This window comes from Mesorhizobium sp. M1A.T.Ca.IN.004.03.1.1 (assembly GCF_003997555.1).
In the GTDB taxonomy this organism is placed as follows: domain Bacteria; phylum Pseudomonadota; class Alphaproteobacteria; order Rhizobiales; family Rhizobiaceae; genus Mesorhizobium.
Genome location: NZ_RZTV01000003.1, coordinates 448,534 through 506,204, shown reverse-complemented (window position 1 = coordinate 506,204; position 57,671 = coordinate 448,534). Strand labels below are relative to the sequence as shown.

Sequence of the window (57,671 nt, the reverse complement as noted above, 5' to 3'; positions counted from 1 at the left end):
GGCGATCATCGCCAGCCGGTAGGCGAGCGAGGGGATGTAAGCGACGCGGCGCATCCGGGCTTGCCAGGAAGCGGGCATGCGGTCGACCAGCGGCTTCGGCCCGCCGATCTCGACCGTATCGCCGAGTTGGCGCACCTGGATGCGCTTGCCGTTGAGGAACGCGCCCTCGCCCGGCAGCGCCCAATAGGTCTCGCGCTTGGCCGGACATTCGAGCACGCCGGCCAGCGAGCGGCCATCCTCGACCACGGCGACGCTGACGCACCAGGAATGCAGGCCATCGAGAAAGCCGCGCGTGCCATCGATAGGGTCGACGACGAAAGTGCGGCGGGCCGACAGCCTGGCATGATCGTCGGCGGTTTCTTCGGACAGCCAGCCATAATTCGGCCGCGCCTCGAGCAGGGTCTCGCGCAGATAGGCGTCGGCCGCATGGTCGGCTTCGCTGACCGGCGAGGTCCCGCCCTTCATCCACACCTGGGGGTTTTGACCGAAATAGCGCATGGCGATGGTGCCCGCCTCCCGGGCGGCGTCGCGCAGCAGAGCAAGGTCTTCGTGCGTCTCGGCTGAGATGACCATGTCAGGCGCCGGCAAGGGTCATCCCCTCGATCAGCAGCGTCGGCGCGGCAGTGCCGAAATTGCGGTCGAGATCGCTCGCCGGCACCATGTTGAGGAACATGGTCTTCAAATTGGAGGCGATCGTCACCTCGGCCACCGGATAGGCAAGCGCGCCGTTCTCGATCCAGAAGCCGGAGGCGCCACGGCTGTATTCGCCGGTCACCATGTCGACGCCCTGGCCGAAGACCTCGGTGACGTAGAAGCCGCGCTGCAGCGAGGCGATCAGCTCCTCCGGCGCGCGATCGCCGGGCTCGATGGCCAGATTGGTCGAGGACGGCGAAACCGAAGAGCCGCTGCGCGAGCCACGGCCGTTGGTGACGAGACCAAGCTCGCGCGCGGCCGATGTCGACAGGAACCAGTGGTTGAGCACGCCTTTGTCGACCATCAACAGCTTGTCGCCCTCGACGCCTTCGCCGTCGAAGGGCCGCGACGCCTGGCCGCGACGCCGCAGCGGCTCGTCGGTGACGGTGATCGCGCTTGAGGCTATCTGCTTTCCCATCATGTCGCGCAGGAAGCTGGTCTTGCGCGCCACCGCGGCGCCGTTGATGGCGCCGGCGAGATGGCCGGCAATGCCGCGCGCAACACGGGGGTCGAACACGACGTCGACCGGGCCGGTCGCCACCTTGCGGGCGCCGAGGCGACGCACGGCGCGTTCGCCGGCCTTGCGGCCGATCTCCTCCGGCGCGTCGAGATCGGCGAAATGCTGGCGCGAGGAGAATTCATAGTCGCGTTCCATCGCCGTGCCTTGGCCTGCAATGACGCTGGTCGAGCGCGAAAAGCGCGACGCGACATATTGGCCGACAAAGCCATGCGAGGTCGCAAGCACGAGGCCGCCAAGGCCGGCGCTGGCGCTGCTGCCGGAGGAATTGGTGACGCCCTTGACGGCAAGGGCCGCCGCTTCCGCTGCCAGCGCCGCCTCCTTGAGCTGATCGGCCGACACCTCAGTCGGATCGAAGAGGTCGAGATCACGCAAATTGCGGGCGAGCAGCGCCGGGTCGGCAAGGCCCTGGAACGGATCCTCGGGGGAGACTCTCGCCATGGCGACGGCGCGCTCGGCAAGCGCCTTCGGGTCGGAGGCGGCGGTGGCCGAGACGCTCGCCACGCGCTGGCCGACGAAGACGCGTAGCGACACGTCCTCGCTTTCCGACGATTCGGTGCCTTCGACTTTGCCCAGCCGCACCGACACGCCGGCCGAACGGCCGCGCACGGCGACCGCGTCGGCGGCGTCCGCCCCGGCGCGCTTGGCCGCCTCGACGAGCGCCGCGACGCGGTCGGTCAGTTTCCCTGCGTCGAGCGTATCGGTCATGCGGTTGGTCCTGTTTGTTCAAGCTGTGCGGGAGGGCAGATGCTACCGCACATCCATGGATACCGGGCCGCCATCTCTGGAAGCCCGCACAATCGTCTTGGATGCTGCTGCACCATCTATTGTTCCACCAGCGCTTGTGCAATGGCGGATGCGGCAATCTCAAGGCAATCGCGCCCTTCGCAGCGCACTGCCCCGCCGCAACCGCATGAACAGTGCGAATTAGCCGGCCACCGGCGCCCAGATCACATCTTCGATCCTGGCGGCGCCGGTTGCCAGCATCACCAGGCGGTCGAAGCCGAGGGCCGAGCCGCTCGCCTGCGGCATGATGGCAAGCGCGGCGAGGAAATCCTCGTCCAGCGGATAGCGCTCGCCATAGATGCGCTCCTTCTCGTCCATCTCGGCGACGAAGCGGCGGCGCTGCTCGGCCGGATCGGTGAGCTCGCCAAACGCATTGGCGAGCTCGACGCCGCAGCAGTAGAGCTCGAAGCGTTCGGCGACGCGCGGGTCCTCCGCGCTCGGCCGGGCAAGGGCCGCCTCGGAGACTGGATAGCCATAGAGGATTGTCGCCCGTCCCTGCCCCAGCGCCGGCTCGACCTTTTCCACCATCACGCGGCTGAACAGGTCGGCCCAATTGTCGTCGGGCGCGGTGCGCAGGCCGGCGCGGACCAGGCCCTGGTGGAGCGCTTCGCGGTCGGTGCTGCCGTCGGCGCCGACGGTCGCCAGCAGGTCGATGCCGGCATGGCGCATGAAAGCTTCCGCCACGCTCAGCCGCTCCGGCTCGGCGAAGGGATCGGCCTCGCGGCCACGGAAACGAAAGCTTTTGGCCCCGGCCTTTTCCGCGGCAAGCGCCAGAAATTCGGCGCAGTCGGCCATCAGGCGCTGATAGGCCTCGCCGACGCGATACCATTCGAGCATGGTGAATTCGGGATGATGCAGCGGCCCACGCTCGCGGTTTCGGTAAACGGAGCCCAGGCTGAAGATGCGCTTCTCGCCGGCGGCAAGCAGCTTCTTGCAGGCGAATTCCGGCGAGGTGTGAAGGTATAACGGCTGGCGCGACGCGTCCGGCGCGATCGCCTCGGTGGCGAAGGCCGCAAGATGCGCCTCGTTGCCGGGCGAAACCTGCAGCGCGGCCGTCGTGACCTCAACGAAATCGCGCTCCGCGAACCAGCCGCGCAGGGCGGCGGCAATAGCGTTGCGCGCCATCAGCCTTGGCCGGCGATCGGCGTGTACATGCGGCCTCCACCAGGGCGAGGCGGCGGTCATGGGCGGTAAAATCGCCGATGAGGCTGGCGGTTCGTCGCAAGATGCGCTACGGCGCACGCGATGGCCGCCGTCGCCGCTTCGTGGGCAAAGACGCTTGCAGGCCGAAAAACTCGATTGGGATTGAATATCGTGGTCAAGGTCATCGCCAGTTCCTTACGCAAAGGCAACGTCGTCGATAAGGACGGCAAGCTCTATGTCATCCTCTTTGCCGAAAACATCCACCCTGGCAAGGGCACGCCGGTGACCCAGCTCGACATGCGCCGCATCGGCGACGGGGTGAAGATCTCGGAGCGCTACCGCACGACCGAGATGGTCGAGCGCGCCTATGTCGAGGAGCGCGAGCACACCTTCCTCTATTCCGACGGCGAAGGCTTCCATTTCATGAACCCGGAAAGCTACGACCAGGTCGTAGCCTCCGAAAGCGTGGTCGGCGACATGGCGCCCTACCTGCAGGAAGGCATGGCGGTGCAGCTGGCGCAGTTCAACGGCGCGCCGATCTCGCTGACGCTGCCGCAGCGCGCCGTCTTCGAGGTGGTCGATACCGAGCCGGTCACCAAGGGCCAGACGGCGTCCTCGTCCTACAAGCCTGCGGTGCTCTCCAACGGCGTGCGCACGGCCGTGCCGCCGCACATCACGACCGGCACGCGCGTGGTGGTGATGACCGCCGACGGCTCCTATGTCGAGCGCGCCAAGGACTGAGGGTACAGCAGTCAACTATCACAGCTCGCCTGCGGCCAGGCGGGCCTATCGTCAGCACGGTTTGTCCGCCGTCTGGGCGTGAGGCCCTGACCCGAAGCGGGATTTGCGGTTGCCGCGACGTGAACGGCAGATCCGCGCCGCGGCGCCGGTGGTTCGACGCACCGCATCTCTCGAACGAAGCCGGAGTGCGCTCAACGCTAGATTGGCCGACCGATCCACCGCACGATTTCATAGGCAGGCATCGGGCGGCGAAAGCCCTTCAGCGTCAGTTCGCCAACAGGAACGGATTCGACCAACGACTCGACAGCTCCGAGGACCCGTTGGCTAACAAGAATCTGGCGCGATTTGGCCTCCTCGCATAAACGGGCGGCATGGTTCGACACAGTGCCGATGACGGCATAGTCCGAGCGCTGATCAAAACCGATGCGCCCGATGGTTGCGTGGCCCCTGGCAATGCCGATCCCAAAGCCAAGCAAATAGTCCCGCTTGCGCCATCGCTCGGAATGCTCGTCAATCGCTTCGCGCATTGCGGCAGCCATCGAGACAGCTCTCTCGCTGTGGTCGGCACATGGCATTGGATCGTTGAAAACCACGACGATACCGTCGCCCACGAACCGCTCGAGCGTCCCCTCGTGACGGACGATTTGTTCGCCGAGACAGGAATGATACTCGGCCAGAACTGTCATGACTTCTTCGGGTTCGGCGGTCTCTGCGAACGCCGTGAAGCCGCGCAAATCGCAAAAGACAACCGTCACCTCGCGGCGGTGGCTCTGCAAGAGCGCATCTCCATTGCCCGCCGCAACGATGAGGTCGGCGACCTGTTCGGGCAGGAACCGCCTGAGCCGCGCCATTCGCTCGAGCTCCGTCACCTGGCCGGCGAGGGTTTCCTCGAGCGAGCGGTTCCAGTCGGAAAGTTGCGCGGCTTGGTCCTCAAGGCGCTTAGCTTGGCTCGCGACAGTGTCGTGAAGCGCCTTCTGGCGCAACATCGAGCGCACCCGCGCCAGCAGCGCCCTGTGCTCGAAGGGCTTTGTCAGGTAGTCGTCGCCACCGGCGTCCAGCCCCTCGACCACGTCGCGCGTGTCGGCTTTCGCGGTGACCAGAATGACGGGGATCGATCGCAGCGATTGATCCTGCTTGAGCATGCGGACCACACTGATGCCGTCGAGCTTCGGCATCATGATGTCGAGCAGGATCAGATCCGGCGTGAGTTCGCGGGCTTTCGCAAACCCCTCTTCACCATCGGCGGCGGTTACAACTTCATAGCCATTCGCCTCGAGACGCATGCGCAGGATCTCGAGGTTTTCCGGAGTATCGTCAACCGCGAGAATGCGAGGCGGATCGTGCAAGGTGTTGCCTCCCTCAAGAAAGGAAACCGCGAATCTCGGAAAGCAGCTGGCGTGGACTGAATGGCTTGGCAATGTAACCATCGCACCCAGCAGCAAGGGCTTTCGCCTTGTCGCCCGACAACGCGTAGGAGGTGACGGCGATAATCGGAATGTGCCGGAGCGCCGGGTCGGCCTTGATGCGGCGGGCCGCTTCATACCCGTCGATCACCGGGAGCTGAATGTCCATAAGGATCAGGTCTGGCCTGTGTGCTGCGGCTGCAGCGATGCCGGCGGCACCGTCCGCCGCCTCGATCAGTTCGTACTCGGTGGTGGCAATGAGATCGCGGATGATTTGGCGGTTGTCCTCGGTGTCTTCGACCATCAGGATTCGTTTGCTCATGCGGCCCTCACGTCCTCATTCATCCTGATCGGGACCTTCAGACGGAATGTCGACCCTGACCCGATCACGGACTCGACGTCTAAGGTTCCGCCATGCATTTCGGCGATGCGCTTCGAGATCGCCAGGCCAAGACCTGTGCCACCTTTCTGCCTGGTGCTGCTGTTGTCGACTTGCTGGAATTCTTCGAAGATGAGAGCCTGGTCTTTGGACGCAATGCCGGGACCGGTGTCTCGGACGGTGATCTCGAAGTTCCCACCGACCGCATCGGCAAGAATGTCGACTGCACCTGTTTCGGTGAACTTGACGGCATTGCCTGCGAGATTGAGCAGAATCTGCGTCAAACGGCGTTCGTCCCCACGGCCGATTGGAAGGTTCTCGGCAACAGTCGCTGAAAGCTCAAGACCCTTCGCCCGTGCCAGCGGCTCGACCGCCGTAAGGGTCGATCGGACAATCTGCGCGACGGAGTAGTCCTCGATCGCCAGCGTGAGCTGGCCGGCTTCGATCTTGGACAGGTCGAGCACGTCGTTGATGAGCCCGAGGAGGTGACGGCCGTTTGCCTGCACACGCGCGACGGTCGCCTTTGCCTTGTCCGGGAGTTCGCCATAGATGCCGTCGACCAGCAGTTCTGTGAAGCCCAGAACTGAATTGAGCGGTGTCCTGAGTTCGTGGCTCATATTCGCCAGGAACTGGGACTTGTGGCGGCTGGCTGCTTCCAGCTCCTCGCCTTTCTCCTCGATCTCGCGGAACAGCTTGGCATTCTGGATCGCGACCACCGATTGGGCTGCGAAGGTCTCCAACAGGTGAACAACTTGCTCATCGAAGGCGCCTGGCTTGTGGCGCCTGACGACCAATGCACCGACGATCTTGTTGGGCCTCAGCAGCGGAACGATCAGGATGCCGCGATATCCGGCGTCGAGGATCGTCTTTCTCACAAGGAAGGATGAGGTTTCCTTGCCGAGGTCGGGAAACTGCACCGGCATGCACCGTCCGGGCGCGTCGCCAATACCCATATCGGCCAGCCCGATCGTCTGCTGCGAGACTGCGGCGATAAGCTCATCGCTCATCCCAAAGTTTGCGCGAGGGCGGAATTGCTGCCGCGTGCTGCTGAACACATAGATCGTGCCAGCATCCGTCGCCGACAACTGGACCGCCTTGGCAACGATCGTCTTCAGCACCGTGTCGAGATCCAGCGTCGAATTGACCGCCTTGCTCACTTCGCCGAGCGCCTCGAGCTCACCAACCGACGCCGCAAGCTCGCGCGTCCGTGCCTGCACCGCCTCGAAGAGCCGCGCATTTTCGATGGCGATCACGGCCTGGTCGGCGAATGTCTCGACGAGCGCGATCTCCTTGGGACTGAACGGTTGCGGTTCAGCCCTCGTCATGACGAATACGCCAATGAGATCACCTTCCCGCAACAGCGGGGCAGCGAGGACGGTGCGGAATCCGCCTGCCTCAGCGATCAAGGCGACGCGGTAGTCCGGATCAGCGGTCACGTCTTCGATTTGCACGATCCGCCGTTCTTCGATTACGCGCCCTACGGCGGAGCCTCGCCCAGCGGCAAGCGCTGGAAGTGGATTGGCGTCGACATAGGCACGGAAACTGGGCGGGTAGCCAAGCGTCGACACATAGCGGAATACGCCATCAAGCAACTGCACGATGCCACCCTTGTCGGCGCGACAGAGCCTGACAGCCGATTCCACCAACGTATCGAGCACCACCTGTAAATCGAAGGTAGAGCGGCTGATGACCTTCAGAACGTCTGCAGTGGCTGTCTGCTGCTGAAGGGCTTCGTCGAGCTGCTGCGTGCGTGTCTCAATCTCCTGATACAGGCGGCCCAGCTGGTCGGAGGTCTGGTTGACGTTAGCAGCGAGCACTCCAAGTTCGTCGCGATTGGCGACGGCAACCCGTTGGGCGAAGTCGCCGGCCGCTATCTGGCTGAGACGCGTCTCGATCTTCTTGACCGGTTCGATCAACGACCAGGAGATGATGTAACCGAGCCCCAACGCCAGCAGGATACTGCCCACGGCAAACGAAACCACGATCAGTCTGGACGTGCCGTACGCACCCTCGGTCGTTTCGATGGCCGCCACCATGTCGGCTTCGGCCATGTTGACCAGCTGGTTTGTCAGCCGCTCGAGGCGATCAGCCGACGGTATGATTTCATCAAGCTGAACCTTGCGCGCCTCCTCGGTACGGCCCGCGCGGACAAGCTCTGCCACGTGCGTCACCCCGGCCGTCAGTTTTTCGTACTCTTGCCTGACCTGGCCAAGCACTTCCACCTCGGCTTTGGCGACGAACTCCATGCGCTCGAGGTCGTAGCCGAACTGATTGAGCTGGCGCAGCGCCGTATCCAGCATCCGGTTATCCTGTAGCAACAGGGCGGTGGAGATACCGTAGAGCTTGGTGGTCGTATCGTGCTGTACTTGGCGGTAGGCCGCGATCCTGCGCTGCAGCTTGATCAGCTCGTTGGTCTGATCGTTGACCCCACTCAGCACCTGCAACCCGACGGCACCGAGCACGATCAGGAGGCCGACGATCGACAGGAACGCGATCAAGAGCTTGGTCTGGACGCGCGCCGGCAGCCGGGCAACCCAGCCAACGAGCCAGTTCGTTATGCTATTTGGTTTCGTCCAAGAGGCCGAGAAGGTCACCCCGGAACTCCTCCAAGTCGAACCGGACGCCAAGATATTGTACTCGCAAGATGCCATTCGGGTCTACGAGCGAGGTCAACAAGGTATGGTCGACATCACCGTTCGCCGCCTGCTTCGCGAAGACCCCATATTTCCGTCCAACCTCATGGACAATCGCCGGATCGCCGGTAAGAAACGACCAGCCCTTCAGATCGGCGCCAAAATTCTGCGCATATTGCTTCAAAACATCGGACGTATCGCGCTCCGGGTCGACGGTGATCGAAATGAAGGCGATCTTGGGTCCGAACGCACTGCCCAACTTTTCCTGCACGCTGGCCATCTGGGCGGTCAGCATGGGACAGACGTCGGTACAGTGCGTATAGATGAATGCAATGGCGATCACCTTGCCGCGAAAGTCGTGCAGCGAGACGCGCTCCCGGTCCTGCGACGTCAGCGTAAAGTCTGGAGCCGGTCCGATTGCCAGCAATCGCTCATCGTGCTGCGCATCATGCGCCTGCGCTGGCCCGGCCATCAGCGCCAGCAGCAAGATACGGGCTGCCAACCCGCTCACGTCTTGAGCTCACGCTTCAGCTGCTCCAGGAATCGCCAGTCTGTTCCCTCGGCGATGATCTGCTGTGGGCTCGACTTGATCATGCCCGTCTCCTGCATGCGCAGCGCGTAGAAGCGCATCGAGGCTTCGGCATCGTAGTCCCGCCATACGCCGTATCGCGTGTCGCTCAGCGTTTGCAGCGCGATTTCGTAGCTGGGGACGAAACCTCGATCGACCATTTGCGCTGCACTCCATGCGGGATCCGAAATGCATAGGTCGGCGCCCTTGAGGATGGCCCTGAGCACGCGCTTGGTCGCCACTGGGTATCTGTTCACGTAGTCCGCAGCGGCCGAGGTCATGCAGCAGAAGTGCTGCGACCAAGGGCGATCGAGGGTCGTGTTGAGGATCGTGTGGCCGATTTTCTTGGCGCGCAGTTGCTGCGTCTCCGGAGGCGTGAAGAGATATGCATCGAACTTTCCGTCGGCGAAGGCTTCCACCGGCTTGCTTTCCTCGACCCATTCGATGTCGTTGACGGGATCCAGGCCAATATAGGCGGCCATCAGGGCGACCAGCACGCGCGACGGCGCATGGATGTCATGCATGCCTACCCGTTTGCCCTTGAGGTCCGGGATGCCTTGGATGCTGTCGTTGGCGATCAGCTCGAGGCACCCGGAATGCAGACCGCCAAGCACCCTGATTGGCACGCCCGCGTCGATCGACGCGACATGGACCGGCGCGTAGTTCATGCTGAAATCCGTGTCGCCGCGCGCAATCCACACCGCCTGATCGACTTTTTCGTCGCCCTGCACGTAGCGGACGTCGGTGAAGCCCTCCGCTTTGAGGAACTCTCCGGCCAGGTACATGCCTGCCCAGCAGTAGGCACCATCGATCCACCGCGGCAAGCGAACGGAGGTCGTTTCAGGGAGTGCCTCGGCCCAAGCGTCAGTCGTTGTGCCGATGAGAGCTGAAGCGCCTGCTGCCGCAGCTCCGGCCATGAAGTGGCGACGGTTCTGGATGATTTGCATGGGGTTCTCCCTCGCGTGGTAAATGGGCACGCGGCTGGCCGCCTAGTCAGGTCTTCAGCTCGTGCTTCAGTTCGTTGAAGAAACGCCAGTCGGTGCCTTGGGCCAACAGCTTCTGGGGGGTGCTCTTCAGCATCCCGACCTCGTGGAGACGCAGGGCGTAGAAGCGCAGGGTGTCCTCAGCGCTATACTCACGCCAACCGTAGGGGATCGCCTTCATGACCTGGAGGGCATGGCCATAGCGCTTAGTATAACCCTGCTGCACCAAGAACTGGGCGGACTGCTCGGGCTCGCTGGCGCAGAAATCCGCCGCTTTCAAGATGGCGCGGAGGGCGCGTTTGGTGGCCACCGGATGCGTACGGACGAACTCCCGCTCCCCAGCCAACATACAACAGAAGTATTGCGACCAGGGCCGGTCCACGGTGCTGCTGATCACCACATGGCCGATCTGCTGCTCCCGCATCTCCTGCGGTTCGGGGGGAAAGCCCAAATAGGCATCGATCTTCCCCTCACTCAGGAGCCGGATGGACTCGGGTCCCGGATGCATGACGAAGTGTATGTCCTTATGGAGGTCCAGGCCGACATACGCCGTCATAGTGGCGAGAAAGACGTATCGGCTGGAATCTAGCGCTGGCACGGCCACGGTCTTCCCCTTGAGATCGCGGATCGACTGGATGCGATCGGTCCCGAACAGTTCAAAGCAGCCGACGTGGAGGCCTGCCAGGATGACGATGGGATCCCCCGCCTCCAGGCGGAGAAGGAGCGGGGCGGCGAAATGCGCACTGAGGTCGGCTTCACCGGAGGCGAGGGCCGGCGCGATGTCTGCCGTCCCCTCTCTTTGGAGGTAGTGCACCTCGGTGAACCCTTCGCTGCGCAACAGTTCTTCGGCTACATACTGAGGGGCCTGACAGATGCTGGGAACCCGGACGAGCCGGATCCGCGTCGTCTCAGGCGGTGGCTCCGCAGCGGCGCGCCTGGGGTGCCAGCCCAGAAGCCCCGCTGCCCCCGCCAGCGTAATCCCACGCAGGAACCTCCGTCGGCTGAACCGTCCGGGATATACGGTATGCATGGGAACCTCCTTTCCAGATGGTGGCCAGTGCGACACTGAGAACACTGACCCGTGGATGCTGTGTTGTGCACAGTCGGCCGTACCTGCATGGCGGGCTCTGGGCTTGCCGCTTGCTCACATCTTCAGCTCTCGCTCCAGCGGCGGTTCCGCATGGAGTGACCTCGGAAGGACGACGACACCGGCAGCGCCTGCCAGGGCAGCACCGGCTAGGAATCGTCGGCGGGTTTGCGTGATCTGCTGCATCGGAACGCTCCCATTCCGAATTGCGAAGGGCAATTCTGGCCGGAACCGAGCAAAAGAGGTTTCGACAGAGGCAGGTGGTCTTGTGGGCGCGACGAGTGGTGTGGATGCTAGCGCCCAGTCCGGTGCGGGAGTCTTGCGCTCTCAGTCGCCGGCTCATTTATTAGCAACCGACGATATGTCACGATACGCCCAATTTGCGTCGGCTGCGAGCCCAAAACTTGCTCGCGCCTCTTGCCCCAGAACCGCTGCCCATTTTTGGGCGACATGCATTTGTTAGCGACACCGTCAGGCCGCCATTTCCACCGGAAGGCCAGCGGCTTTCCATTCCGGCATGCCGTCCTCGAGGCGGCGCACGGAATGGCCAAGCGAGCGCAGCGCGGCCACCGCCTCGAAGGACATCACGCACCATGGGCCGCGGCAGTAGGCGACGATTTCCCGTCCGGGGTCGGCACCCTGGGACCAGGCCTTGACTTCTCCGAGGGGAACATTGACCGCGCCGGGCACGTGGCCAAGCGCGAACTCGTCCGGCGGGCGCACGTCGATCAGCGTCACCAGCCCGTCGCGCATCAGCGTCTGAAGCTCGCCGCGCGTGACCGGCTGTATGTCGTCACGTGCCTCGAAACAGTCGCGCACAATGCGATCGACCTCAGCAAGCTGCCGCTCGGCAATGCCGCGCACCGCAGCAAAGGCCGACAGCACGCTCGCATCGCTCAGCGAATAGCGCACGTATTTGCCGTCGCGTTCGGCCGAGACGATGCCGGCGCGGCGCAGCGCCTGCAGATGCTGGGAGATGTTGGCGATCGGCTGGCCGAGCTTCGCAGCAAGCGCTTCGACGCTGCGCGAGCCTTGCGCCAAATGCTCGATCAGTTCCAGGCGCAGCGGATTGCCGAGCGCCTTGGCGACGATCGCGAACTGTTCGTACAGCGCCAGCTTCGGATTGCGGATTGACATCGACCTTTCTGCGACCCATCGTCATTCAATGTAATTATTGAATGATGGTTTCGACCTGCCGTCAAGCCAAGCGACCCGCAATTGCCCTTTGGAGAAAAGCGATGATTCTCAGGCAGTTCCTGCATACCGACCCGGTCGCCGCCTCCTATTTGTTCGGCTGCGGCGGCAAGGCGTCTGCTGCCGTCGTCGATCCGGTCGGCGAGATCGCGCCTTATGTCGAGGCGGCGCGCGCGACAGGCATGCGCATCCTCTATGTCGTCGACACGCATATCCACGCCGACCATATCTCGGCAGGCCGTGCGCTCGCCGAAGCGACGGGCGCCGAATACGTGCTGTTCGAAGGCGCCGAGGCGGGCTTCCCGTTCCGCCACGTGAAGGACGGCGAGGTGCTGGAGCTCGGCAATGTGACGGCGACCGTGATGCACACGCCCGGCCACACGCCGGAGCATCTGAGCCTTTTAGTCACCGACCGAACGCGGTCGACCGAGCCCTGGTTCGTGCTCACCGGTCACACGCTGATGGTTGGCGATCTCGGTCGCACCGAGCTTGCTTCGAGCGCCGAGGACGGAGCCCGCGCGCTCTATGCCAGCGTGCGCCGGCTGAAGGAATTGCCCGATCACATCGAGGTGCTGCCGGGCGCCTATTCCGGCTCGGTGTGCGGCCGCTCGCTCAGCGGCAAGCCGACATCGACCATCGGCTTTGAGCGGCGCTTCAACAAGGCCTTCCGCATCGAGGACGTCGACCAGTTCATCGCCGCCATGACCGCCGACATCCCTCCCCCGCCGCCGGACGCGGCCCGGACCCGCGCCGCCAACGCCGGATCGCGATCGTGAGCGCAACGGCGCCTGCCGTCGCGCTCGGCCTCAAGGCCAACTGGAAACAGTTCGCGCTGCTGGTGCTGATCAACGCCTTTGTCGGCGGCATGGTCGGCATCGAGCGAACCGTCGTGCCGCTGATCGGCGCGGAGGAATTCCACGTTGCTTCCACGACGCTCGTCACCTCGTTCATCGTGAGCTTCGGCGTGGTTAAGGCCTGCGCCAATCTCGTCTCCGGCCAGCTTGCCGACACATGGGGTCGCAAGCGCGTGCTGATCCTCGGCTGGCTGTTCGGCCTCCCGGTGCCCTTCATGATCATCTGGGCGCCGAGTTGGGGGTGGATCATTGCCGCCAACGCGCTGCTCGGCATCAACCAGGGACTTGCCTGGTCGATGACCGTCATCATGAAGGTCGATCTGGTCGGGCCGAAATCGCGCGGGCTCGCCGTCGGCCTCAACGAGTTCGCCGGCTACCTCGCCGTCGGCGTCACCGCATTTCTGACCGGCTATCTGGCCAGCCGCTACGGGCTGCGCCCGGTCCCGATCTATCTCGGCATCGGCTATGCGATCCTGGGTGCCGCGCTGTCGATCCTTCTGGTGCGCGACACGCGCGAGCATGTGCGGCTGGAACTGGCCAACCATCAGAAAGCTGTCTCCCCGCTCGGCTTTCGCGAGATCTTCATGCTGACCTCTTTCCGGGACCGCAATTTGTTCGCGGCCTCGCAGGCGGGCCTGGTCAACAATCTCAACGACGGCATGAGCTGGGGGCTTTTTCCGCTCTTCTTCGTCGCCAACGGGCTCGGCGTCGAGCGCATCGGCATCCTCAAGGCGGTCTATCCCGCCGTCTGGGGCGTCTTACAGGTCGCAACCGGGCCATTGAGCGACCGTTGGGGCCGCAAGGGCCTGATCGTCGCCGGCATGTGGGTGCAGGCTGCCGGCCTTCTTCTCACCGCCATGACGCGCGACTTCGGCTGGTGGCTGCTGGCGAGCCTCCTGCTCGGCCTTGGCACGGCGATGGTCTATCCAAGCCTGATCGCGGCGGTATCGGACGCATCGCATCCGTCATGGCGGGCGCGCTCACTCAGCGTCTATCGCTTCTGGCGCGATCTCGGCTACGCAATCGGAGCGCTGTCGGCGGGCCTCATCGCCGACTTCTTCGGCTTCGTCGCGGCGATCGCGGCGATCGCGGCGCTGACCTTCCTCTCGGGCGCAATCGTGGCGGTGGCGATGGGAGAGACCAGCCGCTGACCCGGCACCGAGCTCCAGCCCGACAGCGCCGCGTTTACGATATCCGAAGCTTCATGCTGCTAGAGACGCGCCTGTCCGGTACTATGGCGCTGGGTGCCTTTGCGGGGTCTTTCATGAACATTTCGACGCGCATGCCGTGGGTGGACACGGCAAAAGGTCTTTCGATCATCCTGGTGGTGATGATGTATTCCGCCTACAACACCGGCGAATATACCGGCGGCATCGGCTTCCTGCATTATGTCATCGGCTTCGCGACCCCGTTCCGGATGCCGGAATTCTTCCTGATCTCGGGGCTGTTCCTGTCGCAGGTGATCGACCGGCCTTGGCGGCGCTATATCGACCGGCGCGTCGTCCACTACCTCTATTTCTATGTCCTGTGGGCGGTCATCTCGATCGGGCTGAAGATCGGCATCTTCAGCCGCGATCCCGCCGGCATGCTGCACGACCTCGCCGTGGCTGTCGTCCAGCCCTATGGCGTGCTGTGGTTCATCTACATGCTGGCCGTGTTCGGCCTCGTGGCGCGCATCCTGCGCGAGCTAGGCGTGCCGCACTGGATCGTCATCTCGGCTGCCGCCGCGCTGCAGATGTGGGCACCGCATTCGGACAGCTATGCGCTCACGCAATTCGCCGCCTATTTCGTGTTCTTCTATCTCGGCTTCGTCATGGCGCCGCTGGTGTTCCGGCTGGTCGCGTGGACGCAAGCTCGTCCGGCGATCGCCGCTGCCGGGCTGATCGTGTGGGCCATCGTCAACGGCCTGCTCGTCTACTCGCCGGGCTACGCCGTCGAGCCGGTCGGCATGCAGATGGGCCTGGCGGCATGGCCGCCGCTGCATCTTACGCTGGCCGTCGCCGGCGCGGTGGCGCTCTGCGTCGCCGGCGGCTTCCTGTCGAAATCCGCCGCGATGGAATGGCTGCGCTGGCTCGGCGAGCATTCGCTGGTCGTCTATGTCGCCTTCACCATCCCGATGTCGATCTTCCGCGGGATCATGCTGGCAAGCGGCCTTCTGACCGATACCGGCATGCTCAGCCTCGCGGTGCTGCTCGTCTCGGTCATCAGCCCGGTCATTCTCTACTTCATCGTCAAGCGCAGCGGCTTCGGAACCTTCCTGTTCGAGCGACCGGCCTGGGCGCATGTCGACAGACCGACTGCCGGCCAGATCTCAAACAAGGGCGTTGCCCGGCCGGCGCGCGAGGCGGCTTGATGCAGAAGCGCGCCTAGCTCGCGATCATCATCGCCTGTAGCTGCTTCCGGTCCTCTTGGGACCATTGGCTCGGGTCTTCACCATGCGCGGACCTGGCATGAAGCTCAACGTGCTTCATTACCTCTTCCGCGCTTTCTGCCGTGAAGCTCCCGGGACAGGCTTCCATTCCCGGATAGTCCTTGCACCGATACGTATACGCCATCGCTGCCTCCCTTTTTAGGAACGCCTGATGGAGCGATGGGGCGCGACCTTTGTCAATGGACTGGTCTAGACTGAAGACCACCGCCGTGCAAAGCCTGGCTAGAGCCGGCTATTTGCCGACTGTCGTGTCCTTGTCATGGTTGTACCCAGGACGGCGCACGGCCTTGATCTTGCCGCTGCTGCCGCCTCCGCAGAAGAAGCAGCCGCCACCGTCAGATTCCAGTCCCGACACGCCGGAGGGCATCGCCAGCTCCTGCAGCACATCGCCCGTCTGGGGGTCGATGCGCAGGAGATCACCCTCCTCCCCTTCCCAGGTGGCATGCCAAAGCTCGCCGTCGACCCAGGTGACGCCGGTGACGACACGCTTCGACTCGATGGTGCGGATCACCTTGCCCGTTGCAGGATCGATCTGATGGATCTTGTGGGCCCTGTATTCGCCGACCCAGAGCGAGCCCTCGGCCCAGGCAAGCCCAGAGTCGCCGCCATTGCCGGGGGCGGGAATGGTGGCAACGACCTTGCCTGTCTTCGGGTCGACCTTGTGGATGCGGTCCTCGCCGATCTGGTAGAGATGCTCGCCGTCGAAGGCGGTCCCGGCATGGGAGGCAACGTCGATCGACTGCACGATCGCGCCGCTCTCCGGGTCAAGCGCCTTCAGCTTGTCGCCGGTGGCGAACCAGACATTCTTGCCGTCATAGGTGACGCCATTGATGCGCTCGGCATCCGGAAAGGGGCCGTATTCGCGCAGGATCTCGGCAGCGGCTCGTTTCATTTTCGATCTCCATTCGAACAATGGCCGCACACTAGTCGCTCGGCAGCGGACCCGGGAGTAACAAGACAGTCGGGAATCCGGTCACCGGCGGCCTCATCCAGCGGCGCGCCCTGCCGCGGCCGACCGCCTGCACCTTGTTGTCGGCCGAAAGCATTTCCAGCGCCCGCTGCACGGTGCGCGGGCTGGCGCCAAGCGCGATCGCCAGCGCCGAGCTCGACCAGGACTCGCCGTCGGCGAGGAAGGCGAGCACTGCGCCATGCTCCTCCTCGACAGGCGGCGCAAGCACCACGACCTCGGCTGCGGTCAGCGGCGTTAACGCAAAACCGGCGGCCGTCGCGTTGATTTCCGCCAGCGCGTTCATTTCGGCGCGCAGCCGGCCCATCTCGACCCTGAGCCGCGCACGATGCGATTCATCGGCGTGCCTGGCGCGGAAGGCGCGCGTCAGCAGCGCCTCCCGCGACGCATCCGCGGGCCAGGCCTCGGCCAGCGTGCGCGCCAGCGCAAACAGCACCGGCCGCGTCGCCAGCGACACTACGGTGTCGGCTTTGCGCACGACATTGCGGCAGGCATCGACGACGAGGGCGCCTGAGGTGAGCAGCGCCTCGACTTCGTCGAGCTGCAGCGGCATCTCCGTGCCCTTCGACACGAGCCGCGCGACGGGCGTGTTCAGCACCAGCGACGCGCTTTCGACCTCCGCCTTCAGCGCCGGGATATTGGCTTCGTAGGCCGCGAGCGCGGCCCGGCCGAGCGCGGCGCGCGCGGCCTTCGTCCGCAGGCGCCTGACCGCGATGCCCGCGGCCGCGAGCTCATGCGCGACGCGCGCGACCGGCGGCAACGGTCCCGGATCGAAGCCGGCAAGCAGCCGCTCGGCCTCGTCGAGCCGGCCGATCAGGATGAGGCGGCGCGCTTCGAGGCTGCCGGCATAGGCGGCGTTGACCCGATCGCCATGCGCGGCAAGCGTCGTGCGGGCGGCTCGCAACGCTTTGTCCGGCCAGCCGAGATCGCGCGAGACCAGCGCGATCTCGGCCTCGGCGACGACGCAGCGGGCGCGCGCCACCGCCTCTTTCGGGCTGAAGGCGCGGGCGGCGCTCTTCAGCAACGCCTTGGCCTTGGCGAAGTCGCCGAGCTGCGCCATCGCGATGCCGCGCAGCGCCAGTGCGGGGGCGTCGTCGCGCAACGCGACGCGCTTCAGGGCGCCCAGCGGATCACCGGTCGCGAGCAGGCGGCCGGCGGCATTGATCATCGAGTCCATGCAATGCCCGCCCCGATGCCCCCTTCCGGGTCTGCCGGATCAAATCGCGTCACACTTGTAACTCTCACCATCGCGCCGTCCGGCTCTAAGTTTCCCTTGTCACCCCAACCAAACGCAAGAACGGGACAAGAGCAATGACCCAACACATGAAGACACCACCGGTCGTTTCGCCGGAAGCCTGGGAAGGCGCGTATGAAGAAATGCTGGTGAAGGAAAAGGCGCTCACCCGCGCCCGCGACGCGCTGGCTGCGGAACGCCGCCGCATGCCGTGGATGCCTGTCGAGAAGGACTATGTGTTCGAAGGCCCAAACGGCAAGGCAAGCCTGCTCGACCTCTTCGAAGGCCGCCGGCAACTGGTCATCTACCGCGCCTTCTTCGAGCCCGGCGTCTATGGCTGGCCGGAGCACGCCTGCCGCGGCTGCTCGCTCGGCGCCGACATGGTCGGCAACCTCGCCCATCTCAACGCCCGCGACACTACGCTTGCCTATGTGTCCCGAGCGCCGCAGGCCGACATTCAGCGGCTGAAGCAGCGGATGGACTGGAAGATGCCCTGGTACACCATCACCGACAGCTGGGACAAGGATTTCGGCGTCGACGAATGGCACGGCCACAACGTCTTCATCCATGACGGAAACCGTATCTTCCGCACCTATTTCGTCAACAACCGCGGCGACGAGGCGTTCGGCACGGTGTGGAGCTATCTCGACGTCACCCCGCTCGGCCGCCAGGAGGTGTGGGAGGATTCGCCCGAGGGCTATCCGCAGACCCAGACCTACAAGTGGTGGAACTGGCACGACAACTATGAGGAAGGCGCCGCGCCCGACCAGCGATGGGTCGAGGTCTCGGATGCCGGCGAAGCGGCGTTTCGCAACAAGAACGCCTGAACGCGAAGCGACTCTGGCGGCGTCGCCCGCGCCGCCAGAGCCGAACTTTCCTGAGAGCAGTTGGAAGGTGGAGATCATGAGCATCGACAATCCCACCCCTCGCCCGGCAGGCCTGAGCGGATTCGGCCTGGCCGACTGGTTATGTCTCGCGGCGGCGCCGACCTTTGCCGTCATGGCGTTGCTCACGGCCGCCGGTAGCGGACCGGACGCGATGTGCATGTCCGGGCCCGGAGCCTCCGTGCTCAGCGGCATGGCGCCGATGTATTTCCTGATGGCTGCCTTCCACCTCGCGCCCTGGCTGCGGCTGCTCGCCAGAGGGGCGGCGGATTCGGCGTTTCAACCTGCCGACGAGCTGCCGGACCTAAGCGCGGAGCGGATGGCTGAGAGCAGGGATGCCGGCGTGTAGGGCTTTACCAGCCAGCCCAGCGGCTCCGCTGGCGCTGCCCGGGCGCGGACGTCGGAATCGGAATGCGCCGTCGCAAAAACCGACCGCAAACCGTAAATTCGAAACAACTCCAGGGCAGTTTGAATTCCATCCATGGCGCCGGACAGCCGGATATCCATCACAACCAGATCAGGCCGGTCCGCAGCTGCGCTATCGAGCGCTTCCTCGCCCGAGCCAACGACCACGACCTCGAAACCGGCCGCGGTCAGAGTGCTCTCCATCTCGAGGGAGATGAGAAAATCGTCCTCGACGACCAAGATCCGCGTGGGCAATGCGGCGGCCACAGGTTCGGCCGACGCGGCTTTCGTTGGGATTGGCCGACGGCGTCCGTGTGGGGCAGCAAGCTCGGTCATCGAGAGCCATCCAGGAACTGAAGAAGAGCCGGCAAGAGCTTCATGAGAACCGAATGCTGCAGCGCGTCTTCGGTTCCTTGGTAACGACAAGCTTGCCGTGCAGCTGCCGCGCCAAGCCCTGAACCAGCTTCAATCCGGACGAACGGTCGCGGACCGAAGCCAGGTCAAAGCCGGGACCGCTGTCTTCGACGAATACCTGGAAGCCGTCGACATCGCGCCGAAGCCCGACCCGGATTGTGCCGGCTCCGTCGGGAGTTCCATATTTTATGGCGTTGGTCAGAAGCTCGTTCAGGATCAGCGCCAGCGGCATTGCAACGTCATTCGAAAGCTTTGCATCATCAGCCTCGAACTCAACCGCGACTTCCTTCGGGAAGGTCTGCTTTATTGTCCCGCAAACCGCAAGCAAGAAACCCTTCGCGTTGAACTGCGTCGAATCGACCGTCTCGTACAGGACCTGCTGAGCAGCGGCCATGGCCGCGACGCGGTTGCCGGCTTCACGCAAGATTTCTCGCGCTTGCGGGTTCGCTGCCCGTTGACCCGCCAAGCTCAGCAGTGACTGCAGCATCTGCATGTTGTTCTTCACACGATGATTGAGCTCATTGAAGAGCAGCCGCTGCTGTGTTTCGGCCTGTTTGCGTTCGCTGATATCGACCAGCATGTTGATGCCGCCGACGATCTTGCCATCTTCATCGCGCAGCGGCGTCGGATACGGGATGAAGGGAATGCGCACGCCGTCCGGGCGCTCGGCGACGGCTTCAGCGTTGCGTATCGGACGCCCCTCCTTCAGGGCGACCGCCATCGGGCACTGGTCGTGAGGAAGCGGGCTTCCGTCCGGCCAGAACAGTTTCCACGTCACGCACCACTTATCCTTGCCGATCTGCGGAACGCGCCCGGAAAGCTCGACGGCCGCCTCGTTGAAAAAGGTTATCGTGCCGTCGGCATCCGTCGTGTAGATCGCCGCCGGAATTGCCGCCAGCAGGTCGCGCAGCTGACGCTCGCTCGCCCGCAGCTTGGCTTCAGCCATCTTTTGGTCGGTGATGTCGCGCGCAATCTTCGAGGCGCCGATGATGAGGCCCTGGCTGTTGCGGATCGGCGAAATCGTCAGGGAAATATCGACGAGATTGCCGTCCTTGCGGCGACGCACCGTTTCGAAGTGATCGACGTTTTCGCCGCTGCTGATGCGCCTGATGATCTCCGGCTCCTCGCCCAGCCGGTCATCGGGGATGATCATCGTGATGTGCCTGCCGATCGCCTCGTCGGCCGTGAAGCCGAACAGCCGCTCCGCGCTGGCATTCCATGAGGCGATAATGCCGTTGAGGTCCTTGCTGATGATCGCGTCGTGAGAGGATTCGACAACGGCCACGAGCTGATTTGCCGCGCGTTCCGTCGTCTGGCGGGCGGTCTCGAGCCGTACGCGGTCGACCGCGAAGCCGAGTTGTCCGGCCACTGTCAGCGCAAAACGAAGCTCGGACTCCACGAAATCGTGCGGATGATCGTAATAGGACATGAACTTGCCGAGCAGCTGACCGCGCACCGAGATCGGAATGAAAGCCAGCGCTGCAATGCCTTCGTCCCGCACAGCCGCCTTGAGGTCGTCCGGCAATCCGCTTTGCTCGACGTCGGCAATAGCGATCGGTTCGGGATCGCGTGTGTCGCGCGACCAGGGGGAATGGCCTTCGACGGCCGTTCTGTAAGCTTGCGACAGGCCTCGCGAGGCGGCAAATCTGAGGAAGCCGGTGTTGTCGAAGAAGAGTATGGAGGCCCGGTCCGCACCCAATGCGCGAATGATGGTGCTGAGGGCTATCTCGTGAACCTCGCCGAGATTCGCCGCGCGCTGAAGGCTGTCCGTGAATTCGTAAAGCGCCGCCTGCTGCTCCAGATGCCGGACGAGCGCGGCCTCGGCCTTCTTGCGGGCGGTGATATCCTGCTGGACGCGCACCGCATACAAGAAGCGGCCTTCGGAGTCCCTTACGCTCGAGGACGTGACCGCGACCCAGACTCTTGCCCCGTCCTTGCGGATAAGCGCTTTTCGTGCCGGTAGCTGTCGATCTCGCCTCGCACCTGACGCTCGAACTGACGCAGGTCCGCATCGACATTCTCCGCCAGAGTGGCATCGAACACCGACCTGCCGACAAGTTCATCGGCGGAATAGCCGAGCAGGTCGGCCAGGTAGCCGTTGACGCGCCCGAGTTCGCCCTTCGCGTTGACTTCAGCGATGCCAATCGCCGCATGCTGGTAAGTTGCAGCGAGCCGCTGCTCCTGTTGCCCAATGATCTCATCGGTCAGACGCCGGTCCGTGACGTCATGGAAACAGTTGATGGCTCCGACGACCCGACCGTCCTCGTCTTCGATCGGTTCGATGTGGACCATCACCCATATCGCCGTGCCGTCCGGCCGCTCGAGCTTTCCTTCAACCCCCCTGACGGGAATGCCGGTTCGCAGCACCGCGGCCATCGGGGTTTGGGCGCGCGCGATCTGCCGTCCATCGAGATAGAGCCTGTGGGATCCGCAATAGAGTTCGCTGTCCGAGCCAAGCAAGGGCGTTCGCCCCCACAAATCGGCAGCGCGCTTGTTGAACCAAAGCAATCGGCCTTGCGCGTCGCAAGCGTAGATCGCAATGGGCAGCGTCTCGATGAAGTCGGGCGGGATTTGCAGGGCGACGGCGTCCTGCGGGGTACGGATAAACCCCTCGGTTCCTTGAAAGCTTTCGATGCGCATCTCCCAATCCCGCTCGAGCAACGAAAAGCCAAACGCATCGGATCGCCGAATGTTCCCGTGCGGCCCGACTCTTCGGCACTGAGGCAGCGCCGACATAATGCCGACGACGATTTCGTCTTGCCTGGTGGACCGATTTTCGCACAGAGGCGCAAGCGTTCGAACGACCGGTCACACTGGCGGGATCCCTCATGCAACCGGGCCGGAAAGAGCTGCATGCGAATCCGGGCCGCCTTGACCTGGCGCATTGCCTTCCGCGCCGGCTCGCACAATAGTCGGGCCGATGTTCGAGGCGATAGCGAGTCACTGGTCGACGCTTATCCTTTTCCTGTCGTTGGCGATGGCGGCGGTCGGCATCGTCCATGCCATCATGACGAAGGAAGACGTGCGCGCCGCCACGGGTTGGGTCGGCGTGATGCTTCTGTCGCCCTTCCTCGGCGCGATCATCTACGCCATCGCTGGCATCAACCGCATCCGCCGCGCGACGATCAGCGCCATGCGGCCCAGCGCCGGTTCGGCGGATGAGGGGCACAATCGCGACGTCGCCGTCGAAGCCTTGATCGAGGCCCAATTCGGCCAGCGCTTCGTCGGATTGAAGACACTGGGCGACAGGGTGGCGCGGCGTCCGCTGACTTCGGGAAACATGATCGCCGTGCTCGAGACCGGCGACGAGGCCTATATGGCGATGTGCCGGGCGATCGACGGCGCGCAAAAGAGCGTGCTTCTCGAAACTTACATCTTCGACAACGACGCCGTCGGACAGATGTTCGCGCAGTCGCTCTCCGCCGCGGTCAAACGCGGCGTTGCCGTGCGCGTGCTGATCGACGCCGTCGGCGTGCGCTATTCGGTACCCAGCATCCTGAAGCAGCTCAGGGAGTCCAACGTCGCCGTCGATCTCTTCAACGGCAACATCGTCATGGGCTTGAGACTTCCTTATGCGAATCTCAGAACCCACAGGAAGGTCCTGGTCATCGACGCGACAGTGGCGTTTACCGGAGGCATGAACATCCGCAAGGGGTTCTCGGCCGAATTCGCCGGTTCCGACAGCTCCAGGGACACGCATTTCGAGGTCACCGGGCCGGTGGTGGCCGACCTGTTCTCGGTCGCTGCCGAGGACTGGCGCTTCGCCAGCAACGAGGCGCTGAAGGGCGACGTCTGGCAGGTCGAGCGAACCGCCCCGCCGCCCGGCCAGCCGATGCTGGTCAGAGCCGTGGCGACAGGACCGGATGCCGCGAACGAAACCAACCACAAGCTGCTGATGGGTGCGTTTTCGGTCGCCCGCAAATCGATCCGCATCATGTCGCCCTATTTCCTGCCGGACCGCGAGCTGATCAGCGCGCTGACCACGGCCGGCGCGCGCGGTGTCGAGATCGACATCGTGGTGCCGGCGGTGAACAACCTTTTCCTCGTCGACCGCGCCATGACGGCACAATTCGACCAGGTGCTGAAGCATTATTGCCGGGTGTGGCGCCACGAGGGCCCCTTCGATCACTCGAAACTTATGGCAATAGACGGCGCGTGGGCTTATGTCGGCTCGTCCAATCTCGACGCCCGGTCGCTCAGGCTGAATTTCGAGATCGACATGGAGGTCCTGGATGCCAACTTCGCCCGGGCGATCGAGGCGCGTATCGACGCGGCGATCGCGTCGGCGAAACCGGTGACACTCGAGATGCTGAGGGCCAGAGCCTTCGTCATTCGTGTCCTCGACCGATTGCTGTGGCTGGGATCGCCCTATCTGTAGGCAAGGAAGACGAGCAGCAGGAACCATGGAGAGAAACGGACGCACCCTCCCCGAAACCGTGCTCCTGTCGATCCGCGGCAGAAAGATGCGGAAAGCGAAAGCCACGGCGCCGAAACGGGTCGGCGGCGCCGAGATGGTGGTCGCCTCCTACAACGTCCACAAATGCATCGGCACCGACCGCAAGTTCGACCCCGAGCGGACCGCGCGCGTCATCCGCGAGATCAGCCCCGATGTGATCGCGCTGCAGGAGGCCGACAACCGCTTCGGCGACCGCGCCGGACTGCTCGACCTCAACCGCCTCGAAATCGAAACAGGGCTGGTCCCGGTGCCGGTCACCGGAAACGGCAAGGCACATGGCTGGCGCGGCAACGTGCTTCTGTTCAAGCGCGGCACGGTGCGCGACGTGCACCAGATCAAGCTGCCCGGCCTGGAGCCGCGCGGGGCGCTGGTCGCCGAGATCGACCTCGACGAGAACCGGACGCTGCGCGTGATCGCGGCGCATCTCGGCCTGTTGCGCCGCTCGCGCTCGGAACAGGCGCGCGTCGTGCTCGATATCATGAGCAGCGCGGACGAAAGGCCGACGCTCCTGCTTGGCGACCTCAACGAATGGCGGCTGGGCAACCGCTCCGCGCTCAACACGCTGCACACCACCTTCGGCCCCTCGCTGCCCGCTGTGCCCACCTTTCCGTCCGGCCTGCCGGTGCTGGCGCTCGACCGGATCATGGGGAACCGCGACGGCATGGTGTCGGCGGTGGAAGCGCATGACACGCCGCTGTCGCGCGTGGCGTCCGACCACCTGCCGCTCACGGCTTACGTGCATCTATAGGGAGAGTAGCTTATCCTTCCCTGAGCCAGACCAGCATCTCGCCGGGATCGCGGTTGTCCCAGGCGAAGTAAGGAATTGCCTTGAGCGTCGTCTCTTCGGTTTCTGGCGGCTCGGGGCGGTAGAGATCGCCGCCCCAGGTCTCCGCCTTGGCCCGGCTGCCGATCGCCGAAAGCGTGACGATGCCGCCGAGCAGGTTAGGCTCTTTGTGGGCCTCCAGCCTGGCCGTGCGCGGCAGCGCAATGCGGTGCAGGCCACCGCCATTGTCGGTCTCCTCGACGCAGTAGAGCAGCGGGCCGCGCGACAGCGCGACGCGGCCGATGTCCTGCCGCACTTCCGGATTGGCGAAGAGGCGGGCCATCGACATTTCGAGGTCGAGCTCGACGCGGTCGCCCTTTTGCCATTCGCGGCGGATCGCGGCATAGCCGTCGACCGTGACCGCATCGAGATCTAGCATGTTGCCGTTCAGCTTCAGCGCCGCGTTGCGGCACCAGGCGGGCACGCGCAGGTAAAGCGTGAATTCGACCGGTGTCTGTGCCTCGAACTCGATCGAGACCGCGCCGTCCCAGGGATAATTGCTGGTCTGGACCAGGCTGACCGGCCGGCCGGCGATCTCGAAGCGTGCGGTGGAGTCGCCATAGAGATGCACGGCCAGCGCATCGTCGGCGAGGCCGTAGAAATAGCTGCCGATGGAGGCCACCATGCGGCCGATATTGGGCGGGCAGCAGGGGCAGCGGTGCCATTTCCAGCGGTGGTGGCCGCCGCGGCTTTCCAGCGGGTTCTCGTAGAAGAACAGCGAGCCGTCGAGCGACAGGCCCGAGATCGAGCCGTTGTAGAGCGCCCGCTCCATCATGTCGGCATAGCGGCGGTTCGGCCCCATGCCGAGCATGCGGCTCGCCCAGAACACCAGGCCGACCGAGGCGCAGGTCTCGGCATAGGCGGTTTCGTTGGGCAGGTCGTAGTCGCTGGTGAAACCCTCATTGTGAGCCGACGGCCCGAGGCCGCCGGTGACATAGAGGCTCTTGGTGGTCAGATCGTCCCACAGCCTGTCGAGCGCCGCGCGCAAGCTGTCGTCGCCATATTCGGTGGCAATGTCGGCCATGCCGGAGAAGAGGTACATCGCCCGCACAGCGTGGCCGACGACCTTGTCCTGCTCGCGCACCGGCTTGTGCGACTGATTGTATTCGTAGGTTTTGAAATGATAGGCCTTCGGGTCGGCGCCGCGGGCGCGCGCCTCCTCGTCGAAGTAATGCGGCTGCTGGCCGCGCTGGTCGATGAAGTACTTCGCCAGATCCATGTACTTCTTCTCACCCGTCGCCCGCGCGAGCTTCACCAGCGCCAGCTCGATCTCCTCATGGCCGCAATAGCCCTTTTTCTTGCCGGGCTCCGGGCCGAACATCGAGGCGATGTGGTCGGCGTAGCGGCTCATGATGTCGAGCAGCTTGCGCTTGCCCGTCGCCTGAAAGTAGGCGACGGCGCCCTCGATCAGATGGCCGGCGCAGTAGAGCTCGTGGCAGTCGCGCAGGTTGGTCCAGCGGAGACCCGGCTGGATGCGCTGGTACCAGCTCGAGAGATAACCGTCCTCCTGCTGCAGCTTGCCGTACATGTCGATGACGGCGTCGATCTTCTTCTCCAGCTCCGGATTGCGGCGCCGGTAGAGCGAGTAGGCGGCGGTCTCGATGGTCTTGCCCCAGTCGGAATCCCAGAACATCTGGGTCGTCACCGTCGAGCCGGTGAACTCGGCGCCCTGCACGTCGGCCTCGTCCGGCGACGGCGAATGGAACGGAATGACGACGCCGGGCGACGGCCGGTCGGGATCGATCTGCTCCAGCATGCGCGCCTCGACGCAGCGATCGTAGAGGATGCCGGCGGTCTTGGCGGCGACCGCGTCGACCCGGTCGCCCCAGAAGCCGCGGACATCGACCTGGGGCACGGGCAGCGGCCGGAAGGCAAGCTTCGGCTTCGCGGTCGCGGCTGCCTGGGCTGCGGTGGCGGATTGTGCTGCGGTCATAACGTCACTCCATTCGAATGCGGGAAAATCATTTGACGGCCCCGGCCATCAGGCCGCGGATGTAGAAGCGCTGCAGCGCCAGGAACAGGATCAGGCAGGGCACCATCATCACCGTGACGCCCGCCTGCACCGCGCCCCAATCGATGGCGCCGAAGCGGCCGGACTGGAGCGCGGTCATCATCACCGGCAGGGTGAATTTCGACTGGTCGGTCATCAGCACCAGCGCGGCCAGGAACTCGTTCCAGGCGCCGAGGAAGGCGAAGAGCGCAATGGTGACGACGCCCGGCCAGACCAGCGGCAGCATCACCTTGACCAGCATGGTGACATTGTTGGCGCCATCCATGCGCGCCGCCTCCTCGATCTCGCGCGGCACGGCGTCGAAGGCGTTGCGCATCATGAAGATCGAGAACGGCAGCTGCAGCGTGACATAGACGCAGACCAGGCCGGTCAGCGTGTTGTGGAGACCGAGTTTCGTCAGCACCAGGAAGATCGGCGTCAGGATCGACTGGAACGGGATCATGATCGTCGACAGGATGAGGATGAAGAAGAAGTCCCGGAACGGGAAGCGGAAACGCGAGAAGCCGTAGCCGGCGAGCACGCTGACCAGCACGGAGAGCAATACTGTCATCACCGAGACATAGATGCTGTTCTGCGCCGAGGCCCAAAGCCCGTCGCCGAAGGTGTTCAGCGTCTGATAGTTCTCGACCGAGAAGCCGGTGGTCGGCCAGGGCGGCAGCGGCGGCTGGCGCGCTTCCTGCGCCGGCTTGAAGGTGGAGAGCACCGTCCACACAATCGGCGCCAAAAACAGCACCGAGGCGATGATGCCGGTGGAATGCCTGGCGAGGCTGAAGGCCGCCTTGCGGTGCTGCGACATCGTCTCGGCCATCAGTCGAGCCCCTCGGGCTTGCGCAGCAGCCAGAGCTGGATGAGGCTGAGCGCCACCAGGATGACCAGCAGCACCATGGAAAGTGCCGCGCCGTAGCCGAGCTTGAACGAGACGAAGGACTGGTTGAAGATCCAGTAGACCGCCGTCAGCGTCTGGTTGCGCGGGCCGCCGCGCAGGATGATGTAGAACTGGTCGAAGGCGAGGATCGAGCCCGCGACCGACAGGATCAGCGCCAGCGCCAAGGTGCGGCGCATCAGCGGCAGGGTGATCGCCCTGAAGCGGGCGAACGGCCCTGCCCCATCGATGACGGCGGCCTCCTGCAGGTCCTGCGGGATCGACTGCAGGCCGGTCATCAGGATGATCATGGTGAAGCCGGCCACTTTCCAGACCACCATGGCGATGATCGACCAGAAGGCCGGCTGGAAGGTGGCCAGAAGATTGACCTTCCTCTCGGTCAGACCGAGGTCGTAAGCGGCCGGGCTGAACAGGCCGGAATCGACGTTCAACAGCCACGACCAGAGCAGGCTGGCGGAAGCAAAGCCCACCACCGCCGGCATGAAGAAGGCTGTGCGGTAGAGATTGGTGAGCGGGCGCGGCCGCTCGATGAAGATCGCCAGCGGGAAGGCGACGGCGAAGATCGCGATGGTGACGATCAGCGTGTAGTAGAAGGTGAATTTGAGCGCGTTCCAGAAGCGCGTGTCGCGCAGGATGGCAAAGTAATTATCGAGGCCGATGAAAGTGTGCTCGCCCATCAGCGGCCAGTTGTGCAGCGACATCCACGCCGTCATGCCGAGCGGGATGACGAAGAAGACGGTGACGAAGGCGACGGCCGGCAGGACATAGAGCAGGCCTACCCATTGCCGGCGGCTGACGCCGATGCGTCTGGCTCGGGCGGGCGCGTGGTGGGTTGCAGTGAGGGTGGTCATGGCTGAGCTCCCCCTTCTCCCCTTGTGGGGTGAGCAGCCGGTTCACCGAAGGTGAATTCATCGTGCCAGTGGCACGATGAAAGGCCGGCGAACGCCGGGACGCTGCGAAGCAGCGGGGACCCGGCCGGGGGTGGATCGGCCACCGCCCGGCCCTTCGCAGGCTCAGGGCGTTCGAAGCTCGAAAAGCCAAGCAATTGGCTTTTCGTCCGCTGCGCGGACCGCTTCTCACCCCACAAGGGGAGAAGAGGGAGCGAACCTCGCGGCGCCTCAACTTGACGATGATGATGAGTGAGCTTTCTCAACGCGATAATCCTGCCATTTAGCGCGGCGTCCCCCTCCCCCTTGAGGGGAGGGTCCGGCCGAAGGCCGGGGGTGGGGGTCCGCTGTGAAGTGCGCCTACGGGGAGATAGCGTCGGCGTACTTCGCGGGCGACCCCACCCGGACCTGCGGCCCGACCTCCCCTCGAGGGGGAGGTTTAGGGCCGCGCTTTACTTGTTCGGCGCCTGGTCGATGATCGACTGCATGGTCTCCTGCGCGTTCGAAATCGCGCCGTCGACATCGTCGCCGAAGAAGACCTCGTTGACCATCTGCGTCCACGGCCCGTTGGCGGAGTTGATCAGGTCGTTGAACACCACCGAATAGGGCGTGCGGCCCTTGGCCATCGCCTCGGCCGCCACCTGGTAGCGCGGATCGAGGTCCTTGAGCGCTTCCTTGGCGATGTCGCCGCGCACCGGAAGGCTACCATATTTGGCGAGGATGGTCTGGCCCTCGAGCGAGTAGGCGAAGTCCAAAAACTCCTTCACCACGGCGATCTTCTTGGTGCCCTTGGTGACGACGAAATTGTCGCCGCCTGCGAAGGACGACCAGCCGCCATCCTTGCCCGGCAGGAAGGTGATGCCGTAGTCGATATCAGGGTATTGGGTGTTGAGCGCGCCGATGGCGAAGGCGCCGGACGGCGAGAGGCCGATCTTGCCGCCGGCAAAGGCGGCGAAGAAGTTGGCGCCGGTGTCGGTCTGCGCACCCTCGGGCACCAGTCCTTTCTTGACCATCGAGCGGTAGAGGTCGATGGCGCCGCGCAGCTGCGGGCTATCGAGCGTCGCCTTGGAGCCGTCCTCGGAGAGGATGTCGCCGCCCGAGGCCCAGACCAGCGGCGTGAAGGTGAAGATGTTGCAGCCGCCGCAATTGCCGGAGAAGTAGAAGCCCTTGATGTCGCCGCCGAGCGCGTTGACCTTCTCGGCGTCGGCCTCGATCTCGGCCCAGGTCTTCGGCCCCTTTTCCGGATCGAGCCCGGCCTGCTTGAACAGCTTCTTGTTCCAGATCAGCACCGAAGAATCGGCCGAGAACGGCAGGCCGTAGATGCGGCCCTTATAGGTGCCGGTCTTCACATGCGCCGGCGACAGGCTCGAAAAATAGGGCAAGGATTTCGCCCAGTCGGTGATGTCTTCCAGCTGGCCGGCGGCGGCGAAGGACGGCGTGTAGATCAGGTCGAGCGACAGCGCGTCGGGCGCGGTGCCGCCGGCGGCGGCCGCGCCATATTTCGGGATGATCTCGGCGTTCGGGATGATGTCGAGCTTGATCTGGTCCTTGTGCAGGCGTCGACGATGCGCGGCATGAAATTCGAGCCGTCGGCGCGCACCCAGATGTTGGCGGTCTCGGCGGACATCGAACGAACGGCCGTCGCGCAACGGCCAAATTGGGAGGAGAACCATGAGGAGGAATACCGTGAAAACCATGTTTGCCAAGCTGGCCTTGGCCGCAGCCGTGATCGGCGGCGGCCTGCAGGCGGCGCCTCAGCCGTCCGGCGGACGGCCGCATGACTGACGCACCACCAGCCGGCACGGCAGTTTCCTGATGCCCGGCGCGGCCGGCTGGCCGCCCACGAGCGAAAGCAGAGCGAGCCCGGCCTCGCGGCCGAGCGCTGAAAGGTTCATGTCGACCGAGGTCAGCGGCGGGCGCGTCGCCTCGGCCACGATCTCCCAATTGTCGAAGCCGATGACGCCGACATCGTCGGGCACGCGGATGCCGCGCTCGCGCAGCGCGTCGATGACGCCGCGGGCGATCTGGTCGTTGCCGCAAAAGACGGCATCCGGCCAGCCTTGCCTGCCCCGGCCGTTGCCGAACAGTTTCGCCACCGCATCGTGGCCCCAGCCTTCCGACCAGGCGCCGAGCAGCGGCTCGCCGATCGGCAGGCCGTGCGCCTCGAGCACTTCCCGGTAAGCCTCGGCCCGCGCATGTACCACCGCGAAGCCCGCCGGTCCGGTGACATGGGCGATGCGGCGGCGCCCGAGCCGCAAAAAATGCTCGACCGCCAGCCGTGCGCCGCCGGCATCGTCGGAAACCAGGCCGACCGCGCCGGGATCCGGCTGGGTGAAGGCATAGACGACGGGAATGCGCAGATTGGAGAGATCGATCGGCAGATGGCGGTCGATGCGTTTTCCCGTGGCGATGATGCCGTCGACGCGCTTGTCGAGCATGGCCTCGACATGCAGCTGGCCGAGCCGCGTGTCGTCCTCGACATTGCACAGGAACACCGAGACGCCATTGTCGACCAGCGCGTCCGAAACGCCGGCCATCAGCGGCAGCGAGAAGCGGCCATAGGTATCGTTGGTGAGCAGGCCGACGGTGAAGGAGCGCTTGCGCAGCAGGCTCTGCGCCAGGTGGTTCGGCCGGAAGCCAAGACGCTGCGCCACCTCACGGATGCGCTCCCGCGTCTCGGCGGTCATGCGCCCCTGCCCGTTCAGCGCCTTGGACGCCGTCGCCACGCTGACGCCGGCCGCAGCCGCCACCTCGCGCAGGGTGACCGGCGGCTTGGCGGAAACTGGCGCTGGCTCTGCGTCGGAAGACATAGTTCGAGGCGCATCCCTAAGTTGGGAAAAGGTTTTCCCTTATCGTCCTGCGCGAAGATGACGGGTGAGGTCAGCAGGCGGGAGGCGATTTGGGAAAAGGTTTTCCCAAAAGGGAGATTAGGGGAAGCGGGAGGGGTTGGCAAGGGGTCAGGAACGGCGACGCGGCTTTTCGCCTAATGGTTGACGTGCGCGAGGACATCTTAAGTTCCAGTCTCGAAGGACCGGATGGGCCCGCAAGCAGACTGTCGGTTTTCCAAAAGTAGCTAGCCTGATCTGCACGACCGACATGCGGCGCAACTAGGTGGAGGAGCGCCTTTCGCCGGTATTACCAGTTGGTCGCGACGTATTTTGGTTGGAGATATTCAAGCAGGCCGTGATGCCCTCCCTCGCGGCCGAGCCCGCTTTGCTTCATCCCCCCGAACGGCGCTGCCGGGTCCGAAACTAGGCCACGATTGACGCCGACCATTCCACTTTCGATGCGTTCGGCGACCCTCAGGGCGCGTCTGAGATCACTACTGTAGACGTAGGATATGAGGCCATACTCCGTGTCGTTCGCCAGCCGGACAGCCTCGTCTTCCGTATCGAAGGGCGTGACCGCTGCGACCGGCCCAAAGATCTCTTCCTTCGCGATGTCGGAATCGGGGGAAACGTCAGCCAGGACTGTCGGAGGATAGAAGAAGCCCTCGCCAGGCCGCGGTTTGCCGCCCGTTTCGATACGCGCCCCACGGGCAACGGCATCCTTCAGCAAGCGATCAACCTTCTCCACGGCCGTCGCGGTAATAAGGGGCCCGAGCTGGGTCGTCGCTTGAAGACCCGGCCCCACTGAAAGCGACGACATTTCCTGGGTAAGCCGGCGGACAAAAGCGTCGTAAATGCCGCGCTGCACATAGAAGCGATTCGCCGCAGTGCAGGCTTCTCCGCCGTTGCGCATCTTGGCGACCATGGCGCCTGCCACGGCATCGTCCAGATCCGCATCATCGAACACGATGAAAGGAGCGTTGCCGCCGAGTTCCATGGAACAGCTGATGACCCGGTTGGCGGCCTCACGCAACAGGATGCGCCCAACGGCGGTCGAACCCGTGAATGACAGTTTGCGCACCCGACTGTCGTGCAGCATCGCGCTCACCACAGGCCCCGCGGCCGTGGTCGTCACGATGTTGACGGCACCTTCGGGCAAACCGGCTTCCATGAGGATCGCACCGATCGCCAACGCGGTCAGTGGAGTCTCAGCCGCCGGCTTCAGTACGCACGTGCAACCCGCCGCGAGCGCTGGGGCGATTTTGCGGGTCGCCATGGCCGCAGGGAAATTCCAGGGCGTGACGAGAACGGCGATGCCAATCGGCTGGTATTGAACCAGGATTCGGTTTGCACCGCCCGGCGCGTGGCCGATGTCGCCGAGAGTACGCACCCCCTCCTCGGCGTACCATCGGAAAAACTCCGCGGCATAGGTTACCTCTGCGCGAGCGTCTGGGAGGGCCTTGCCGTTCTCCAGAGATATCAGTTGCGCCAGCCATTCGGCACGATCGCGCATGAGCTGGTGGCAGCGCATCAGGATGTCCGATCGCCAGCGTGAGGGTGTTTGCCTCCACATCGTCGCAGAAGCCTCCGCAGCATCGATCGCCCGGATTGCGTCGGCGACTGCGCCGTCTGCGACAGACGCGATCGTGCGCCCGTTGGATGGATCGGCGACATCAAACCGATTGCCGCCGGTTGCACTTGTCCATTTGCCGCCCACCAGCAGATCCACAGGAGCGCTTGCAATGATAGCCGCAGCATCCACGCAAAAAGGTTCGATATCCCTTGCTGTCTGACTCACACCATCCTCTCGCGGCTTTAGAAAACATGCGCAACCAGTCTGTCGATTCCTGGAACCAATATGAAATTGGTATTGCAACCGGTGTCAATATAGATCAAATTGGTTGCAGAGAAATCCGCCCGTTTCTTAGTGGAGTGGCCGCATGACCGTCGTTTTGAGGGATTTCATCGAGGCGGCCGGACTGCAGCCAGGCGACCGGCTGCCGCCCGAGCGCGATCTCGCGCTCAAGCTAGGTTTACCCCGCACGGCCCTCCGGCGCATGCTGGCCGAGATGGAGCAAGAGGGGCGCCTGCTTCGCCATGTCGGGCGCGGCACTTTCGTCGCCGAGCGAGGGGCAACTGCCAGCGCTCCGTATCGCGCACACGATGCCTCCCGGAAAGAACTGTGGACCTATCCCGCTGAGGTCTTCGAAGCACGATTAATCATCGAGCCGAAGGTGGCGGCGCTCGCGGCGTTGCGGGCGACCCCCTATGAAACTGAAGAGATGCACAAGGTCATCCAGCATGGCAGTACCGCCGCGACGCTGGCGGAGTTCGAGCGTTGGGACGCCGCGTTCCATCAACTGGTAGTGGTGGCGGCCCGCAATGGACTGCTGGCCTCGCTCTACGAAGGTATTCACTCGCTTCGGGCGGGGCGTCTTTGGGGGCGCATGAAAGAGCTGTCTCTGACGAAAGAGCGTATGCAGGAGTATACGGCTCATCATCGCGCGATCTTACAGGCGATCACTGACCGCGATGGTGGGCAGGCCGAACAAAGAATGCATAGCCATATCTTGACCGCGAGAGCCAACATACTCGGATCGGAGACAATGGGGTGAGTAGGCCTCATCGCCAAAATTTTGAGATTGCCGAACCGAGCGGAATGGCGCGTTCGAACGCTAATCGCCTGTCGTTCTATTCAAGGCGGGGCATCTGACACTGTTTTCACGACGGACGCGGTGCGCGCCATCCAGACAAGATGAGGTTCCTGTACCCGGCGGGCCCGTCCCCAAGGAAGAGCAACGTTATCGCCTCTTTGCTTCGGGCTGGCGACGGCGCATCGCACGCTTATCCCGCCATTCGTAAAGGGAATAGACAAGCGGGATGAACCATGGCTTGCCGCGGTAAAACGGCACGGCCTTCGGAGCGGGGTCGAAATCGAAGGCGGACTGCGCCTTTTCGGTTTCGCCGAGGATCTTGAAGGCGGCCTTCTTGCCCAGCCAGCGGGCCCAGACCACTCCGGAGCCGCAGAAGCCGGTGGCGTAAACCGTATCACCCGAGGTGAAAATCCGAGGCACCATGTCGCGATGCATGGCGACCTGGCCAAACCAACTATGCGTCAGGCCGACGCCCCTCAGTTCGGGGAAAATTCGGCCAAGTTCGCTGCGCAAATGGGTGGTCGGCGCCAGCGCGTCACCCGCCGTGGTGCCGTCCCTGCCGCCGAAGAGGATGCGCGATCCGTCCGCCGAAGGGCGATAGTAATAGCTGAGCTGGCGCATATCGCCATACATCATGCGCTTCGGCATCAACTGGTCCATCACGCCTTCTGCCAATGGCTCGGTAGCGATGATGCGGCTGCGCACCGGCACAATACGGCGTCGCAGCCAAGGATCGAAGCCGTCGGTATAGGCATCCGTGCAGATCAGCACCTTCCTGGCGAGAACGTCACCGCGCGACGTTCTCACACGGACCCCGCCGGCCTCGGCGATGGTTCCCGTAACGGCTGTGTTCTCATGGATTACCGCTCCGGTTGCCATTGCCACCCGTATAATACCCGCAAGCAGCTTGGCCGGATGCAGGCCACCGGTATCCATCCGCACGAATCCACCCGTGTAGAAATCCGTCCCGATATAGGTCGGCACGTCCAACCGGCCAACGGGATGAGCCTCGATGCCCAGAAAGCGCCGCAGTAGATCGGCGGAGCGGCTGAGTTCGTCGCATTCATCAGCGTTGATCGCGCCGACGAACAGGCCGGAGAGATGGAAGTCACACTCCACCTTCTCCTCCTTCAGAAAGGCCCACAGGTCTTCCCGTGCGGCCTTTCCCTCCATCAGGATCTCGGTGGCGCGGGCCTCGCCGAATCTTCTGATCAATTCCTTGCGCCCGGGTCGAATGCTCCCGCTCGCCATGCCGCCATTACGACTGGCAGCCGCCTGCCCCAGCGACTGGCGATCGAAAAGCTGAACACTGCGACCGGCACGAGCAAGCTCGATGGCCGCCGAAAGTCCTGCATAGCCTCCCCCAACGATCGCCACGTCGCATTTGGAGGCGACCCGGCGGACTGGGAGGGGAGAGAAGGTGCAATCCTCCCACCAATAGGGCGTGGATTTGAAGGGGCCAGCGGGATCGGCGGTCATGGGAACATACCAGCTTTTGGTCGGATCGGCGGGCAAGCGCAAACCGGTCAATCACGTGAGACCCAGAGTTTGCGCGTGGTTTCGATGGCACGCCATACGCCGGTGAATCCCGGATGCATGACGAAGGCGTCGCCAGCCGCGATGCGGCGCGGCGGGCAGCCATCCTCAGTAAGTTCGGAGACACCCGAAAGGATGTAGCAGAACTCGAAAGTCTCGCCCTTAATCGAACGATAGGCGCCAGGCGTGACCTCCCAGACCCCTGCCTTCACGGCGCCGTCTGCGGTCTGGGCGATATCCCAGCTCAGAAAACGTGGATCGCCCTCCACAAGGCGGTCGGGCAGAGGCTGCCCTTCGCGTGGGCGCGGAAGAACATTCTGGTCGATGAACGTCAACTTGGACATAGGGATGTGGCCTTTCTGCGCGTTGAACGCCGTTCGAACCAAAGTTGCCGCTCCAAAAGCTTCAAGGCAGTCAGTCCGACGACATTGAGGGTGAGGTAGAAGACGGAGGTGATGATGAAGATGTCCATAATGGCGAAGGTTTCGCTCATCAGGCGTTTGGCCCAACCGGTGATTTCGAGCACAGCGATGGTCGAAGCGAGGCTGGATTCTTTGACGATGATGGCAACCTCACTGCTGTAGGATGGCAGCGCTTGTCGCAAAGCCAGCGGGAACTTGATCCGGCGCAAGATAATCCAAGGCGACATGCCGCAGGCTTCCGCCGCCTCGATCAGCCCGCGCGGCAGGGATAAAAACGCGGTTCGAAAGATTTCGGCTGTGTAGGCACCGGTGTTCAACAGGACCGCGAGAATGGCTGCGTGCAGGCCGTCGCCGATCAGCCACCAAATCACCGGGTTGGAGCGAAAGAACCCGACCTGCCCTAATCCGTAGTAGATCACGAATATCTGCACCAGCATGGGCGTGCCGCGAAAGACGGCGCAATAGGCGTCGGCCGCCGTGCAAACCAAACGATTGCGCGAAGTGCGCGCGAGCGCCACCAGGATGCCGAATGGCAGTCCTAAGCCCACGCCGAACACCGAGATCAGAAGCGTTGTCTTTGCGCCGGTGAGAAGGAACGGAATCGCATAGGCAATAATGGTGAAATCCATTCTAACCTCCGCTGAAGCCGCGATTGATATGGCGCTCAGCCAGGCCGAACAGGGTCTGGCTGACTGCTGTCATGGCGAAGAACAGCGAGGCAGCGATGCAGTAAAAGAGAAGTGGCGAGCGCGTGATGCCCGCTGCGATAGCCGCCATACGCATGAGTTCCTGCATGCCGACGATGGAAACGAGTGAAGTATCCTTGATCGTCATCTGCCAGACATTGTTGATCCCGCCGAGAGCAAGTCTCAACGCGAGCGGCAACGTGATTCTGAAAAAGGCGACCGATCGAGGCAACGCCAAAGATTTCGCGGCTTCAAGAAGACCGTTGGGAACGGATTCCAAAGCGCCTCGCATCACCTCGATCGAATAGGCGCAGGAAATGGTCGCGATGGCGAGGATGCCGATAATGGACGGGTAGGCACTTTCAGCCATGTCTCGGTAGCCGAAGGCAACGGCTATCTTCTGCACCCAGTCGACAGAGCCAAAGAACAGGAGATAGATCACAAGAAGACCCGGCACGCCGCGGACGACGATGCTGTAGACATCGATCATCTGGGACAGCACCGGGAGCCGCTGCCAGCGCGCTATGGCAAACGGGACGGCTGCGATCAACCCGATCATCATGCCGACCAGCCCGATGCAGATCGTCACGAAGGCGCCGCGCAGCAATGCGAGTCCCCAGCCCTGCTCCACAACCAGCGACCAGATAGTTTCAAACATGGATGACACCCGTCGGGCCGCCGCGGGCTGCGACGGCCAGTTGTTGCGAGAGGATCACTTCTTGCACGGAATGGTGTAGTCGTCCTTGAACCACTTGAGGGAAGACTCCTTGATCTTACCTCCATCGATCATGTTGCAGAGCGCGGCATCTACCTTAGCCTTGAGTTGGGCATTCCCCTTGCGCATGCCGACACCCATGCCGTGGCCGAGGGTTTCAGGATCGCTCATCGCCGTAATCTTCACATCGATCTTCGTGAAGTTGGCGCCGTCCGGTGTAGCGAGGAAATCCATCCAGGTCGGGGAGTCGCCGAAAGCGGCATCCAGGCGGCCAGCCGCAAGATCAGCGGTCTGCTGAGTGGTGGCATCATAAGTCTTGAGATCGGCGCTGGTCGCCCGCTTGCCGATGAATTTGGCATAGGTCGTACCTGTCACGACGCCGACACTCTTTCCCGCGAGCGCCTTTTCGATCTCCTCGAGACTCTTGAGCCCGGCAAGAGCGGAATCTTTGGGGACCACGAAATAGAGCGGGGTGGTGGCGTACGGGATGGAGTAGTCGATCTTCTTCTGGCGCTCGGCAGTGATGCCAAGGCCGGAAATGATCACGTCGAAACGGTCGCTATCCATGGAGGGAACCAGCGAACTGAAAGCCTGCACCACGAATTTGCACTTCATCTTGAGTTCGGCGCAGATACCGTTGGCAACGTCGGCGTCGAAGCCGGTGACGTTTCCGTTGGCGTCGGCCATGCTGAACAGCGGCGCGTCCCCTTCCGTGCCGACGCGTAGGACGCCTTCCTCGGCGCGCGCGGCACCGGCTGCGGCGGCGAGCATGAAACCGGATACGAAAATCGAACGAAACGTTTGAACTGAAAGCATGAGTGTTACCCCTTTTCTTGTTCTGCTGAAGAAAGCCGCGATCACGCGGCGGCTTGCATGACGCTGGAGAGAAACCGTTTCACCGCCTCTGAGGCAGGGTTGCGAAACAACTCTTCCGGCGCATCGTCCTGCTCAAGGATACCTTTGCGCAGGAATATCATTCGGCTCGACACGTCGTGCGCAAACCGCATTTCATGGGTGACGAGAAGGATGGTCGCCCCCTCTTCGGCCAGCGTGCGGATCACCTTCAGCACCTCGCCCACGAGTTCCGGATCGAGCGCGGATGTGGGCTCGTCAAAAAGCATGATCTTTGGTCGCATCGCCAGCACCCGTGCGATCGCCACGCGCTGTTGTTGACCGCCTGAAAGCTGACTGGGATAGCGGTCGCGGAATTCGGCCATCCCCACCTTGGAAAGCGCCGAAAGCGCCATATCCTCGGCCTCCCGCCTTCCTTTCCCGAGCACGTAGACGAGCGCCTCTGTCACGTTGCCGATCACGGTCCGGTGCGGCCAGAGATTGAAGTTCTGGAACACCATGCCAGTCCGCTGGCGAAAGAGCCGGATCTTCGCGCGGTTGGTGATTTCGCTCTTGCCCGGTCGATTGGTGGTGATGGAGATTGCGTCGCCCATCACCTCGATCCTCCCTGAGGTCGGCGTCTCCAGAAAATTTATGCAGCGCAACAACGTGCTCTTTCCCGAGCCAGACGCGCCGATAAGGGATATGACCTCCCCTTCCGCCATCTGGAAAGTGACGTCGTTAAGGATCCTGACCGCGCCGAAATTCTTACTGAGTTCATGGACCTTTAGAACCGGGGCCATGTCACGGCGTCTTCGGTTCCATTCAGATCGCACCTTCTCAACATGGGGCTGGCCCCGGCTGTCCATCGTCTGCGCGAGTTCGTTAAGTGTTAGGCGACTGTGACCATCGCTCCCACTTTCGTCGGTGACGACGCCGTCTATGGCGCTCCTCCTCGAAACGGTTCGATATCCCTTGCTGTCAGTCACGTTCATCGGCTCGCTGCCTCTAGCAACTATTTGAAACCAATCTCGGGATTCTTAGGACCAATATGACATTGGTATCGCAACCGGTGTCAAGATAGATCAAATTGGTTGCGAGAAAAATCTGCAGGAACAGCTTACATTTGGCGCGTCGGATCCAATTCGCGGAATGAAGATCATCGCAACCGCCCCTCGCCCGGCCCTCAGCCGAACATAGACTCGCCTATCGCTTCCTAAACAGAATGTTCGGGCCCGCTCCGCCGGGCCGCCCACGCGTCGCCGCCGGCGCCGAGCCCGCGCCAGCGGCAATAAGGGACGGCGGCGGCCAGGTGACGGTCTTAAGGCGGCCGAGGAAACCCAGATCCGCATGTTCGAGCACGTCGCACATGGCGACCAGATCCCACGCGCCGGCAAGCGCCTCCTCTCAATACCGCCGTCGCGGAACGATTAGCCGCTGCTCGATGTTGATGCGACATCGGATGGCGAATCCATGGAACGGCGCGACAAGGAACAGGAGAACCTTTCCCGGCTCGAACGGGCCGCGCAGCGGACTGCCGATCCGAAAACGATCCAGCAGCAGGCGAAAAAGCCCGCGGAAAAGTTCCGCTTCAGCTTCCGCAAGGAAGACCTCTGGTGGACGGCTGGCTTCGCTGCCGCTGCCTTGCTGCTCTTTGCCGTCCAGCTTCTCATCAATTGGCGCTCGGAATGGCTCGACGCGACCTTGCGCGTCCGCGTGCTGAACTATGTCTGGGGCGGCCTTCTCATTTTCGTCATGCTGACGATAGCGAATATCGTCGAAGTCTTTCTCATCGGCCGCATTCCCAATCGTGTCTCGCGTTTCAACCTGAAACGAATTTTTCGATTGATCGTCGTGGTCGCCGTCGTCTTCGTGGCCATCTCGGTTCTGTTCGTGAACTGGTACGCCGCCGTCGTTTCGCTCGGCCTGATTTCACTGACTCTCGGCTTCGCGCTGCAGATGCCGATCTCCAGTTTCATCGCCTGGATCTATATTCTGGCCCGGGCGCCCTATCGCGTCGGCGACCGGATTCGCATCGGCGACGCCCATGGCGATGTCATCGACGTCAGCTATCTCGACACGACGTTGTGGGAATTCGGCGGCGAACATCTTTGGACCGATCATCCGAGCGGACGCGTCATCAAGTTCCCCAACTCCACCGTGTTCGACACGCCGGTCTTCAACTATTCCTGGCCGCTGTTTCCCTATGTCTGGAACGAGATCAAGTTCCAGCTCGCCTACGACAGCGACCTGGAATTCGTGGCGAAAACCATGCGAGAGGTCGTGGACGAGCAGATCGGCGACATCATGAGCCAGAAGGTGAAGGTCTATAAGGACATCCTGTCGAAAACGCCGGTGGACGAGCTGCAAGTGAAGGAGCATCCGGTGGTTCATTTTCGCTCAGCGAAAATACCTGGCTCGAAGCCATCGTGCGCTACCTCGTGCCGCCGAAGGAAGCGGGCCGCACCAAGACACGCTTGATCAAGGAAATGCTGGCGCGAATGAATGCAGAACCCGATCGCGTGCTGTTTCCGAAGAGCAATTTGCGGTGAACATCCCGGCAGCTTGGTAGAGCGAGGTCGTTCGCGTCCCTCTATGGCTTGTCAGTTCATTGGCCAGACGATCGCCAGCATCGGCACGGCAACAATGACGACAAGGAACGACAGCGGCAGCCCCAGACGCGGATAGTCGCTGAAACGATAGCCTCCCGGCCCCATGACAAGCGTGTTGCATTGGTGCCCGATCGGCGTGAGGAAGTCGCAGCCGGCGCCAATGGCGACAGCCATCAGAAAGGCTTCCGGCCTGTAGCCCAGATCGGCGGCGAATTCCGACGCGACGGGCGCCATGACTAGCACGGTCGCGGCATTATTGAGGAATGGCGTCACGGCCATGGCGGCAACGAGGATCAGCGTCAGGGCGCCGGGCGCCGGAAGAACGGTCCCGAACCTGGCAAGCTCCGCGGCGACCAGCGCGGTCGCCCCCGTAGTGCGCAGCGAATCGCTCACCGGGATGAGAACGGCGAGCATCACCAGGATTGGGCCATCCAGCGACTGGTAGACGTCGCGGAGCGGGATGACCTTGAACAGCACGATCGCGACCGCGGCCGCAAAGAAAGCGACGGGAACAGGGAGCAGACCCACGGCAGTCGTGAGCATGGCAAGGGCGAGGATTACCACGGGCACGATACCCTTGCGCACGCTGCCAAGAAGGATAGGCCTTTCCGCCAGCGGCAGGCAGCCTAGTCCGCGCAGTGTCTCGGGCATTGTGGTTGCATTGCCCTGCAACACGACGACGTCCCCGAGCCTTAGCTCGACCTTGGCGAGCCTGCGATCGAGGCGCTGGCCGCGACGGCTGACAGCCAGGAGGTTGACGTTGAAGCGATCGTAGAGGGCAAGTCGCTGGGCCGTCCAGCCGATCAAAGGCGAGCTTTCGCCAATGACGGCCTCGATAGCGACCATCTCGCTGGTGGTGACCTCTTCATTCACCCGATCGCCCGTGACGCTGAGCTTGCCTTGCGAGACAAGGCGATCCAGCGCCGCCGGGTCGCCTTCGAGCAACAGGATGTCGTTCACCTTCAGGACAGCATCGGGCAGCGGCGTCATCCGCATCGTCCGATTGCGCAGGATCGAGGTCACGACGGCATCGCCGCCGGCAAGCTTTATGACGTCGGCGACGGTTTTCCCAAGCACGGTGGAATCGCCGACAACGCGCGCCTCTGTGAGGTAGTCCTTGATGTCGAGGGCTTCATTCAGCGCCCCGCCGAGCTTTTCGCGCACCGGCAACAGCCAATAGAAAGACAGCAGAAAGATCATTCCGGCGGCGGCGACGGCCGCTCCAACGGGCGCGAAGTCGAACATTGTGAACGCCGTTCCGGTCAGCTGCTCTCGCACCCGGGAGACAACAATGTTCGGGGAAGTGCCCACCTGCGTCATGAGACCGCCGAGCAATGACCCGAACGCCATGGGCATCAGAAATATCGATGGCGAGGTGCCGGACCGGCGCGCGAACTGAAAGGCGATCGGGATCATGATCGCCAGCGCGCCGATATTCTTGACGAAGGCAGACAGGCACGTCACCACGATCACCAGCAGCGCCAGTTGCGAGCGAACTCCCGACAATTTCGGAGCAAAGCGCGCGATGGCGAGTTCCATGATGCCCGATCGCGCTATGCCTGCGCTCACCAGCAGAGCACTGCCGACAATGATCACGATATCGTCGCTAAACCCGCTGAAGGCTTTGTCAAAGGGCACAATCCCAACGGCGAGGGCGAGCAACAGCGCCGCGGCAGCGACGAGATCATAGCGATAGCGGCCCCATACGAACGCTGCCATCATCACGAAGGTGACGGCGAACGACAGGATTTGCGGCATGGTCATGTCTTCGGCTGCTCCGCAAGCGGCTGATCAGAACGCCCAGACTGCTCCTTTGTTGCTTTGGCCCGACGGTCTTGGGCTGCTGGCGGAGCTGAAGGCCATCGCGCATGAGCGCGGCCCATCGCCCGGCTCTGCCCTCGCGCGCGGGCGAAATTGCCCTATCGCTTGCTGAAGAAGCCGGACAGAATGTTCGGGCCGGCTTCGCCGGGCCGCAGCCTGATGCCGTCCTCGAAGCAGTTCAGCGTCACGCATTCGAAGCCGCTGTGGGCGAGCAACGCCACCAGCGAGTCGCGGTCGAAGTGGTGCAAATGCTCGTTGGGGAGACGCATACGCCAGCTTCGGAACCAGGCGTCGCCGTCGGCGCCGAGCTCGCGCCAGCGGCAATAAGGGACGGCGACGGCCAGGTGCCGGGTCTGCAGGCGGCCGAGGAAACCCAGATCCGGGATGTGTTCGAGCACGTCGAACATGGCGACCAGATCCCACGAACTGGCCAGCGCCTCGTCCCAACCGACAAAGCGGACCCCCGCGGGCAGCGGGAACTCGGCGATATCGTAGCCGGCGCAATCGGCGACCCCGGTTATCTTCGCGGCTTCGATGAATGTGCCGGTGCCGTATCCAATTTCCAGCACCGAGCGGGGGATCGCGCCGGTCAATCCCAGCACCCAGCCAAGCCGCTGATATCCGAGCTTGATCGTCCGGTCGCTCAGGTCCTCGTAATAGGAGATATATTGCTTGTCGTATTTGATCGGCGTGAAATCGATTTGATGGATCACCCCAAATCGGTCCACCTCGTAATTGTCCAACATCAGCGTGCTGCCCTCCGGATTCCCCCTTTCCTTATACGGCGGCGCTAAACGCAGCGTAACCGGCGGGGCCGGCGACGCAGCCAAGCAAGCGCGACAGATGAGCGATAAGCCCCATTCGCCATTCCGCTTCGCCCCGCTTTCTGTTTCAATATCTCCTCATTCTCGGGAGAATCTCCATCTCAACCGATCCCTTCGCCCCTCTTCGCGAACGTTTCCTCACCCGCTGCGCCGGTCAGCTCGCGGAGCTGCAGGCGGCGCGCGAGGCGCTGCCCGGCTCCGACGTGACCAAGCTCGCGCATTCGCTCGCCGGCGCGGCCGGCACTTTCGGCTTTGCGGAGATCAGCGTGCGGGCGTCAGAGCTGGAAACGCTGCTCATCGAGCAGGCGGAAAGCGGCGATGTCCGCGCGGCGCTCGATGCCTTAATCGGGGAGATCGAGCGGACGCTGGCCTGACGGCACCCGCCGGGCTCACTTCTTGGCGGCGCCGAGGCCGGTCCTGGTCATCTCGCCCCAGCCCTGGTTGCCGCGCAAGAACTGCCACCAGCCCTTCACGCGCCAGAAATTGTTGAGCTGACGGTAGCCGAAATTCTCGATCACGGCGGCCGCCGTCAGAACGGCGAGATCCCTGGCGCGCGGAAAGCGCTGCAGCTCGGCCTCTTCCAGGATGAGCGAGCAGACGCTGACACAGACGCCATAGGTGAAGATCAGCGAGGTGAAGGCCAGGAGATATTCGGCCGACAGGATGCCGAGCAGCCAGAAGGCCGGGATCAGGATATAGCCCAGCACCTCCGCCACCGGCCCCATCACATCGACGATGAAGATGTGGCCGAAGCCGAGGAAGCCGACGCGGCCATAGCGCGGGTTCAAGAACATGGCGCGGTAGCGGAAGAAGCATTCGAGCGCTCCGCGCTGCCAGCGCGTGCGCTGCCTCGCCAGAACGCTCAGCGTTTCCGGCGCCTCGGTCCAGCACACCGGCTCGGGAATGAACTGAACGCGGTATTTGCGCTTCTTGTCGCGCATGTGGCGGTGCAGCTTGATCACAAGGTCGAGGTCCTCGCCCATCGAGCCCTTGGTGAAGCCGCCCACCGCCACCACTTCGGCACGGCGGAACATGCCGAAGGCGCCGGAGACCAGCATCAGCGTGTTGACGCTGCTCCAGGCAAGGCGGGCCATCAGGAAGGCGCGCAGATATTCGACCACCTGGAAGAGCGGCAGCAGGCGGCGCGGCAGATGCACCTCGCGCACCCTGCCGGCCTCGATCTTCGAGCCGTTGGCGACGCGGATTGTGCCGCCCACCGCGATGGTGCGCTCGGGATCGTCGATGAAAGGCTGGGCGGCGCGCATCAGCGCATCGGGCTCGAGGATGGAGTCGCCGTCGATGACGCAGAAGAGCGGCGCGCGGCAGACATTGATGCCGGCATTCTGCGCGTCTGCCTTGCCGCCATTCTCCTTGTCGACCACGAACAGCCGCTCGGTCATCGGCGAGGAATAGAGCCCGCGGATCGGCTTGTGCGCCAGCGCCTCGTCATAGGGCCGGTGGAACTTCACCAGCTTGAAGTCCTCGATCAGGCGCTGCAAGGTCTGGTCCTTCGAGCCGTCATTGACGACGATGACCTCGAAATTCGGATATTCGAGCGCCAGCATCGAATGGACGCTCTCCACCACATTCACTTCCTCGTTATAGGCGGGCACCAGAAGCGCGATCGGCGGCGCGACCTCGCCGTAGCGCTGCCAGAGCAGCGCCGAGCGCGCCACCGGCGGGCGCTTGGACAGCGCATAGCCGGCGAGGACGAGCTGCAGCAGATAGATCGTCGTCTGCGCCAGCCCGGCCGCGATGATGAACCAGGACAGGATGGTGGCGGCAAGGACGATCTCGTCGCTCCAGTCGGCAATCATGCGGCCGGCCCCTCGGCAAGAATGAGCGAGGCAGTGCGCTGGCTGCGCGAGACCTCGCTGTCGGCAATCTGGCGCAGCAGCCGCTCGCCCGGCTGGCCGAAGGAGCGCAGCGCGTTGGCGGCGGCATAACGCACGTTCCAGACCTCGTCGTCCAGCAGCCTGGACAGCGGCGGGGCAAGTTCGGGAAGGCCTAGGCGTCCCGCGGACTCGGCGGCGGCGGCGCGCACGTCCCAGTCGTCATTTGCCATTGCGCTCGTCAGGATCGCCGGCGCATCGGCGTGTCCGGTGAGGCCCAGCGCGCGCAGCGCCGCGGCGACAACCTCGGGCGAGGCATCGCCGACCAAGCCGGCGAAGAAGGCGGCAAAGCCGAAGCCGCCGGCGCGGGCGAGCGCGTCGATCGCGGCCGCCCTGATGAAGGGCACCGCGTCGACGCGCGATGCATGGATCGCAAGCTCGTTGAAGCGCGTACGCGGAAAGCGCCTGAACAGTTCGATCAGGCGCCGCGAGCGCTGTCCCGTCACGCCTATCTTGTCCAGCGCGACGCCGAGCAGGGGCAGGCTGCCGAGATCGCAAAGCGCGATGGCGGCGGCGATCCTGACTTCGCGCGAGCGGTCCTGGTCCAGCGCCGAAAGCAGGCTAGCCGTCGCATTCTGCGACCCCAGCGCCGCCAGCATCTCGGCCGCGTGGATGCGTTCGGCCACATTGCCCCGTTCCAGCTGCCTGCCGACGAGGGCCGGCAGGCCGCATTCGTTGAAGGCGACAAGGACCTCGTCACGCTCCTCGCCGCGCAGCAGCGAAACGAACTCGAAGCCGGCCTCGATCGCCACGCCCGGCGGCACCGAAAGAATGGCCGTTTTCAGCGTCTGGCGGTCGCGGTCTTCGGTGAAGGCGATCAGCGCCGTCAGAAGCTGGCGCCGCTGTCCGGCTCTGGCGCTGTCCCGGCGCTCCCGCAGCAAACGGCGCGCGATCAAAAACAGCATGATCACCAGGGAGAGCGCGCTGAGCAGTATGGAGAGATTCCAGACGTACCACATGGTCAGAACCGCGCCGTCAGCCCGAGCCCGAATATGCTTCGGTCGAATGTCGGGCGTTGTTCATGCGCGATGCTGGCGCGCAGCGTCAGCGGATCGCTGACGTCGACGGAGAGGCCGCCAAAGACGGTGCGCGTCGGCACCAGCGTGCCGTCGGAGATTTCGGGGGCGTCGGCATAGCCGCCGAAGAGATTGACATGCGGCGTCACCGCGAGGTCGGCACGAAGCACATAGCCGTCCGCGCGCGTCCCGATATCGTCCTCGGCATGCACCCAGCGGGCGGAAAGCCCCAGACGGCCGTCGAGGAGATAGCCCTGCAGCCAGGGCTGGATGCTGGTGACGTCGGCGTCGGCGAAATTGTCGTAGCTGGCGTCGACGTTGAGCGACAGCGGGCCGAAGACCTTCGCCGGCGCCACGACCTGCCACGAAGCGCCGGCGCCCAGCGAATAGCGCGCCAGAAAGTCGGCATCCGGCGTCGCCGCGGCCAGCGCATAGGCGGAGAAGGCCGGCGAGAAGGCCTGGTCGACGCGGCCCTCGATCTGGACGTCGGTGTTGCCGAAGCGGGTGGCGAGCCGCGTGCGGCCGGAGATCGTCGTTTGGGGCGACAAGCGATAGGCAAGGCCGGCCGAACTGTCGGTCCAGTTGCCGAGCCCGTCGGTGAGATCGCTCAGCTCGCTGCCGAGGTCGAGCCGCCATTTGCGCGGCGGCGGCACGGCCAGCCTTTGCTCGACATCGGCGGAACCGGGCTCGATGGCGAGCGCCAGGCTGTAGGCCTGCCGCGCGGCCTCATCGTCGCCCTCGGCACGGCGCACATCGCCGAGCCCGACCAGCGCCTCGGCATTGCGTGGATCCAGCGCCAGCGCGCGCTGCAACGATTGCCCGGCCCGCTGGTAGTCGGCCTCGAGCAAGGCGATTCTCGCATCAAGGTTGAGGGCCTCGACATTGTCCGGCGCCGAGGCCAGCACATCACCGACCAGGGCGCGGGCGCGCGGCGCGTCGCCCTGCCAGATCGCCAGGCGCACCTTGCCCAACCGCGCGTCGAGAAGGCCGGGCCTGATCGCAAGCGCCCGGTCGAAGAACCGCCCGGCCTCGTCGAAGCGCTGGGTGGAGCCGACAACGAGGCCGAGCGCGACCAGGGTGTCGGTGTTCCTGGGCGACAGCTTGAGCGCGCGGCGATAGGCGGTCTCGGCCTCGGGCAGCTTTCCCGCCGCCCGCAACCGCCGGCCCTGCTCCAACTGGATGGCGACGGGATCGGGCCGCCGGTGGGGCGGCTTCTTCGCCGGCGCCGCAGCAGCCGGAACCAGCTTCGCCTGGCTGGCCTGCTTGGCCTTGCGGATGTTCTCTAGAAGCGCTGCCGCGTCGGCATTGCCGGGCTCTGCCTCAGCGACCTTCTCGGCGAGCGGCAGCGCCGCATCCAGATTGCCGGAGCGGAATTCGACCTGGGCCATGCCGAAGCTCGCATCGCGATAGGCCGGGGCAAGGGAAAGCGCCCTGGAAAAGGCGTCGCGCGCCGCCGGCAGATCGTTGCGGCCGAGCTCGGCGAAGCCAAGCTGCACAAGAGCGTCGGCATTGTCAGCTTTCAACGCCAGCGCGCGCCGGAAAAGATCGGCGGCCTCGTCGAAATGCTGCGCCTGCCTGGCCTTGACGCCGGATGCGTAGAGCTCGTCGACAGTCTGCGCCAGCGCCGCGCCGGGAGCGGCGGCGATCGCCAGGATCAGGCATGCGGCAAAGGCTGAGTGCCGGCCGCGCCGCATCAGCGCTTCCCGCCCTTGCGGGCGATGAGACGCGCCAGCCGGGCCAGTAGCTCCTCGGGAATGAACGGCTTCACCAGATAATCGTCGGCGCCCTTCTCAAGCGCCGAAACGATGTCCTTCTCGGCCTTGCGCGCGGTCAGCATCACCACCGAAGTCTTCGACAGCACCGGGTCGCCCTTGATGCGCGCCAGCACCTCGATGCCGTCGGCCTTGGGCATCATCGCGTCGAGCACGATGATGTCGGGGCCATCCTGCTCCGCCTTCGCCAGCGCCTCGGCGCCGTCCACCGCTTTGATGACCTCGTAGCCCTTCGCCCTCAGCCTGAATTCCATCAGCTCGAGCAACAAGGGATCATCATCGCAGATCAGAACTCTTGCCTTCGCTCCATCCACCACCAGTCTCCGGTTCCATCGCCCCCCGGAGAGATGACGCCGCGCGATCTTAGATAAAGCCGATTCGCGGCGGCCGCATTTCGACACAATCACTAGATGAATATTGGGCCATGGTATAGGAGCGGCAAACGCAAAACCGACCTTGCCGACAGGCGTCTTTTGCGCGGCTTTCTCGCCGGCTAAACCGGGCCGGAACGCCCCAAAAGCAGCCTTCTCACCTCGCCTGCAAGCGCCAGCGGGTCGAACGGCTTGGCGATCACTCCCACGGCTCCCATGGCGAGATAACGCTCCACCTCATGCGTCTGGGTGCGCGCCGTGATGAACGCCACCGGAATCGCGGCCGTCAGCGGCGAATCGGCCAGGCGCCTCAGTGTTTCCGGCCCGTCCATGTCCGGCATCATCACGTCGAGCAGGATGAGGTCAGGGCGCCAATCGGCGGCATCGGTCAGCGCTGCGATGCCCGAGGCGCTGGACCGCACCTCGAATTCCGGCTCGAGTTCCAGCGACATCTGGGCGATTTCGCGGATGTCGTCCTCGTCATCCACATAGAGGATCCTTGCCGGCATAATCATCACTCCTTGGCACTGGAGGCGGGTCTGGCGCTATCGAGCGATGAGACCAACATGCTCCTGACCAGCCTGGCGACATCGATCTCCGACGCCTTGGTCTTGGTCATCATCGCCTGCACCCGGTCACCGAGGTTCTGATCCAACTCGGCCGCCGAGAACACGATGACTTGGGTTTCCAGCGGCAGATCGATGAGCAGATCCAGTCCCGATCCGTCGGGAAGCAGTATGTCCAGGATGACCAGGTCGAAGCGATGCTTTGCGACCGCCTTCCGCGCCTCCTGCAGCGTTTTGGCGGAAGCGATCAAGACGCCCGGACCCAAGCCAGCTGACATCACGGCAAGGACGCCCTCGTCGTCCTCGACGTGGAGGATCCTCGGCCTCCGCTCGACCTTGCTGGCGAGGATCTTGGCGAGAGCGGCGTGAAGGCGCGCTGAATCCACCGGCTTCTCCAGCCAGTCGACGATGCCGATGGCGGTTCCGTTCAGCGAGCGCCTGGCCTCGTCGGCGATGGCGGAGATGACGATGACCGAAATCTCGGAATTCACCGGTGAGACCCTGATGTCGTGGAAAAGCTTGATGCCGGATTCCCCGGCCAGCTTGATGTCGAGCGTCAGCGCCACATAGTCGCGGGAGTTCAGGAGCGCTTTTGCGGTACCGATATCGGGGGCGACATCGCTGGAAAAGCCGTCGGCGTCGAGAAGCGCTGCGATCACCGCAGCGATGTCGGGCTCATCCTCGCAGATGAGGACGCGCAGGCGGCCATCGCGCTTTCGCGACCGGCGCTCGACCAAAACCGGCTTCTCGACACTTCTCTGCGCTTCGGCAAGATCGACGTGAAACGAGGTCCCCTTGCCTTCCTCGCTTTCGAAGGAAACGGCGCCGCCGAGCTTTTCGACGATGGTCTTGACGATGCTCAGGCCCAGGCCGGTGCCCCCCTTCTTGCGGGTGCTGGAGGCATCGGCCTGCTCGAACTTGCCGAATATGCGGCTGCGGAACGCTTCCGGGATGCCGGCGCCTTCATCGACAACGGAGATGCGCAGCATGTCGCGCTCGCGACGCTGGAGCTTCACCATGACAGTGCCGCCGGGATCGGAGAACTTGATCGCATTCGACAGCAGGTTCGCCATCACCTGGTGCAGGCGATCGGGGTCGATATTGGCTTCGGCGCGCGGGGCATCGTCGACCAGGACGATGCGGATCCCGCTCTCGGCCATGTAATTGGAACTGGCGGCGATGGCCTGCTCCAGGACCGCACGCACTGGCATCTGCTTGATCTTGAAGGTGATGACGCCCGACTCGATCTTCTCCATGTCGAGAATGTCGTTGATGAGAAGAACCAGCCTTTCGCTGTTGTTGTGGGCGATGTTGACGAGGTTGGCGGCCTTGGGCGGCAGCTCGCCCGCGACGCCGGCTGCGATCAGGCCAAGCGAGCCACGGATGGATGTCAGCGGCGTTCGCAATTCGTGGCTGACCGTCGAAATGAAGTCGTTCTTGAGCTGGGCGTTTCGCTTCTGCTCGGTGATGTCGCGATTGTAGGTGATGACGCCGACGATCTTGCCGGCCTCGTCGCGGAACGGCGCCTTCAGAGTGTAGAGCCAGCCCTGCCTGCCGTCAGGCAGGAGCGCGGGCTGATCGATGCGCAACGTCTGCCCGGCCTCCAGCGCGCCCATTTCATCCTGCCTGAAGCGCTCGGCCACGTCCTTGGGATAGAAATCGAAATCCGTCTTGCCGATGAGGTCCTCGACGGAGGCGGCGCGCACCAGTTCGGCGGTGGCTGGATTGGCCGCGATGAAGCGCCCCTCCGCATCCTTCACGTTGAGACTATCCGGCAGCTCGCGAACCATGGCACGGAATATCATGTTGGACATGGCGAGATCGCGTCGCCGCTGCTGCCGGTCGAGCAGCACGGCAATGATGAAGGTGCTCAGGAAGCGGAACAGGAGCGACGGCAACGTGCTCTGCTGCACGAAGCCGGTCACGACCTGCGAGGGAATGACCAGAAGCGTGATCAGCCCGGCCAGCGCGACCGACAGGCCGAGGCCGAGTATGTCGAACGTGGTGCGCGAGCGGACCGCGACGATGTGGTGCCAGGCCAGACCGACGACGGCGGTGATCAGGATGCTCATGACGCCGACTTCGGCGCCCTGACCGCCCAGATGAAGACGATAGGCGATGGAGCCGGCAGCGGCGATGAACATCGCGGGCCATCCGCCGAAGAACGCGGCCGCTCCGATAAACGCGGCGCGCAGGTCGACGATGAAGCCGGAGACGGACAAGGCCGTCGCCATGGAAATGACCGCGCCCGCGCACATGACCACGCCCAAAAGCAGCGACTGTGCCCGCCGCGAGAGACGCCCGGTGAAATCCGCCACAAGGTCCCAGGCGACGATAAGGATGGAGACCAGGGCAAGATTGGCCAGGAGTGAGTGCCAGATCTCGGTCATGACTTTTCCGGCTCCGTTTTTTCCGACAAATACCGGCAAAACCTATCCGAGGTCTAAAGAGCGGGCGGAACCGGCCTAGTTTGCGGGGTGGTGAGCGCTTGGCGAAGGGCAGCGATCGACCGTCAAAGTGGCCTGATCGTGTCTGGCCTGCATCGCCCGTGGCCGAGCATTGTCGGGCAATGCTCAAGCTGCGCTCCACATCGAGGTTGCCGACGTTTTGTTGCTTTACACTGGCGACCGCTTCGGGCAGTAGGCCGGTGAGCTTGCCGCCGGCTGCCAGGTGGGCCACATCAGCGGGCAAACTGCCACAACGACATGCAGATTCGGGCCTCGGCGACGGCCTGCGGCTGCGGGCCGCGGCAAGCCGCTGTTTCCGTCTACAAGCCGCTTGCACTGAAGCTGGTTTTTTGCTGTGCCGTTCAGCAACGGCGTAGTGGCGCTGGAGTACCGACGCACAGAGCCGAAGAGCTGACCCGAGGATTTCAGTCCGCGCGCTACTTCTGCCGGAAGGCCGTATGCAGCGACGTGGTCAGCGGCCCCAGAATGTAGTCCAGCGCGGTGCGTTCCTCGGTGACGATCATGACCTGCGCCGGCATGCCGGGATAGAGCTGGATCTGCGGCGCGGCGGCGAGTTCCTGCTGATTCACCGCCACGTCGGCAACGTAATAGGGAAAGCCGGTCTTGGCATCGGTGACGCGATCCGCCGAGACGCGGGTGACGCGGCCGTGGATGACCGGCGTCGTGCGCTGCTTGTACGAGGTGAAGCGGACCTCGGCAGTCATATCGGCGCGCAGGCTGGATATGTCCTCGACCTTGACCTGCGCTTGAACGATCAGCGAATTCCTGGTCGGCACGATATCCAAAATGGTCTGGCCGGGCGCGACGATCGCGCCGGTCGAAAAGACGGTCAAGTCCATCACCTGGCCGTCATAGGGCGCGCGCACTTCGGCGCGGTCCACCGTGGCCTGTGCGGCAAACATCTTCGGCACCAGATCAGCAAGGTTCGACTGGGTGTCGATCAGCATGGCCGAAAGTTTTGCGCGACGCTCGTTGGTGAGCTGCGCGATCTGGCTTTCGAGTTCGGCCTTGCTCTGGCGATTTCCGGCGATCTCGCCGAGCGCCTGGTCGATCAGGCCCTGCAGATCGGAGGCCGAGCGGTCGAGCTCCAGGATACGCGGCTTCGTCGTCAGTCCCGCCTTCAGCAGCTTGTTGAGGCTTGCCTTTTCGTCGATCGTCGACTTGAGCTGCGCGCGAAACGATTCGACGCGCGCCTGCTTGCCATCGATCTGCTCGTCGAGCTCGGCGATCCGCTTCTGCAGGATCTGCCTGGCGCCGGCCATCGAGGCGCGCTGGCTCTCGAGGTCGGCAATCTGGTTGGCCATGGCGTCCTGCAGATAGGCCTGGTGCTCGGCTGTGATATCCTGCGGAAAGGCAACCGCCTCATGGCCGTCGAGCTCGGCGCGGATGCGGGCATCGGTGGCGCGCAGCAGCGCATATTGCTGGGAATAGAGGTTGAATTCGGACCGGGCGCGGGTGTCGTCGAGCAGCACCAGCACATCGCCGGCCTTGACGATATCGCCGTCCTTGACCCGGATTTCCTTCACCGTGCCGCCGTCGAAATGCTGGACGCTCTTGCGGTTGCCCTCGACCTTCACCACCGCATCGGCAAGCACCGCGCCGTTGAGCGGCGCGACCGCGGCCCAGCCGCCGAACACGCCGAAGAAGGCGGCGATGATGAGCAGGCCGATCCACACCGGTGCCCGGATCGAGTCCGCATTGGCGCCCGCATCTTCGGTGCCGGCGAGGTTGCGATAGGTAGCGGCGATATCGGTCATTGGGCCGCCACCGTGATCGGGGCCGCGCGCTGGTTGAGCAGCGCCACGATCTCGTTTCTCATGCCGAAGGCTTCGACCGCGCCATCCCGCAAGAGCAGGATCTTGTCGACATTGGCCAAAGTCGAGGGCCGGTGCGAGACGATTATCACCGTGCTGCCGCGACGCTTCAGCTCCAGCGCGCATTCGGCCAGGGCGCGATCGCCGTCGGCATCGAGATTGGAGCTCGGCTCGTCGAGCACGATGAGGTTCGGCAGGCCGAAGACGGCGCGGGCAAGCGCGATGCGCTGCCGGTAGCCGCCGGACAGCACCGCCCCGCCCTCGCCGATCTGCGTCTCGTAGCCTTGCGGCAGCCGGATGATCATCTCATGCACGCCGGCGAGCCGTGCCGCCTCGATCACCTCGCGGTCGACATCGGTCTTGAAGCGGCCGATATTGGCGGCCACCGTATCTGAAAACAGCTCGATGTCCTGCGGCAGGTAGCCGATATGGTCGCCGAGCGCCTCCCTTCCCCACTGCGTCATGTCGGCGCCATCGAGCCTGACCGTGCCGCGGCTCGGCTGCATGATGCCGGCTAGGTGACGCGCCAGCGTCGACTTGCCGGCGCCGGAAGGGCCGACGATGCCGAGCGCCTCGCCTGCTTCGAGCCGGAACGACACATCGCGCAGCAGCACCTTCTGCAGGCTGGGAATGGCGAAGCTCAACTGCTCGACGGCGACCTTGCCGGAGGGCTTCGGCAGGTTGAACGAGCGTTCGCCCTGCGCGCCGCCGTCCAGCAGCCTCTCGACCCTGCCAAGGGCGGCCCGCGCCAGGATCAGGCTGCGCCAGAGGCCGACGATCTGCTCGACCGGCTGCAGCCCCCTGCCCAGCAGCAGGCTGGCCGCAAACATCGAGCCGCCGGTGATCTGCCGCTCGATCACCAGATAGGCGCCGAGGCCGAGGATAAGCGACTGCATGGTGAGGCGCAGGAAGCGGATCAGCCCGGACATGACCGCTGCCCGGTCGCTCGCCCGCCCCTGCTGGCCGATTGCCAGGCCGCGATCGCGCCCCCAGCGCCGGACGAGGCCGTCGATCATGCCCATGGCGCGGATGACTTCCGCGTTCCTGAGGCTCATTTCGGTGAAATTGTAGTTGGCCGTGGCAAGGTCGTTGGCCTGCTTCAGCGGCGCCCGCACGATATATTCGTTGAGCACCGCCATGGCGATGAGAAGCAGCGAGGAGCCCAACGCGAAGAAGCCGAGCCAGGGATGCAGGAGGAAGATGATGCCGATATAGATCGGCGACCAGGGCAGGTCGAACAGGGCATGGATACCGCTGCCGGTGATCACCTGCCGGAAGGTGTCGAAATCGCGGATCGGCTGGCTTGGCGAGGCACCCTGCGACGGGGTTTCGACGGAAGCCGCCAGGATCCTGGCCGAAAGCAGCCGGTCGAGCCGCGCGCTGGCGCGCGTCAGGATCGCGGCGCGCACGAGGTCCAGACCGGCGAGCGCCAGGAACGCCGCAAGCAGCACCAGCGTCAGCATCACCAGCGTCGTCTCGCTGCCGCTGGTGACCACCCGGTCGTAGATCTGCAGCATGTAGAGCGGCGATGCGAGGTAAAGCAGGTTGATGGCCAGGCTGAACACCGCCGCAAACAGGAAATAGCGGCGGCAGGCGCGAAGCGCTTCCCTGACGATTTTAGGCTTGCCGTTCAATTCCAAAACCCCACTCGATACACGTCAGGCCGAGTTTTCAGAGGGGCGAGCCGCCGCTGCCGGCAGCCCGCCTGTCGGTTCACACCAGCTCGCTCGTCCCGCTTCCGATTCCCGTCAGGGTGAACTCCGCCGGATTGTAGGTCACGACCGTATGGCCCTCGCCGTCATCGGCGAGCTTGAAGCCGCTCGCATCGTAAGTGCCGAGCAAATGCAGCGTGGCATTGTGCGCGCCGTCCGAGACGGTCAACGTGCCGCCACTGCCATCCTGGCTCGCCTGATAGACGACCGTCGTTCCGACACCGAATAGGATGTCGTTGAGGTCCAGCTTGTCGTCGTTGGTGATACCGCCGATCCGTCCGCTGTAGTCAAAGGAGTCGTCGAGCTCCAGCGTGCCGGCCGCATTCTGCGCAAAGGTGACATCCGTCGACGAGGCTGCGCCGAATTCCAGCTTCGACAGGTTGCCGATCGTGGCATCGCCGTCACCGGTGACTTCGCCGCGGATGACAATGTTGCCGCCATTGGCCGAGAGCATGCCGGAATTCGCCAGCCCGCCGGCGACGACCAGGCCGCCCGAACCGGTCGCTTCCAGCATGCCGGAGTTGGTGACGACGCTGCCGCCGGTGTCGATGACCAGGGCATTGCTGCCAGAGGCGATGATGATGCCCCTGTTGTCGAGGCCGAGCATGCCATCGCCCAGTTGGCCGGCACCCGAGATCGTGTTGTCGACATTGACGAGCGTAACGTCCGGGCCGGTGCCGGAGATGACGTTGGCCGCGCTGTCGGACAGGACGACCTGCCCGCCGCCCTCAAGGGTCACGCCATGCTGGATGATCTGCAGCAGGGTCTCGGCGCCGGTCGAGTTCAGCGCAATGATGCCGCTGTTGTTGACCGTGCCGCTCAGCGGCAGCAGGGCGCCGTCGCCAATCGTCATGGTGCCGGCGTTGTTCACTACCGGTGTCTGGTCGAAGACAAAATTGCCGGCGCCGAGCGCGGAGGAGTGCACGCCTTCCAGCGTGATCGACTGGCCGTCGGCGAGCGTGATCACCGCATTGCCGCTGGCGTCGTCGGCGGTATGCGCCTGGACGTCGGCGAAGGTCTGGAAGCCGGAGTAGCCGATGAGGTCGATCTGGTCGGCGGCAGCATCGAAGCTGTGCACGGTATCGTTGCCGATCGGCTGCGAGAAGACGAAGAGATCGTTGCCGCTCGAGCCGGTGAGCACGTCGTCGCCCGACCAGGCAAAGATCGGCGAACCTGGCGCGTAGGCCTCGACGTTGTCGGCGATGAACACGCTGCCCGTGGTGCCGTCAGCATTGGTCCAGGTCATCTGGACGTCGAGCACCGCTGCGCCCACGAAATCGGCCGGCGTTGTTACCGTCAGCTCGTGCACGGCGGAGGACTGCACCGTCCAGGAGCCGTCGGCATTCTGCGTGGCCCCGTCGATGGTCCAGCCGGAAGGCAGATCCTTCACTATGACAGTGACGGCCTGACCATCCGACGGGTCGGTGAGTGCAAGGTTGATCGGCTCGCCGGCGGTGCCGGCGGGCTTGAGGCCACCTTGACTGGCGGGGTGGCTCAGGTTGCCAGCGCCGTCCTTAAAGGCCCCCGCGCTGAATGTCGCCGTATAGGTCGTACCGTTGTTGGGCTTGTTCACGAACAGAGTATACGTGTCGACTGTGTTGCCACTGCCATCGGTTGTCGTGCCCCATGTTCCGGGGGTCGTCGCCAGGAAGACGCCATTCGACAGTGCCAGCTTCGTTGAATCGAAGAACGTGTGGTTCATTCCGCTTTCGCTGAACTGAACGATAAGGGTGCTCGGCGCCCCGGCATTTCCCTGAACGCCGCTGATCAGCGTGATGCTTGGCGGCGTTACGTCGCCAGCGGTGTCGATGCCGACCGTGTCGGAGCCGGCGCCGCCGAGGTTGAGCGCGGCGTCGGTGTAGCTTCCTGCCGTCACCGACACCGAGCCGGTGCCGGTGAAGCCGTCGGCGGCGGTGAAGGTGGCGGTATAGACCAGCGGGTCGGCGGTGGCCGCAAGGCCGCTGATGGTGCCGTGCGTCGCCGTGATGTCGGCGGCGGTGAAGCTGACCGGCGCTTCCGAGAAGGTGAAGGTGACGACCGAGCTGTTGTCGCTATCGCTCAGCGCCGTGTCGACGATGTTGACCGCAACCGTCGGATTGACCCTATCGATCGTCACGCTGTCGGATCCGGCGCCGCCAGTGTTGCCAGCGGCGTCGGTGTAGCTGGCTGCCGTCACAGACACCGAGCCAATGCCGGCAAAGCTGTCATTGGCTGTGAAGGTAGCATGATAAGTCGTCGCGGTATCCTGCGTCAGGCCGGTGATGGTGCCGTTCGTCGCCGTGACGTCGCTCGCGTCGAAGCCGCTCGGCGCCTCCGAGAAGGTGAAGGTGACGACCGAGCTGTTGTCGCTATCGCTCAGCGCCGTGTCGACGATGTTGACCGCAACCGTCGGGTTGACCCTATCGATCGTCACGCTGTCGGATCCGGTGCCACCAGCGTTGCCCGCGGCGTCGGTGTAGCTGGCTGCCGTCACAGACACCGAGCCGGTGCCGGCAAAGCCGTCATTGGCCGTGAAGGTGGCATGATAGGTCGTCGCGGTATCCTGCGTGAGGCCGGTGATGGTACCGTTCGTCGCCGTGATGTCGGCTGCCGTGAGGCTGGCGCCGGGCGCCTCGCTGAACGTGAAGGTCACGTTCGAGCTGGGCGTTCCGTCACTCAGCGAAGTCGCCACGATGTCGACCACGACCGTCGGGTTGACGGTGTCGACCGTGGCCGTGTCGGTGTTGGAGGCGGTGTTGTCGTTGCCGACCGGATC

General features: G+C 63.9%; 47 protein-coding genes and 3 pseudogenes (1 of these 50 running past the window's edge). 11 read left to right on the top strand and 39 right to left on the bottom strand.

Translation table 11 applies throughout. The features are described from left to right. From EOD29_RS12765 to epmA, 3 genes are all read right to left on the bottom strand, one after another. Positions 1-573, bottom strand: partial view of a 3'(2'),5'-bisphosphate nucleotidase CysQ gene (locus tag EOD29_RS12765; protein ID WP_095824796.1) — the 5' portion only. Its footprint begins 222 nt before the window's first position; only the first 573 of its 795 coding nucleotides appear in the window; it begins with the start codon at positions 571-573; its stop codon lies beyond the left edge, outside the window. 1 nt (position 574) lies between these two features. Beyond that, on the bottom strand, positions 575-1,918 hold the full coding sequence (locus EOD29_RS12760; protein ID WP_127246884.1) for a TldD/PmbA family protein: 1,344 nt from the start codon (positions 1,916-1,918) through the stop codon (positions 575-577). A gap of 219 nt (positions 1,919-2,137) precedes the next feature. After that, positions 2,138-3,181 carry an EF-P lysine aminoacylase EpmA gene (gene epmA / locus EOD29_RS12755; RefSeq protein WP_127246883.1) on the bottom strand — a complete coding sequence of 348 codons (1,044 nt, stop codon included), beginning with the start codon at positions 3,179-3,181 and terminating at the stop codon, positions 2,138-2,140. Positions 3,182-3,310: 129 nt separating this feature from the next. On the opposite strand from epmA, the gene efp reads away from it, so the two are divergent. Then, positions 3,311-3,880: an elongation factor P gene (gene efp, locus EOD29_RS12750; RefSeq protein WP_067000944.1), complete on the top strand. Its 570-nt coding sequence runs from the start codon at positions 3,311-3,313 to the stop codon at positions 3,878-3,880. 197 nt (positions 3,881-4,077) lie between these two features. Here efp and EOD29_RS12745 read toward each other — a convergent pair whose 3' ends face one another. From EOD29_RS12745 to EOD29_RS12710, 7 genes are all read right to left on the bottom strand, one after another. Continuing rightward, positions 4,078-5,226 (bottom strand): response regulator, encoded by a 1,149-nt coding sequence (locus EOD29_RS12745; protein ID WP_127246882.1) that lies wholly within the window; start codon positions 5,224-5,226, stop codon positions 4,078-4,080. Positions 5,227-5,239: 13 nt separating this feature from the next. Next, a complete protein-coding gene (locus tag EOD29_RS12740) occupies positions 5,240-5,605 on the bottom strand; it encodes a response regulator (RefSeq protein ID WP_095783172.1) in 366 nt (121 codons plus the stop codon). Then, complete coding sequence (locus EOD29_RS12735; protein ID WP_164763750.1) at positions 5,602-8,256, bottom strand: GAF domain-containing protein; 2,655 nt, start codon at positions 8,254-8,256, stop codon at positions 5,602-5,604. The genes EOD29_RS12740 and EOD29_RS12735 overlap by 4 nt, the downstream gene beginning before the upstream one ends. Further along, positions 8,222-8,782 (bottom strand): SCO family protein, encoded by a 561-nt coding sequence (locus EOD29_RS12730; protein ID WP_127246880.1) that lies wholly within the window; start codon positions 8,780-8,782, stop codon positions 8,222-8,224. The genes EOD29_RS12735 and EOD29_RS12730 overlap by 35 nt, the downstream gene beginning before the upstream one ends. A 20-nt stretch (positions 8,783-8,802) precedes the next feature. After that, on the bottom strand, positions 8,803-9,810 hold the full coding sequence (locus tag EOD29_RS12725) for an ABC transporter substrate-binding protein (protein WP_127240481.1): 1,008 nt from the start codon (positions 9,808-9,810) through the stop codon (positions 8,803-8,805). Positions 9,811-9,856: 46 nt separating this feature from the next. Further along, on the bottom strand, positions 9,857-10,876 hold the full coding sequence (locus tag EOD29_RS12720) for an ABC transporter substrate-binding protein (protein WP_127246879.1): 1,020 nt from the start codon (positions 10,874-10,876) through the stop codon (positions 9,857-9,859). Positions 10,877-11,404: 528 nt separating this feature from the next. Next, positions 11,405-12,070, bottom strand: coding sequence for a metalloregulator ArsR/SmtB family transcription factor (locus tag EOD29_RS12710; protein ID WP_127246878.1), 666 nt, complete (start codon positions 12,068-12,070; stop codon positions 11,405-11,407). A 101-nt stretch (positions 12,071-12,171) separates the two neighbouring features. Here EOD29_RS12710 and EOD29_RS12705 point away from each other — a divergent pair, with 101 nt between their 5' ends. From EOD29_RS12705 to EOD29_RS12695, 3 genes are all read left to right on the top strand, one after another. After that, a complete protein-coding gene (locus EOD29_RS12705; protein WP_095801194.1) occupies positions 12,172-12,903 on the top strand; it encodes an MBL fold metallo-hydrolase in 732 nt (243 codons plus the stop codon). Then, positions 12,891-14,132 (top strand): MFS transporter, encoded by a 1,242-nt coding sequence (locus EOD29_RS12700; protein WP_127246877.1) that lies wholly within the window; start codon positions 12,891-12,893, stop codon positions 14,130-14,132. Before EOD29_RS12705 ends, EOD29_RS12700 begins: the two co-directional genes overlap by 13 nt. A gap of 113 nt (positions 14,133-14,245) precedes the next feature. Then, positions 14,246-15,334: an acyltransferase family protein gene (locus tag EOD29_RS12695; RefSeq protein ID WP_127246876.1), complete on the top strand. Its 1,089-nt coding sequence runs from the start codon at positions 14,246-14,248 to the stop codon at positions 15,332-15,334. A 13-nt stretch (positions 15,335-15,347) separates the two neighbouring features. Here EOD29_RS12695 and EOD29_RS12690 read toward each other — a convergent pair whose 3' ends face one another. The 3 genes from EOD29_RS12690 to EOD29_RS12680 form a co-directional block, all read right to left on the bottom strand. Continuing rightward, positions 15,348-15,536, bottom strand: a complete 189-nt coding sequence (locus EOD29_RS12690) for a DUF1059 domain-containing protein (protein WP_067330162.1) — start codon at positions 15,534-15,536, stop codon at positions 15,348-15,350. Positions 15,537-15,644: 108 nt separating this feature from the next. Further along, positions 15,645-16,304: a DUF5074 domain-containing protein gene (locus tag EOD29_RS12685; RefSeq protein WP_127246875.1), complete on the bottom strand. Its 660-nt coding sequence runs from the start codon at positions 16,302-16,304 to the stop codon at positions 15,645-15,647. A 31-nt stretch (positions 16,305-16,335) separates the two neighbouring features. Continuing rightward, on the bottom strand, positions 16,336-17,556 hold the full coding sequence (locus EOD29_RS12680) for a helix-turn-helix domain-containing protein (protein ID WP_127246874.1): 1,221 nt from the start codon (positions 17,554-17,556) through the stop codon (positions 16,336-16,338). A 134-nt stretch (positions 17,557-17,690) separates the two neighbouring features. Here EOD29_RS12680 and EOD29_RS12675 point away from each other — a divergent pair, with 134 nt between their 5' ends. Together EOD29_RS12675 and EOD29_RS12670 are read left to right on the top strand one after the other, a co-directional pair. Then, on the top strand, positions 17,691-18,440 hold the full coding sequence (locus tag EOD29_RS12675; RefSeq protein ID WP_127246873.1) for a DUF899 family protein: 750 nt from the start codon (positions 17,691-17,693) through the stop codon (positions 18,438-18,440). Positions 18,441-18,516: 76 nt separating this feature from the next. Beyond that, entirely contained in the window at positions 18,517-18,846 is a 330-nt protein-coding gene (locus EOD29_RS12670; protein WP_245322385.1) for a hypothetical protein, read from the top strand. On the opposite strand, the gene EOD29_RS12665 is transcribed toward EOD29_RS12670, so the two are convergent. The 3 genes and pseudogenes from EOD29_RS12665 to EOD29_RS37150 form a co-directional block, all read right to left on the bottom strand. Continuing rightward, on the bottom strand, positions 18,777-19,238 hold the full coding sequence (locus EOD29_RS12665; protein WP_082954105.1) for a response regulator: 462 nt from the start codon (positions 19,236-19,238) through the stop codon (positions 18,777-18,779). The two genes, EOD29_RS12670 and EOD29_RS12665, sit on opposite strands and share 70 nt — an antisense overlap. Before the next feature lie 40 nt (positions 19,239-19,278). After that, complete coding sequence (locus tag EOD29_RS12660; protein WP_245475341.1) at positions 19,279-21,177, bottom strand: PAS domain S-box protein; 1,899 nt, start codon at positions 21,175-21,177, stop codon at positions 19,279-19,281. A gap of 9 nt (positions 21,178-21,186) precedes the next feature. Beyond that, positions 21,187-21,956, bottom strand: a pseudogene (locus EOD29_RS37150) (PAS domain S-box protein); the annotation flags it as partial. 280 nt (positions 21,957-22,236) lie between these two features. Here EOD29_RS37150 and EOD29_RS12655 point away from each other — a divergent pair. Both EOD29_RS12655 and EOD29_RS12650 read left to right on the top strand, forming a co-directional pair. Beyond that, positions 22,237-23,694, top strand: coding sequence for a phospholipase D-like domain-containing protein (locus EOD29_RS12655; RefSeq protein ID WP_095824806.1), 1,458 nt, complete (start codon positions 22,237-22,239; stop codon positions 23,692-23,694). Between the two features lie 25 nt (positions 23,695-23,719). After that, positions 23,720-24,520 (top strand): endonuclease/exonuclease/phosphatase family protein, encoded by an 801-nt coding sequence (locus EOD29_RS12650; protein WP_082954104.1) that lies wholly within the window; start codon positions 23,720-23,722, stop codon positions 24,518-24,520. A gap of 10 nt (positions 24,521-24,530) precedes the next feature. On the opposite strand, the gene EOD29_RS12645 is transcribed toward EOD29_RS12650, so the two are convergent. The 6 genes and pseudogenes from EOD29_RS12645 to EOD29_RS12620 form a co-directional block, all read right to left on the bottom strand. Then, the gene (locus EOD29_RS12645) at positions 24,531-26,528 is read right to left on the bottom strand and encodes a glycoside hydrolase family 127 protein (RefSeq protein WP_127246872.1); all 1,998 of its coding nucleotides are present in this window, start codon (positions 26,526-26,528) and stop codon (positions 24,531-24,533) included. Positions 26,529-26,556: 28 nt separating this feature from the next. Continuing rightward, the gene (locus EOD29_RS12640) at positions 26,557-27,414 is read right to left on the bottom strand and encodes a carbohydrate ABC transporter permease (protein ID WP_127241144.1); all 858 of its coding nucleotides are present in this window, start codon (positions 27,412-27,414) and stop codon (positions 26,557-26,559) included. Continuing rightward, on the bottom strand, positions 27,414-28,340 hold the full coding sequence (locus EOD29_RS12635; RefSeq protein WP_127246871.1) for a sugar ABC transporter permease: 927 nt from the start codon (positions 28,338-28,340) through the stop codon (positions 27,414-27,416). The genes EOD29_RS12640 and EOD29_RS12635 overlap by 1 nt, the downstream gene beginning before the upstream one ends. 488 nt (positions 28,341-28,828) lie before the next feature. Beyond that, positions 28,829-30,003, bottom strand: a pseudogene (locus EOD29_RS12630) (sugar ABC transporter substrate-binding protein). Positions 30,004-30,130: 127 nt separating this feature from the next. Further along, positions 30,131-31,186, bottom strand: a complete 1,056-nt coding sequence (locus tag EOD29_RS12625) for a LacI family DNA-binding transcriptional regulator (protein ID WP_127246870.1) — start codon at positions 31,184-31,186, stop codon at positions 30,131-30,133. A 325-nt stretch (positions 31,187-31,511) separates the two neighbouring features. Next, positions 31,512-32,966, bottom strand: coding sequence for an NAD-dependent succinate-semialdehyde dehydrogenase (locus EOD29_RS12620; protein WP_245475340.1), 1,455 nt, complete (start codon positions 32,964-32,966; stop codon positions 31,512-31,514). Positions 32,967-33,144: 178 nt separating this feature from the next. Here EOD29_RS12620 and EOD29_RS12615 point away from each other — a divergent pair, with 178 nt between their 5' ends. After that, on the top strand, positions 33,145-33,819 hold the full coding sequence (locus tag EOD29_RS12615; RefSeq protein ID WP_095783156.1) for an FCD domain-containing protein: 675 nt from the start codon (positions 33,145-33,147) through the stop codon (positions 33,817-33,819). A gap of 186 nt (positions 33,820-34,005) precedes the next feature. Here the strand turns inward: EOD29_RS12615 and EOD29_RS12610 are convergent, their stop codons facing one another. Genes EOD29_RS12610 through EOD29_RS12585 form a run of 6 tightly spaced genes read right to left on the bottom strand, consistent with a single transcriptional unit; the run spans position 34,006 to position 38,851 of the window. Then, positions 34,006-35,337 (bottom strand): FAD-binding oxidoreductase, encoded by a 1,332-nt coding sequence (locus EOD29_RS12610; RefSeq protein ID WP_127246868.1) that lies wholly within the window; start codon positions 35,335-35,337, stop codon positions 34,006-34,008. A gap of 47 nt (positions 35,338-35,384) precedes the next feature. Further along, positions 35,385-35,738 (bottom strand): cupin domain-containing protein, encoded by a 354-nt coding sequence (locus EOD29_RS12605; protein ID WP_067329699.1) that lies wholly within the window; start codon positions 35,736-35,738, stop codon positions 35,385-35,387. Next, positions 35,726-36,445: an ABC transporter permease subunit gene (locus EOD29_RS12600; protein WP_067329696.1), complete on the bottom strand. Its 720-nt coding sequence runs from the start codon at positions 36,443-36,445 to the stop codon at positions 35,726-35,728. Before EOD29_RS12600 ends, EOD29_RS12605 begins: the two co-directional genes overlap by 13 nt. 1 nt (position 36,446) lies before the next feature. Then, the gene (locus EOD29_RS12595) at positions 36,447-37,160 is read right to left on the bottom strand and encodes an ABC transporter permease subunit (RefSeq protein ID WP_127246867.1); all 714 of its coding nucleotides are present in this window, start codon (positions 37,158-37,160) and stop codon (positions 36,447-36,449) included. A 54-nt stretch (positions 37,161-37,214) separates the two neighbouring features. Next, positions 37,215-38,033 carry a transporter substrate-binding domain-containing protein gene (locus EOD29_RS12590; RefSeq protein WP_127216511.1) on the bottom strand — a complete coding sequence of 273 codons (819 nt, stop codon included), beginning with the start codon at positions 38,031-38,033 and terminating at the stop codon, positions 37,215-37,217. 41 nt (positions 38,034-38,074) lie between these two features. Next, positions 38,075-38,851 (bottom strand): amino acid ABC transporter ATP-binding protein, encoded by a 777-nt coding sequence (locus EOD29_RS12585; RefSeq protein ID WP_127247006.1) that lies wholly within the window; start codon positions 38,849-38,851, stop codon positions 38,075-38,077. A gap of 670 nt (positions 38,852-39,521) precedes the next feature. Between EOD29_RS12585 and EOD29_RS12575 the strand changes: the two are divergent. After that, positions 39,522-40,600 (top strand): annotated as a pseudogene (locus EOD29_RS12575) (mechanosensitive ion channel family protein). Between the two features lie 51 nt (positions 40,601-40,651). Here EOD29_RS12575 and EOD29_RS12570 read toward each other — a convergent pair. Both EOD29_RS12570 and EOD29_RS12565 read right to left on the bottom strand, forming a co-directional pair. Beyond that, the gene (locus EOD29_RS12570; RefSeq protein WP_127246866.1) at positions 40,652-42,424 is read right to left on the bottom strand and encodes an SLC13 family permease; all 1,773 of its coding nucleotides are present in this window, start codon (positions 42,422-42,424) and stop codon (positions 40,652-40,654) included. A gap of 155 nt (positions 42,425-42,579) precedes the next feature. After that, the gene (locus tag EOD29_RS12565) at positions 42,580-43,311 is read right to left on the bottom strand and encodes a class I SAM-dependent methyltransferase (RefSeq protein WP_245475329.1); all 732 of its coding nucleotides are present in this window, start codon (positions 43,309-43,311) and stop codon (positions 42,580-42,582) included. 20 nt (positions 43,312-43,331) lie between these two features. On the opposite strand from EOD29_RS12565, the gene EOD29_RS37145 reads away from it, so the two are divergent. Continuing rightward, positions 43,332-43,679 (top strand): Hpt domain-containing protein, encoded by a 348-nt coding sequence (locus tag EOD29_RS37145; protein ID WP_164763762.1) that lies wholly within the window; start codon positions 43,332-43,334, stop codon positions 43,677-43,679. Positions 43,680-43,694: 15 nt separating this feature from the next. On the opposite strand, the gene EOD29_RS12555 is transcribed toward EOD29_RS37145, so the two are convergent. From EOD29_RS12555 to EOD29_RS12515, 9 genes are all read right to left on the bottom strand, one after another. Further along, positions 43,695-45,122, bottom strand: a complete 1,428-nt coding sequence (locus tag EOD29_RS12555) for a glycosyltransferase family 2 protein (RefSeq protein ID WP_164763749.1) — start codon at positions 45,120-45,122, stop codon at positions 43,695-43,697. Further along, entirely contained in the window at positions 45,119-46,156 is a 1,038-nt protein-coding gene (locus EOD29_RS12550) for a HEAT repeat domain-containing protein (protein WP_127246864.1), read from the bottom strand. Before EOD29_RS12550 ends, EOD29_RS12555 begins: the two co-directional genes overlap by 4 nt. A gap of 2 nt (positions 46,157-46,158) precedes the next feature. Next, positions 46,159-47,907 (bottom strand): YaiO family outer membrane beta-barrel protein, encoded by a 1,749-nt coding sequence (locus tag EOD29_RS12545; protein WP_127246863.1) that lies wholly within the window; start codon positions 47,905-47,907, stop codon positions 46,159-46,161. Continuing rightward, complete coding sequence (locus EOD29_RS12540; RefSeq protein ID WP_127246862.1) at positions 47,907-48,299, bottom strand: response regulator; 393 nt, start codon at positions 48,297-48,299, stop codon at positions 47,907-47,909. The genes EOD29_RS12545 and EOD29_RS12540 overlap by 1 nt, the downstream gene beginning before the upstream one ends. A gap of 179 nt (positions 48,300-48,478) precedes the next feature. Further along, entirely contained in the window at positions 48,479-48,865 is a 387-nt protein-coding gene (locus EOD29_RS12535; RefSeq protein WP_095801341.1) for a response regulator, read from the bottom strand. 5 nt (positions 48,866-48,870) lie between these two features. After that, a complete protein-coding gene (locus EOD29_RS12530; protein ID WP_127246861.1) occupies positions 48,871-51,312 on the bottom strand; it encodes an ATP-binding protein in 2,442 nt (813 codons plus the stop codon). Positions 51,313-51,806: 494 nt separating this feature from the next. After that, complete coding sequence (locus EOD29_RS12525) at positions 51,807-53,147, bottom strand: HlyD family type I secretion periplasmic adaptor subunit (protein WP_127246860.1); 1,341 nt, start codon at positions 53,145-53,147, stop codon at positions 51,807-51,809. Beyond that, positions 53,144-54,838, bottom strand: coding sequence for a type I secretion system permease/ATPase (locus tag EOD29_RS12520; RefSeq protein WP_127239971.1), 1,695 nt, complete (start codon positions 54,836-54,838; stop codon positions 53,144-53,146). Before EOD29_RS12520 ends, EOD29_RS12525 begins: the two co-directional genes overlap by 4 nt. 79 nt (positions 54,839-54,917) lie before the next feature. Next, positions 54,918-57,671: Ig-like domain-containing protein (locus EOD29_RS12515; protein WP_245475328.1), on the bottom strand; the 2,754-nt coding region annotated here is incomplete at its 5' end.

What these genes read in the sequence shown, in the direction of transcription:
- EOD29_RS12760 (WP_127246884.1), bottom strand. Translation starts at nt 1,918, where the DNA reads ATGACCGATACGCTCGACGCAGGGAAACTGACCGACCGCGTCGCGGCG.
- epmA (WP_127246883.1), bottom strand. Translation starts at nt 3,181, where the DNA reads ATGACCGCCGCCTCGCCCTGGTGGAGGCCGCATGTACACGCCGATCGC.
- EOD29_RS12740 (WP_095783172.1), bottom strand. Translation starts at nt 5,605, where the DNA reads ATGAGCAAACGAATCCTGATGGTCGAAGACACCGAGGACAACCGCCAA.
- EOD29_RS12725 (WP_127240481.1), bottom strand. Translation starts at nt 9,810, where the DNA reads ATGCAAATCATCCAGAACCGTCGCCACTTCATGGCCGGAGCTGCGGCA.
- EOD29_RS12720 (WP_127246879.1), bottom strand. Translation starts at nt 10,876, where the DNA reads ATGCATACCGTATATCCCGGACGGTTCAGCCGACGGAGGTTCCTGCGT.
- EOD29_RS12710 (WP_127246878.1), bottom strand. Translation starts at nt 12,070, where the DNA reads ATGTCAATCCGCAATCCGAAGCTGGCGCTGTACGAACAGTTCGCGATC.
- EOD29_RS12705 (WP_095801194.1), top strand. Translation starts at nt 12,172, where the DNA reads ATGATTCTCAGGCAGTTCCTGCATACCGACCCGGTCGCCGCCTCCTAT.
- EOD29_RS12695 (WP_127246876.1), top strand. Translation starts at nt 14,246, where the DNA reads ATGAACATTTCGACGCGCATGCCGTGGGTGGACACGGCAAAAGGTCTT.
- EOD29_RS12690 (WP_067330162.1), bottom strand. Translation starts at nt 15,536, where the DNA reads ATGGCGTATACGTATCGGTGCAAGGACTATCCGGGAATGGAAGCCTGT.
- EOD29_RS12685 (WP_127246875.1), bottom strand. Translation starts at nt 16,304, where the DNA reads ATGAAACGAGCCGCTGCCGAGATCCTGCGCGAATACGGCCCCTTTCCG.
- EOD29_RS12680 (WP_127246874.1), bottom strand. Translation starts at nt 17,556, where the DNA reads ATGGACTCGATGATCAATGCCGCCGGCCGCCTGCTCGCGACCGGTGAT.
- EOD29_RS12675 (WP_127246873.1), top strand. Translation starts at nt 17,691, where the DNA reads ATGACCCAACACATGAAGACACCACCGGTCGTTTCGCCGGAAGCCTGG.
- EOD29_RS12670 (WP_245322385.1), top strand. Translation starts at nt 18,517, where the DNA reads ATGAGCATCGACAATCCCACCCCTCGCCCGGCAGGCCTGAGCGGATTC.
- EOD29_RS12665 (WP_082954105.1), bottom strand. Translation starts at nt 19,238, where the DNA reads ATGACCGAGCTTGCTGCCCCACACGGACGCCGTCGGCCAATCCCAACG.
- EOD29_RS12655 (WP_095824806.1), top strand. Translation starts at nt 22,237, where the DNA reads ATGTTCGAGGCGATAGCGAGTCACTGGTCGACGCTTATCCTTTTCCTG.
- EOD29_RS12650 (WP_082954104.1), top strand. Translation starts at nt 23,720, where the DNA reads ATGGAGAGAAACGGACGCACCCTCCCCGAAACCGTGCTCCTGTCGATC.
- EOD29_RS12645 (WP_127246872.1), bottom strand. Translation starts at nt 26,528, where the DNA reads ATGACCGCAGCACAATCCGCCACCGCAGCCCAGGCAGCCGCGACCGCG.
- EOD29_RS12640 (WP_127241144.1), bottom strand. Translation starts at nt 27,414, where the DNA reads ATGGCCGAGACGATGTCGCAGCACCGCAAGGCGGCCTTCAGCCTCGCC.
- EOD29_RS12635 (WP_127246871.1), bottom strand. Translation starts at nt 28,340, where the DNA reads ATGACCACCCTCACTGCAACCCACCACGCGCCCGCCCGAGCCAGACGC.
- EOD29_RS12625 (WP_127246870.1), bottom strand. Translation starts at nt 31,186, where the DNA reads ATGTCTTCCGACGCAGAGCCAGCGCCAGTTTCCGCCAAGCCGCCGGTC.
- EOD29_RS12615 (WP_095783156.1), top strand. Translation starts at nt 33,145, where the DNA reads ATGACCGTCGTTTTGAGGGATTTCATCGAGGCGGCCGGACTGCAGCCA.
- EOD29_RS12610 (WP_127246868.1), bottom strand. Translation starts at nt 35,337, where the DNA reads ATGACCGCCGATCCCGCTGGCCCCTTCAAATCCACGCCCTATTGGTGG.
- EOD29_RS12605 (WP_067329699.1), bottom strand. Translation starts at nt 35,738, where the DNA reads ATGTCCAAGTTGACGTTCATCGACCAGAATGTTCTTCCGCGCCCACGC.
- EOD29_RS12600 (WP_067329696.1), bottom strand. Translation starts at nt 36,445, where the DNA reads ATGGATTTCACCATTATTGCCTATGCGATTCCGTTCCTTCTCACCGGC.
- EOD29_RS12595 (WP_127246867.1), bottom strand. Translation starts at nt 37,160, where the DNA reads ATGTTTGAAACTATCTGGTCGCTGGTTGTGGAGCAGGGCTGGGGACTC.
- EOD29_RS12590 (WP_127216511.1), bottom strand. Translation starts at nt 38,033, where the DNA reads ATGCTTTCAGTTCAAACGTTTCGTTCGATTTTCGTATCCGGTTTCATG.
- EOD29_RS12585 (WP_127247006.1), bottom strand. Translation starts at nt 38,851, where the DNA reads ATGGCCCCGGTTCTAAAGGTCCATGAACTCAGTAAGAATTTCGGCGCG.
- EOD29_RS12570 (WP_127246866.1), bottom strand. Translation starts at nt 42,424, where the DNA reads ATGACCATGCCGCAAATCCTGTCGTTCGCCGTCACCTTCGTGATGATG.
- EOD29_RS12555 (WP_164763749.1), bottom strand. Translation starts at nt 45,122, where the DNA reads ATGATTGCCGACTGGAGCGACGAGATCGTCCTTGCCGCCACCATCCTG.
- EOD29_RS12550 (WP_127246864.1), bottom strand. Translation starts at nt 46,156, where the DNA reads ATGTGGTACGTCTGGAATCTCTCCATACTGCTCAGCGCGCTCTCCCTG.
- EOD29_RS12545 (WP_127246863.1), bottom strand. Translation starts at nt 47,907, where the DNA reads ATGCGGCGCGGCCGGCACTCAGCCTTTGCCGCATGCCTGATCCTGGCG.
- EOD29_RS12535 (WP_095801341.1), bottom strand. Translation starts at nt 48,865, where the DNA reads ATGCCGGCAAGGATCCTCTATGTGGATGACGAGGACGACATCCGCGAA.
- EOD29_RS12530 (WP_127246861.1), bottom strand. Translation starts at nt 51,312, where the DNA reads ATGACCGAGATCTGGCACTCACTCCTGGCCAATCTTGCCCTGGTCTCC.
- EOD29_RS12525 (WP_127246860.1), bottom strand. Translation starts at nt 53,147, where the DNA reads ATGACCGATATCGCCGCTACCTATCGCAACCTCGCCGGCACCGAAGAT.